This window comes from Paenibacillus sp. FSL R5-0701 (assembly GCF_037973995.1).
GTDB lineage: Bacteria > Bacillota > Bacilli > Paenibacillales > Paenibacillaceae > Paenibacillus.
Window position 1 is genome coordinate 7033690 of the sequence record NZ_CP150230.1, and the last position, 57671, is coordinate 7091360.

Sequence of the window (57671 nt, forward strand, 5' to 3'; positions counted from 1 at the left end):
AGGCCAGATACCATATCTTCGTTCAGTTTTGCGAGTTCGTTGGCGTACTCTTCCACATTAACGCCAATCTGCTCCATCACTGTGATGAACTGTTGGTCACAGAGTGCACCCCACGTGCAATCATCAATCTGGATGCTGCGGCAGCCGGCTTCATAAAAGGCCAAGATGGATGCTTTGTACGCCCCGGCAATGTCCGAGAGCAGCTCTTGGCGGTTCGGATAGATGGCCTGTGTGCTTTCCTTGTTATCTGCCCGGTCCAATTCGAATAGGAACTGTGCAGCTGCTGGGATGGACTGACGGGCAACAACGTCTTCCCCAGCCGCTTCTTTTAAGAAGGCATAATGCGCTACAAATGGATGACTGCTATAGCTGATTTTGCCGCTCAGACGAGCTGTTTCCGGTCTGGATGTCGCACCGTTGAATCGGTAGCCTTCCTCAATGATCGTCCGCTCTACACCATCCAGTCCCCAGAAGAAGTCCAGATGCCACCAAGAGCGGCGGAATTCGCCGTCCGTTACAGCCTGAAGGCCAACCTCTTTTTGCTTCTGTACAAGTTTCACAATCTCGGCGTTCTCCACTTCATTCAACTGTTCCGTGGTAATTTCGCCGTTCTGGTATTTTAATCGGGCATCCTTCAACGCACTCGGGCGCAGGAAACTGCCCACAATATCATATCGAAATGGAGTGACTGTTCGTTGTTTAGGTTCTGTTTGTAGGCTCATAGTTTAATCTCCCCGTTTATCATTATAGAATTAAATATAACATATCCGATCGGAATAGCTGTTCTACGAAAGAGTTATAGCCCGCTATAGGTATTAGCTATAGCGGGCTATATTTAAGGAGACTCTATATACAATCATGTATTCCATCTTACCTGACCGGATACCCGGAACAGGATCTCAACATCTATGATCTCACGTCAACGTAAGAACGATCTGATCCCCGGAACGGGTGATTTTGTAGATACCCTCCTGCATGTCGATGCCATAATGCTTTTTCAGCAACCACTTGGCATTGAGATCCGTCTCGACAACCACTAGATAATCATAGCCGCTCAGAAGGTTATCCATATTATCCTCATAGAACAACACAATCCCGTCCACATGAGGAGCATACAAGAAATACTTCCCTACATATTGCATGTAATAGTTCGTGACCTGTTGGTCCCTGTCTGAGGCGTAGAAGAGATATCTGTTATTATCCTCTTGTCCACCTGAGTACCACCGATCACCAGTAACCGCATGAATCTTGTAAGGGAGCGTTGTATCATAGCTCTGGGCGATAGACACGATACCATTATATTCGGACAAAAGGATGGTGGCCGCAACCGCCATACAGCCGATAATGCCTTTTTGATAATGGCCTTTCGTCTCAACCGTCTTAAAGGACTGATAATCTGGTACTTCACCGATCCGATAGTGGAATGATCGCTCCAGGTCGATCGCAGCGCACAACACCAGCCCACCGGCGAACAGTACCACGATACTGGACGCATAACGCTCAAATCCAGCCAGGACAATTGCTTCATCCAATGGCATGGAGAAGAGATACAACGCCAGAATACCCGCATAGTACAGTAACAGCACAACGTCCAAAGCAATTAATGCTTTCCACAAGTTCCACTTCTTCTTGAGCACAACGATGGCAAATACAGATGCTGCAATCGCGATAAGCTGGAAAATAACAATGCCGATCACTGGCCGTGTCGTCAGATCCGTACTGGCCTTCAGGAAAGTCCACAGAATCTCACGCATCTGCTCTGGCGTTTTGCCGGCTTGAATCCCCGAGGTAGCCACATCGAACTTGTTATCAATCCCTTGGAACACCGTCGCCATTCGCCAGCTCCAGCCAAAGTAGGGAATCAGCGCACCGCAGATCGTACCCACTACAGCGAGCGCTGTTTTCCAATCGAACTTTTGTTTATGTTTTAGCCATGTATACACTAGGAAAATCAGACCGATCGCGGCGAAAATAATACCCGTGCTTTTGATGATGGTCAGTAATCCCGCAAGCGGAAGAACAACAATACATGCCTTTTTGATCTCATTACGATATTGGTAGATCACCGCCAGGATTGCGAGCGCGTAGATCGGAAGCAAGAAATCCACGAGCAGGTTGGTGATCCGAATCGTAAGATTGAAAAACGAAAGTGTAGATAACCCGAGCCCGAGAAAAGCGTACAGAAGAAAGCGTTTCTTCTCCGAAACAATGCCAAACATGGCATAAAAACAGGAGAAGATAAGTAATCCCTGTGCCAAGAGCATTACGGACTGCGAGTGCCCCATGAAGCGACAGATATAATAAATAAACGACGAAGTCCCCAGCGGATAGTTTTTAAAATCAATCAGGTTGGAGTCTTGCGTCGGAAAGGCATCTGTACTCAACATCTGCTTCAATACGATAGCCCAGTGGGAGAAATTATCGTAATGTGTTAATTGGTTCTGAAAGAGCACCAGCAAGAAAACAAAAGTCCCTGCCAGGAATGAAAATTGGAATATAGAAAAGGACATCCTTAATGATGCCCCTCGGCGCAGCCTGAGAAACAACATTCCCCCATATAAAAGCAAACCTGCAATCAGGATGACAAGGCTGCCCGTAAAGAGCTGCCCTACCAAACCACTTAGAAAAACAAGGCAGGCAATCGCGGAAAACACAAATACAGGGATGAACTCCCAACGTAGTGAAAGTGTCTTCCGTACAAACTGCATATAACCAAGAAAGGAGAATATCAATAAAACTCCCATCACAAAATGAAGCACAATGAGCATCTCTATCTCTCCTAACCCTCTCTGGTGGAACGATCGGAATGTGGCTGAATCAAATCAGTCAGCAATTGGTCGATCAGGCCCTTCTCCACAATATCATCGATATTCTCCACCGAGAGAAGCACTTCGCGCTCACGGGCTGTCGTTTTTCCCGTATGTTGCAAAATGACTTCAATATTACTCTTCGTATAAAAAGTAACGACCGCTCCTGCCGCAATATCACCATGGAAACCCGTCGCGGAGAAGAAACGATAATTGAAGCTACGCAGCGTACAGCTAGCATCATTGGTGAAATGAACTGGAAGCTGAAGGGAAAGCCGCGGCATTTTTCGCTGATCCGATCTGGGTTGAACAATCCGTTTTTTCACATTGCGAAGCATATCGTCATAAGCCGTATCCCACAGATTCATCTGCTCTGGCAATGAGTGTTTACGGTCGTAGATGATTTGCATGTATTGTCGGTTATCATTCTCATCAATCGGCTGAACCGTTGCGGAGTAACGCCAGCCCTCTCCATCCTGTTTCACATAAACGATGACTGCATCGAGATTGGCCTCATACCGGTCGGTTTTGACAACCAGAGAGATGATCTTCTGCTCAGCCAAATAAATGGGATAAGGGACATAGAAGGCAATACCTTGCTCAGATACATCCACCGTTTTGGCCTGATATCGCAGATTGTTGGCTTGGTCGTGAATCGTGACATCTTCCTGCGCCCGAATCCGTTCTGTCTCCCGATACGCACGGCGGCCAACCATGAAGAACAGGGCGTAACATAGCGCAATCATGTTATGAATTAGCCAGAAAATAATGATACTACTGAAGAACAGCGCAATGCCGTACTTGCCATTCACATACCGAATCACGGCTGCAATGGAAAGCAACAGCAAGAAGATATGCGGAAGTGCATATAACAGAGCAGACATCCATTGTCGACCGCTTGCTCTGCTTTTGTTGGTGACCTTGAATTTTTTCTCACGAATACCCAGCGTCTCCAGGAGAACCGGCCAGATCAGATAAGGCATGAATATGGTATCGATAACCTGACTCCATCGCTGATTCCGAATATTACTGGACAGATATCGCATGGATACACTATAGAAGAAATAAGATGGAAGCCAGAATATTAGGATTTGCCAGAAGGTTGTGTTCACAATCTGGAAGTCGAATAACGCAAACAAAATAGGTGCCAAAATGAAAATCAACCGGTTAAAGAAGGACCACCAGTATAAGAAACTGCTTAAGTAGGTCACTCTCGTCCAGAAAGGAAGCTTGCCAGATAAGGGTGCACGCGTATTCTGCAGGCTCTGAATGATACCCCTTGCCCAGCGAATCCGTTGCTTAATCATACTCTTCACTGTTGTTGTCGTCTGCCCGGCAGCTTGAACCTCTTGAGTTGCGTAGGTAATATAACCTTCCTGCTGCAAGCGGATGCTTGTCTCAAAGTCCTCAGTGATTGTATTGAGTGGAAAACCTCCGATGTCTTCCATGCCCTGCCGGGAAATGATCGTATTACTTCCTGTATAGGCTACCGCATTGGAGGCATTCCGCAGGATGTTCACTTCTCTGGAGAAGAAATCCTGTTCATTCGGAATACCTTGCTCTGCATACAGGTTGAACTGGAATAGATCCGGATTGTAGAAACTTTGCGGGGTCTGTACCAGACCAAGCTTGAACTTAGGGTCCATCTCGTCCTCTCGGCGAGGACGCCATACCTCATTCTCCTTAATAAACGTGGAGAGCATGAAATAGGGTACCGTTTTCATCAAAAAGGTGTGCTGTGGAATCATATCCGCATCAAACGTTGCAATGAGCGGCGAAGAGCTTTTGCTCAGTGCATTGTTCAGATTACCAGACTTGGCATCCTTGTTTCCGGGGAACCCCAGATATCCCACACCAAACTGTTTGGCAAGCTCCTCCACCTCAGGTCTTGCTCCATCATCACAGAGATAGATATGAACCTTCTGTTTGTCCGGGTAATCCATGAACGTACAGGCATTAACGGTTTTATATAATAGATCAACAGGCTCATTATGCGTAGCAATAAATACATCCACATCCGGATAATACTCCGGCGGAACGATTGGAAAGTCGAGCTGTGTACGTTCTTTTTGCATCTTTTGAAAGAATAATTCAAAGGTTGTCAGTACGGTGACCGTCTCAGCCACAATCAGCAGCATACCAAAAATGACGTTCAGAACGCCTTCACCCCATGGCAACGTAAAGAACGTACGCCATACCAAATAAATCGACATCAGGATCATCGTGATGACAAAAAAGATATTCTGCCTTTTTTCGTTTTGCACTACAACTGTTTCCTCCTTGCTGCAAATACCCATCTTCGCTGCAATTGGAAACTGAGCAGGAACAGCAAGGCATCACAGACGAATTTCGCCAATTTCTCATCTACGAAGAGAACGGTATGGAATATATATACACCGGTACTGGAAAGCAAGATCACTACTCCGCATAACGTCAGATAGCGCCATAGACTGCCTTGGCTATCCTCCTTGCGGAATACAAAGTATCTATTCAGTACATAGTTGACTACAATGGAAATAATTCTCGCAATTACGGTTGCCAGCAGAATTCTTAAATAGTGCTGCTCACCCAACATGGGCCGCAATGCGTCGATCAAAAACCAGGCAATGCCCAAATCCACAACAGAACTGGCTACGGAAGAAGAGATAAAGCGGAAGAAATTCGAGAACAATACACCCATGACTCGGGCACTATCCTGGACTGCTTTAAAATGTGTTCCTGCATTGCCATTTTCATAAATGACTTGAATTGGCATGGTATGAATCGGAATGCCCGATTGGATGCACGAGATGAGCATCTGCAGCTCATATTCAAATCGAGTGCCGCGAACATCCTGCATAAACGCAAGTAACCCTGGACCGAAGGCACGAAGCCCAGTCTGGGTATCTGACAGCTTTTTACCATAGAGCATGGCAAAAATAAAGGAGGTCATCCGATTGCCTAACAGGGACTTTGGGGGTATATTCCCCTCGCTGAAGTTCCTTACCCCGAGCACCAATGAGTCCGGATGAATCCTTGCTTCTTGGGCTATTCGGTATACATCCTCCGCTGCGTGTTGTCCGTCTGAATCAGCGGTTACGACGAAGGAAGATGCGTCGAATTGCTTCCCAATATATTCAAATCCGGTCTTGAGTGCCGCACCCTTCCCCTGATTTTCCGTATGTGTCAGCAGAGCACAACCGTTCTCACGAAGCTCCTCGAAAATCGACTGGTAGGCCTCACCAGATCCGTCGTCCACAATAACAATATTCGTAAATCCATACTCTCGCAATTGCCTTACATAGGCTGGAAGCCTCTCATCCGGTTCAAGCGATGGAATGAGGATGATCGTTTCGCCGTTTTGTCTACCTCTAATCATCCTGATAAGCCTCAATTCGACATATTTTCACAGATTCTTTTTTGAATATTGTGAGTATAACACCGAAAAGGCATACAGTAAACGAATAACTTGTATATATATTGGTAAAAAAGTTGCACTCTTTTATAAGCTAGTTTATAGGCGAAAAATACTAGTAGAGGGTTAGTCTAGCACTACTCAAACAATTGCACATTTGGCTCTCGTTTCAGCACATGTACCAGCATGGCGTGAATGAACGCCTCCCCAGAATGCAGTCGTTTCTCGAAATAGTTCATCTTCTGTCTCCATCGACCGATTGGACATGCTTCGACTTACAAATCTAGACGAATGGCCACTTATGCGGATCACGAATTTGAATTAGAATGACCGTAGATGATTGAAAAAGGCTGTGATTCCAATGTTATTCGAAAGAGACAAATGGTTGCAGTATGGCATTCTGCGCGATGAGCCCTCTCTTGCAGAACGGTTGCCAGAAACACAGTTGCTTGAGAAGGATACGCTAACGAAGATGCTTCTTCAATATCCCAGCGTTGTACTGAAGCCTCGCAATGGCAGTTACGGAAGGGGTATCCTGTTCATTAAACGAAGCGGTGCAAATGCTTATCGTATTCAAAATGAAAATAACACAGTCACCATGAGAGACAACGAGCAGTTACTCGAATGGCTCGAACAAACAAACAAAAGTGATGAATATATCGTCCAAAAGCGTCTGCAGCTTGCTCAAATTAAACACAGGCCGTTCGACATTCGGATTATGGTTCAGCGCAAAAAGGGTTCCTCGTCCACTTGGAACGTGACAGGTTCCTATGCTAAAGTCGCAGCACAAGGATACCAAGTCACCAATGTGAATAACCGCCCCATTCCCGTTATTAAAGCACTGAGAATAGCTCGAATTGGAGATCGGCGCTTACTTGTCAAAGCGGAACAAGTTGCACGATTAGCTGCCAAACGATTGGGAGAGCATTACCCCATGCTTAGACAAGTTGGGTTCGATATAGCCATCGACAAGAAACGGCGAATTTGGATTATCGAAGGCAATTATCAACCGGATTTGCGCCCTTTCCGACTTATGAAAGACTCCTCGATGCACCGCAGAATATTATGGTACAAGAAACACTAAAACGAAAAAAGACGACCTGCCTGCTAGCCCGGGCAAGTCGTCTCTTCATGTTTCGTACCTAATCTCGATATTAATCCTCTTCGGTTATTTCCGGCATTTTCTAATCGCACTTGTAACACGTGTCACTCGGAACTGATTTACCCCTACCTGTATAATGGCGAACTGGCTGTACGAAGTACCAGAAGAGGTATACGGTTCAGCCTCAATATTTCCACTCGGTATTCTAACCGTCGCGGTGATTCTAGTTACCAGGCACACACCACGGTCGGATGATCTCCAAGTCTCGTCACGCTGAACACTATATCTATCGTTGCTACAAAAGATGGATGCATACTCCACTACTCCACTCGCATTAAACGAAGTCGAGTTATAGATCTGAACAGGGTCATAACCACCTCTAGGTGCTCCAGGTCTTCTATTTCCCATTCTCAAAACCTCCTTTTTTATTGATAGTCTATTAAATGCAATTAAATAGTTTTGGTGAGGTATAAATGTGGACAAGGTAGAAAAAGTGTGTTTGTACACTGTTGACAAACACGAAAAAAACCACCCTTTAATGTACAAAGGTGGTTTGCGAATTATAGACCTACTGTTAGTATCATTTTAATGAGCTAATTAAGTCGAAACGGTACATCATAGACGGTCAAAACTCTCCAAATTGCAGATGCTTCTATTCTGCCGCCTCCGCCAACCATGCTTGCATAGCCGGAGATTCTGCCCGATTCAAACGTAAGGCGATTTCAGTATTGATCTCATCCGGCGGCATGACTTCAACAAGGACACATACGGACTCTCGCGATTGATTTAAGGCAAACACGCCTTCATCATCGAGCATTTTCATCGCCAGCTCCATGGCGTTCAGCCTCACATCCAACTCGCGATTCCAATCATCATTCTCCAGTTCCGCAATGAAAGGACGCTCGTTATATCGTTGTTTGACACCGTCAAAGTGATCATCCCCAAAACAACAATAGGGCGAATCCGCATACGACCATTTGATGAGATCCGCAATCGTGGATACCGGCGTATCACTTTCCTCTGCTTGCCTAGCCGATTCCAACGCCAAAGCTTCCCACGACCAGGCAGAGATGCTTGGCACATGTCCTTCGCCAGTAGTGTATAACGTACAATAATAGTAACGTTCACCATTTTCAAAAAGGGTGCAAAAAGACTTTCTGGCGGCAGCAGCGATCTCTATGGCCAGTGTCTCTATTTCTTGCATTGGCTTCATGAATAGAGTTCCCCTTTCCATTCGTTGATCATTTGCCCCTTCGATATGAATTGGCTATTTGGACTAGATACCAGACACCCGCACCCACAAGGGCAGCAGACACCAGATTGATGCAGCCAAACACGATGAGTGACTTTGCTTGGCCTGGACCAATCCGGAAAGCCGTAACAAGCTGGAAGACAGCCGGTAGCAAAAATGCCAGCCATGAGATGGTTATAAGCTTTTCTTTTCTGAAACTCCACCATACTGCGGAACATGAGGCAACTAGCAGTACCCAGGTACAGATAATATTTAGGGCGAACGTCATTTCAGCCCCTCCTATTTGCCATGAATCACAAGTCTATATTTACTGAAGATCCACGATTGGCTCAATTCATGCATTGCATCATGGCTTATACGCACAGAGGGCTTTTGCTCCTTCATCGCATCTGCATCAAGGGCTGAGAAGCGAAGGGGTTTGGTCATTTTCTTGATAGAGTCTCTTATTTCATCGAAAAATGCATAGGTCAGCGGCTTATGGTCCCGGATATCCTCATAAATATAGTACTTTCCTTTTTCATCTTCCACATTAACTTGAAAACCTTTCGGAAATGAAAGCAAGATACACGGCAGTTCATCCTCTGCCCATTGTCCGTGATATGGAAAAGAAACCCCTTCATTTCTTACAAAAAATCCTGAACTTTCTTGATCTGATGCAATAGAAATAGAGTAAACAAAGAAGGGATGGATGTCATCTCTCTTTTCTCCTGCCACAAAATACTGATAGAACGTCTGATACTCCTCGTACACCTGATTATAATCATGCTCTGTTCGGGCAGCATTGGTACGATAGAATTGCGCTTGCCGATGCTCCAAAAGCTGCAAAAGGCTTTTAAACTCTTCAGGAGTGATGAAGAATCTCAGTTTATAGAATCCGCTATTCTTTAATTTGTCCATTTCTTTTCGCTCACCGCCCTGTTTAGAAATGTTATGCCAATGACCTTAGCGGTTCAGGTTCAACTATATATGTATCTTATTTCCATTATAGTGATTACCTTTCCTGAGTCTACCTACTTTACACCTGAATTTTGCGAATGAACTTTGAAAAGGTAGCGAAATATAAGGATCATTGCGCTTGTACGCGAGCAAAAGACATACGTGAGGTGAATTCCAGACTCCCCGCCTTGTGAGGATGGGAGCACGCGAACATCTCATAATCAGCACAAAATAGCCGTACGGATGAACACCCATACGGCTATTTTTGACTTATTCAGCTTTGCGAATTCGAAATTGTTAAGGTTTAACTACAGAGAGAAGAGACTCATTCCCCTCAGAGATCACCGTCACATCTGGTGCAAACGTAGCATCACTTACATGTAGCGTTTCTCCAAGTTCCATAGCACTAATGTCAAATTCAATCGACGTTGGCAAGTGTCTCGGCAATGCCTCCACTTCAATAGAAGATAATTGAACTTGCACGACTCCGCCCTGTTTTGTGCCAATCGGTGTGCCGTTGAACTTGACAGGAATTTTTGTCCGCATGATCTCATGGGTCTGCACCTGCTGAAAATCCACATGAAGTAAATCCCGTGTAACTGGATCACGCTGGAGATCTTCCAACAATACCGTCAATGAGCCTTTCTCTTCAAACTGCAGTTCGATAAAACCAGACGTACCCTGCTTCAACCATTTTTGAAATTGTATTGTTGGAATATGAATCATTTCATTCTCCGTATTTTTGCCAAAAACAATACCTGGCAAACGCCCGGATTTACGTAAATCCCTAAGTCGGGATGTATTTAATGGAATGCGGGTCTCCGCTTGAAAACTAGTAGTCATGCTATGTTCGCTCCTCTTTATTAAATGATATTTTCACATTTTTCATACTCATCCAACCATCCCCTGTTGGGGCTGAAGAGAGAAACATAGCATCACCACCTCCATATACGATCCAATTGATTTTAAAATACATTTAATGTAAGCACCCATAATATACATGAAGGCACTCTACTCCGAAGAGTAGAATGCCTATGGGATGCTTCAACCCTATCATAGAAACATAGATTTGTCGATTTAACACGCCATTTCCCATTTTGACGACTGGAACAGGCCTTCATGTCCATGAGCACCTTATTTCGAGAAAAAGAAAAATCGCGTCCTCTAAGGAGAGAACGCGAAATAAAGCAGATTGATTTTGTGTTTCAGCATCGCCAATTAACGCTTTCGGGCCACCACCGCTAGCCTACCGTTTTCGGTCGAATACTCGCATGTGGACAGTACAATAAGCTTGTCACCATACTGTGCTGTTACGCCTGTGTCATAAAGAGAGAGTTGTTGGATATTCTGAACATATGAATCGAACTCGGCGGGCGCACTTACATTCTCAATCTGGTAGTATTTAAACACGTCGTCCGATTTGCGATAAACTTTTGACAGAATAACGGCAACAATCTCATACTCTTCCTTTTCGTAAAGCGTGCTGAACTGGAACGTTGCATGTTCTTGATAGAAGCTTTTGTTCTTGTACTTCATTAAATCTTTAAACATCCAACCACTTTTCATGTGATGACCATGAATCAGCAAAATGTCCGAATTGTTGGTCGTACTAGACTCGTCCAAAAAAGGAAGCCCGCCTTGGTTTTCATTTTTATCAAAATCATGATTGAGATAGTACTCCGAATCCTGTGGGCTCTGCATGACCGGGTACTCAATTCGGGTACCGTCAATCTTCAGCCAGCCGACGATGTCTGAGTTCCTCTCGTAAAGATCTCGAAATTCGGGAAGCATAACCGGCTCATTGCCTTTATTGAACAAAAGGGAGGGGAATGCATCCCCTCCCCCTTGTTCTGATCCTTCTTTCCAAACCTTTGTTAACTCTTCGATTTTCTGCTTCTCGGCATAATCTCGCAAGAAAGTCCTCGTAAGACTGACAAGTGAAAATACCAACACAAGCAAGGAAACAGCGATAAGAATTTTTTTAGTTTTGCTCATTTTCTTACCGCCCTCCCTTCCATTACTGGATGTGCTTTTTCTTCTTGTACCCAAGCAGACAGAATCCGATCGTCATTAAGGACATCAGCGCCAAAATCATATACAAGAATGGCGATACGCTGTTATCTCCAGTTTTCGGAGCATCGTCCAACTCGTTGCTATCGTTCTTAAGCTGATCGTTACCATTGCTTGGTTCAGGCGTTACGATGCCTGGTTCAGGCGTTACAGTGCTCGGATCTGGCGTTACGGTGCCTGGCTCAGGCGTTACGGTGCCTGGTTCAGGCGTTACAGTGCCTGGTTCAGGCGTTACCGTGCCCGGTTCAGGCGTTACCGTGCCTGGTTCAGGCATTACCGTGCCCGGTTCAGGCGTTACCGTGCCTGGTTCAGGCGTTACAGTGCCCGGATCTGGCGTTACGGTGCCTGGATCTGGCGTTACCGTCCCTGGACCTGGCGTTACCGTGCCTGGACCTGGCGTTACGGTACCTGGACCAGGTGTTACGGTGCCGCCTCCGTTGTTACCATTGCCGCCGGTGCCGCCTCCAGAACTAATCGGCTTCATTGGCACATCGTACCTGACAATGTCAAAATCGACTGAAATGGTACCACTTGTGTGCGTTTCGTATCCGTCTTTCGTTACGATCAGATAGTAATCCGCTTCAGGAAACACCATGTACGCATAGAAGCCATCTGCATCACTACTCTGCTCCGGGCTCTCGTTGTCGTGCGGTGGGAAATTTGGAACCTTTGGAAGCGTTACTTTCGTACCCGGAATGCGGCCGTTATCTCTATTCCGCTGTGTATCCGCATAATACAGTGTAACTTTGGCTCCATCAATTTTCTTGCCAGTGACGGCATCTCCTGTCGTTTCATCATAGACCGTACCGTAAGGGTCGACTAACTCCTCTGAAATATTCAGCTCTCCGTTAGCTTTAACGTCAAGTTGCGCCACTTTGAGGAGCAATTCCTCGCCGGTCTCAGCTTGATAGCGAACTTCCATTGTGTACGTCTGCTCGCTTAGCCCTTCCACAGAGAAAGTTCCATTCATAGCCATAGGGAATGCTTTAGGTCGGCCGTTTTCCTTAATATAAATGCCATCCTTGTCTTTCAAATAGATATGCATCTGGCTAGTCAACAAATCGTTGAATAGCCCTGTTGTTCCATCCAGTTGTTTGAACAGAATGATCCCCACGGCCGTAATGTCCGCTGGAACAGTCTCGTCCGTTACACTGCTGTTCACATTTGCTTTTTGCGTAAATTCAACAGGTACATCCTTACCGCCTACCCGATACATCTTCGTATATCTGATCGTATAATCGGTATCCGCTACGGCTGGAATTGAATATTCACCCTTCTCATTCGTCTGCGTCTGAATCTCTTCGCCTGTCTTCAGATCGGTTACCGTAATCGGTGCATTCGGAATGACTTCTCCTGTGTTATTGTTACGCAACACGCCTTCCAGATACGGTCGGGTATTGGCAAAATGTGCTTCAGACCATTTTTTCTCTGGAATAGTGCCAATGTGAATGAGACTCTCTGGATCAGTCACATAGCCATCTTCCGTATAGTCATCTTGGGTCACTTTGTACTGAAGATTGGTTGGAAGCCCTTGGACAATGAGCGTCTGTCCATCTGTAAGCTCGAAGCTCTCACCGCTCTTGATCATGCCCTTGCTGCCGTCTGACTTCTCATAGACGTAGGATTCGTCCGATCCCTCGCCTGTGAAGGCAACCGTGTACTTAAACAGCTTCTTCTTGTCTTCATCTTTGCCTTTAACTGTGTTGCTGATTAATAGGCCGCCCTTCAAGACTCGCACGTTCGTGAACGGGGCATCTTCATCAATGCCTTTCATGAATCCGGCATAATACCGTTCCTCAGGAGTAGTCATATATTCATCGGTTGTGTAGTCTTGTTGGGTAACGGTGTATTTCAGATTCTTAGGCAGGCCCAGAATATCCAGTGTCTCTCCATCCTTGAGGCGGAAAGTATCGCCGGACTTGATCGTACCTGTGCTACCGTCCGTCTTCACGTAAGTGTAGCTTTCCTCTTTACCTGCATCCTCAAAGTTGACGGTGTACTCGAACTCCTTCGTCTTATCGCCGCCGTTGCCCATGACCGTATTGCTGATGGTCAGCTTGTTAACGGTCCGTTCGTTGATGAAGTCCGCCTTGTGATCACCTTTATTCACGATTGAGCCAGACAGTTCTCTCGTACCAGGTATCGTCGTATAACCATCAACGGATGTATAATCGTCCTCGGTTACGGTATAGACCAGATCCGCAGGCAATGCTGGAAACGTCACAGATTCCCCGTGCTTGAGAGTGATCTTATCTCCGCTCTTGACCGTGCCAGATGTACTATCTGACTTCATATAGGTGTACGTTCCGTCCTTACCTTGACCAGTGAAGTTCACGGTATATTCAAAATCCTTTGACGGATCGCTGCCATTCCCTTCCACGCTATTGGTGATGGTCAGCTTGCCTTGGGCAGGTGTTGGTACGATCAGCGGATTGTTTGATTCCACCTTCTGTCCGTCAACAAGGACAGGCTTGCCCGGCGCATCGATAACACGTACCCGGTATACCTTTGTCGTAGGCAAGTAAGTGAGGGGGTCAATGTAGGTCTGCTTGAGCATATAGTCCCCCGGCAACTGTATAATGAAATCTGCCTTGCCGTCCGTACCCGTCACTTTTTCTGCCATTTCATTATTTTCTCTATCCCTGGCCGGTGTACCATCAGGATTGAACAACTTGAACTTTACACCCTTCAGCGGAGTGGTGCCGTCGGGCCCAACCTTCTTGAGGAAGAGCAAGCCGTTTTCGTTTGCACTTCCCGCTACATCGTTCGCGTCCAGCGTAATACTGCTCTGCGCTCCGATCGGTGGAAGGGTATAATCGCCCATCAGTTTGATGGAGTTCCCGGCCGTTCCCGGCTGCATACCCTGGGATTCGGTCTGGTAAACAATATGATATAACTTGTTCGGGTCAGCAAAATCAAACCTAAGTGTCGAGCCCTCGGTCTCCGGGTCTGTGCCCGCGGTGACCTTCACCTCACTATTCGGATCCGCAAGATTCAGCGGCCCTCCGTCACGCTCCAGGGTACCGTCTTGCTTCAACTTGCCGGGATAGACAGCGATGTCAGAAGGTTCGAGAGATAGACCACCCTCTGCATTTTTTCGCAGCTTCAGCCCCTTGGCAAGGGTATCCAACAAATAGACGCCTTGCTTCATCTCGAACGGTGGCGTGTAGTTCACCGACCACTCTTGCACGCCAGAAACCGGCTTTTGTACCGTCTTGCTCAGAGACTGCACATGGACAATGATTCTGTGAGCTTCGGTAGCGCTATACGATTTGTCTCCCCATTTCATGGAGAACTCAGCCTGATTCTCACCGGCATTGTTGTTGCCTAGCTGGTAGGTCGCCAGCTTGGCATTGGTTGGACGCGCCTTCACAAGAATGACGTAAGGGCTTTCCAGCTTGGAGAAGGTGAATGTGCCTACATTGCCGTTCTTGTCGAAGCTTACCACATGCTTGGAATCGTCCGGCTGAATGGCCTCGCCTGATGCTTGTGCGTATCTGCCATAACCGCCTGCACTTGCTCCTGAGCCGGCATTATAGCCCGTAACACCTTTATAAAGCCTATAAGCCTCACCCGGAGTATAATCTACAAATTCCCAGCCCTCAGGCAGCGTATCCACCAGCTTGATGTCACTGGCTACGCGTGTACCGCCATTCTTGGCCATCTCCTCCGTATTGAACCCCGGCATGTTCACCGCCAGTCGGAAAGTGACTGTTCGATCCTTGCGGTCATAGCCTGCCAGGATGTATTTATCATCACGGGAGTCGTCCATATACCAGTTCGGATTATTGACGACAATTGGCCGCGTCCATGTGCTGGCGCTCCAGTTGCTATAATTTCGGTTCCAATCGGCGGCTATGTTTCCTAGCGCATTGCCGTTCTGATCGACTGAACTCGCGTACAGCATCTCCTTATTCAGCATCCGCACCGGGTTCTTGACGGTGGCTTCTTTGTAGTTCATATAAGCGTCACCATCAAAGAACAAGGCTCGGTTACTCCATCCGCCTCCGAAATCTTGACGGAAAAGGTTATCCGGATTGGTAGTGACGGATTCAAAAGAAACGCTCCCCAGCACACTTCCTTTATACCCGGTCACTTTGATAAGGTCCGCCACCTCTTCGCCGTTCACCGTCAAGGCGATCACATCTCCAGCCAGTCCACTACTTACAGTCAGCGTCTTATCGCGGTATTTTTGCCAGAGCTGCTTGTCGTCGATTTGGCCTTTGATTGCATTCAGAGTGTCCGCCGTTACATTAGGATTGGGATCCAGTTTATCCAGCACATCGAGCGAACCGCCGTGAACCAGCAAATCATAGACGACTGGAGCATCCAGATCATACTGCGGCGTCAAATTGATCGTCCACCTTGCGCCTCCGACATTATACAGCGCGTAGGCGGTAGCATTGTTTGTTGCAACGCTTTTCGTGAAGGCATGTGCGCCGATGATCACCCTTGCGGCATCCACAACGGCTACGGGAGCGGTCCAGCCGGTCGCATCGTTGTTCTGGATGGCATCTCCTCCATCCGTCACATCCAACTCCCAGTTGGCGCGGGCACTATAATCGAAGGTTGACTTGCTATTGTCCGTCACCTTTGTCACCACGGTCATATAGAGGGGGCCGTCCAGATTCCCGCCGATGGCGGATCCGATGTCGTACTCCCCTGCGTCGTTGCGGGTGATTGGAGTATCCGTACCGCTGTCTCCATTCTTATAGGTTGCAGACACAAACTCCGTCCCAGCGGGCAGATTGTCTGTAATCTTAGCATTCTGCAAACCGGTTTTGGAGAGCAACCGGCCGTTGCTAATCGCTCTGTTGACCTCAACAGTCCAGGTAATGAGAGTATCGTTTCCGCTCTTGCCGGGCTTGCCGCCCACCACAATCCAGTTGGGGCGCACGGCAACCCGATGCGAGTTTGATAAAGCCTTTACATCGACATCAGTGTCACCCAAAAGCTTTGCGTTGTTTATAATGGCAGTCCAGCCATACTGATCCCAGTTGCCGTTTTTCTCATAGTAATAAATATTTTTAGGAATCCACGTTTTGAAGGTAATCGTCGCCGTGTTTTTAACGTCATTGGCAGTAGATACGCTTGGGAACTTGTAGGAAAGTGTTCGGTCAGCAGCATAATTAGGATCTGCTTCAACTCCATTCACAGTAAAGGACCCCGGCACATATACACCGACGTTCACAAGCTCGTCAGAGAAAGTTAACCCATCAAGCGGCATGGGAACGGTCTTATCGTCCGTATCGTTGGCATTGACTACCACTCGCCATGTAATGGTGCCTTCTTTAAAATGGGCTGTGTTGATTTCGCCGTTATCGTTGCCGTTGCTGGCCGATTTGACGTCAATACTGTATTCCGGCACTAATTCCGAGTTATTAAATTTATAGCCGTTTCCGAAAATGGCCGTATCCTTGCCTCCGCCGGGCGCCTGATCTGCCGCCTTGGCAGCAACGGAAAAGCCGATTTTGACGTCGCGTCTACTTCCGTCATACACCCCTGCGCCATCAAAAGTAATTTTGATGGAATCGGCAAAAAACTGGACAGTAGCAATTTTCAGTCCGCCCTGGTTGATTGGTATAGGACCAGTAGGCGTCAAATTCACATCAGGGAAGTAAGTCGCCTTATCCAAAATGGCATAATCCCCCTGCTGGATCACGCTTTCGGGCGAAGCATTCAGATCGTCGCCCTTGGTCGGCACGGCGATATTATCCAACTCTAGGGTAAAGTTCTCCCGGCCGTTAATCTCGCCCTCCGCCGGAATCACAGCCGCAGGATCACCCTGCTTTACAGTGAGATTGAACGTCGGATTGGCGTTAACCAAGACCGCCGTCTTCTCCGCCGGATCTGCCGCCATCGCCGAAGCGTACGCCGCCTCAGGTTCCATCGGTGACTCACCTGCCTTGTCCGTCTCCGGTGTCGACGGTGATTCACCTGGCGCGTCCGTCTCCGGTGCCGCTGGTGATTCACCTGGCGCGTCGTTTACTGTCTCAGATGCTAATTGCGATTCGGCTACGTTCTGTGAGCCGGATTCTTCATCCGCAAATGCAGCAGCAGGAAACGCCACAGTCTGCAAGACAAGCAAAATTGCCAAGCAAATCGATAGCATCGTTTTACCTATACTGCGTTTTTGTTTCAATATGAAAATCTCCTCCTTTTCTGAAAATTTGGCTGAGGTTAACAACTTCTTGCCCTTTCCTTGATGATCTTTAAAACTCACAACAGAAAGTGACAAAATGAGCCAAATTAACATAGCGTGTTCGAATATTTTAATATACGGACCTATACAAATTCTAAACAATAACCAGACTATGTTGGTGCAAGGGAAATTACACCCCTAGTAAAGAAATGAGTTACAGCATCCGACATTAATTAAAGGGAAGTTTTTCACAATGTCCCCCTTGTCTAATGACCCGGTTATAAGCTTGTAAACACCTGTCATACAAGTGATAGTCAAATAACTCTATAGTATCGAGGAGGCTGTAAGATGAATAAAATAAACAAACTCGCGACTGCAACTGCGTTATCTGTACTGCTAAGTGTATCCATGGCAGCTGTTACAGAGGCAGCAGGCCAGCCGCAATTTAAAGACGTGCCGGAACAGCATTGGAGTTATTCAAGTATTAGCTGGGCTATTGACAAAGGACTTGCCCAAGGAGACGGGCAGGGGAACTTTCGTCCATCTACTGCCGTAACTGAGCCGGAGTTTCTGGCAATGTTGATGCGGTTGTATAAGAATGAGATTACGCTCCCTTCCACCGATTCTACCGATCGTTGGTATACCCCATATTATGAAACTGCGTATGCGATGGGATGGCCAGTCCGTTATGGAGGATCTTCAGCGGCATATTCAAGAGGTGAAGCTGCTGCATTGATTGCGTATGCCGCTTCAGGCCAAAAAACAGATACAACCACTTCGAATCAATATCTGCTCAATCAGGGGCTTGCCAATGGGAAGACCTCAAATACCGTAAGTGGATTCGGGGCATCGGACACGATTACCCGCGCTGAAGCGGTAACCCTGTTCAAAAATGTGAAAGAGAAGTTGCCCTCACTATCAAAAGTAACAACAGAAGGCCTTACCTTACTCGAAATTTCATTAGGTGACTCCGAAGCAGCTGTCATCGACAAGATCGGCCAACCTGACCGGAAAGACGCAAGTGGGTATGGATTCACTTGGTATATCTACAACAGGGATTATGCCAAGTATGCTCAAATAGGTATCGAGGGCGGGAAAGTCGTCGCATTATATTCCAATGCACCCGGCGCATGGAGCTCGGACAATGGTATTCAGGACGGCATCGCCGTAAGCGAGTTATCACTTCTAATTGGGGAACAAATAGACCCTTCTAGCAAATCGTATATGACGAGTAAGCAATTCGAGGATATTACATATTATCTGGATACCTCCAGTAATCAGAAAGTTGATGCCATTTTGGTTAGTAGCAGGCTCGCAACCGCAACTGGAGCCCATGCTTCTGAAGCTGGTAATCGTGAAGAACGGACACACGCCATGGAGCTGCAAGTATTCGACCTTGCCAATGTATTTCGACAGAAGAATGGCATCGGTCTCCTGCAGTGGGATGACCACATCGCTTCAACAGCGAGGGAACATAGCCAAGACATGAGTGAGCGGGAATATTTCAATCATAGTAATCCGGAAGGACATTCTCCATTCGACCGAATGAAGGCCGATGGTATTGTTTACTCCAGGGCAGCGGAAAATATAGCTTATGGGTACATTGATGCCATGGACGTACATAATGGCTGGCTGAACTCCTCCGGGCATCGCAAAAATATGCTGAACGGCAACCTCCAGCGTCTTGGCGTTGGCATTTTCGGAACCTATTATACCCAAAACTTTTATACGCCAAAATGATTAGATCCTCCGCTCGAATGCTTATGTAAGCGAAGCTGAGTTACGAAGGGAGTACTGAAGATCTGATATCTAAGCATGAAAAAACACATCCTAAATTGGAATATGGCATTCTCCCAATAGGATGTGTTTTTCATGTTTTAATATACGATTTGAATAAGTTCTACATTATGAAGCTTTGGCTGCAACAACCTCTTCAATCAATGCTTTTGCATCGTTAGTAGTAAGACCTTGTTTAGGTTGAAGTGATTTTTTATCTGTTCCAGCAAAAATACCTTTGTCAATCAGTTTTGCCATAGGTTTAATTGCATAGGCAGACACGGATTTACCATCTTCGAAACTAGCAATAATCGTAGCAGCGTCTTTATCAGTCGCTTGATCTTTTACCAATTTAGCAAGAATGGTAGCAGCTTCTTCACGTGTGATATCCCGATCAGGATAGAAGTTCCCACCATAACCTTGAATGAATCCAGCATGCGTAGCTTCAGCAATCGCATCTGCATATGCAGCATTAGCAGCAACATCCTTGAATGCAGGTGCTGTAGCTACTTCGTTAAGTTTCAACATGTCGACCAGAGCACTTACAAATTCAGCACGAGAAATGACTTCTGTTGTTACAGGTGTTTCAGTTGGCTCGGTAGATGCAACCAGGTTTGTGATACGTCCTTCATTTTTAGCTACGATGCTACCACCTTTATACGTGTCTACGATGTATTGGTAGAATACATCCAGATCGATAGGACCTGCCAGGGATGATTTAGCATCCACCAGCACTTTATAGTTATCTCCACCTGCAGCCATAAAGTTGTTAACTACAGCCGTATATGTTTTTGCAGGATCAATCGTTGTTCCATCTTCAAGACTGAGACCAGTAACACGCTCTGCGACAGGCTTATTGAAATCTGCAGTGTATTTCAAACCAGAGATTTGGAGTGTTTTGGTATTAGGTGTCCCGTCAGCATTGGTACCCCATTGCTGCTGCAACAAGGTTTTAACCTGTTCGCCAGTCAGCTCAAGTTTCACTAGAGTATTACCAAACGGTTGGATTTTGGCAAGATCAGCAAAGGTCACATCGCCTTGTGGCAGATCCGCACGAATACCACCTGGATTCATAAATGCAAAGTCAGCAGCACTTGCCTTATCCCCAAAGTCTGCTTCACGCATTGAATCTGCAATGAGGTTGCCTAGAGGGGCTTCGTTATTATAAGCATCTGTACGAGTAACAGAACCATCCGTTGTACCTACTGGCTTCGTCAGCTCAGGATGCTTGTCTAATGATTTTTTAATAATAGCTAAAGATTCAGGGTCTTCTTTTACACCCTCTTGGAAAGTCGTTGTAACAGTCGCTGATTTTTCAGTTACATCCCCGGTAGCAGGGTCAATCATCAGCTTGATATCTTCAAACGCCGTACCATAGGAATAAGCTTGAACGATCAACTTTCCATTCACTTCACCGTTAGCCAAAGCATGATTGTCACCTGCAACGATAACGTCAACAGGGGAATCCGCCGGTAAAGCTTTTGCCAGATCAGCTGCTTCTCCAGTGGTTACGCCTTCTTTGGTTGTTGCTGGATCATGTGCCAAAACAATGATCGTTTCTACGCCTTGGTCTTGCAATTCTTTAGCATATTTATTAACAGCTTCCACTTCTTCTTCTGCGCTTAAGAAACGTACACCAGCTGTCCCAGATGGAGATACTTTGGCAGGTGTGGATTTCGTCACTAGTCCGATAAATCCAATTTTGACTCCGCCCACTTCTTTAATCACATATGGCTTAATCAATGTTTTTCCTGTGGCAGTTTCAATCACGTTTGCATTGACGTAATCAAATTTTGCACCGGCATGCGTTACTTTACCTTCTTTTGGATCAAGGCCACCAAAGATTTGTGCTTTTAATGCTGCAATTCCTTGGTCGAACTCATGGTTACCCAGAGAAGCTACATCAAATCCCATCATATTCATCCATTCCATGGTGGGCTCGTCACGATCCAAAGATGAGGCTGGAGCAGATGCACCAACAGAGTCTCCATTATGGAATAGTAGGGAGTTTTCATATTTAGCTTGAGCTTCTTTGAGATAGGTTGCTAGAATTGGAGCCGTTCCTGCCTTCTTGTCACCCACGATTGATGTCGTATCTAACTGACCGTGGAAATCATTGATTCCAATCAAGTGTACTTCTACATCGTTACCTGCGGCAGAGACAGAACCTGCTGCGCCCAATAGTTGCGTGAGTAATAGTGCAGCAGTAGCTACACGCAGTGTGCTTTTGCCCAAAACTTTTTTCCAAAACATGAATGAAAAAACCCCTCTCCAATTTTAGATCCTGAGATATTTTACCATAGTTCAATTCATAAAAATCATTAAATATATAAAATGGATGTAAAAAGTTGAGAGATTGATAGAGGAGATGAATACCTATGTCTCGAGCTGCACCAAAGTTATTGTTTAGCTTCAATTTATTCAAGCGAATAATAGGTTTTTTTCTAGCTCGGAGACGAGAAGTTATAACGCATTGGTTGTAAGTAATAGATTCAAAATTTCATATAGAAAAATATGGCTTTTATATTTTTTGTTGCTATAATGGAAAATAAAGTATGTGTTTTCACTTGATGATATAACTCCTCCACTAAAAAACACTTAGCTTCCATCTCCTAAAACACACACATCCCATTACATAATATGTATCAAAGATTTTCACACTTCTATTAAAGGAGGTGACCGTTGGGAGCATTTTAGATCTTAGTTCCCGTTTTACACCAGATGGGGACGTGTTACCTCACCGCTCCTGACTGAATACAACGCAGAAACATGCAATAGCTGTAAGGATTTGTTGTTCTATGCATTTAACTTTAACCATTATAAGAAAAATAGGAGCGTGTCCAATGAACAAACGACTTTTTCCCAGATCTTTTCGAGTTCTTATGGCTTGCTTGTTGATTCTTGCATTTGCCGTACCAGCAACAGCTTCTGCTGGCTATCTTGGTGATAAGCTCACAATCGGCCAAAGCATGGCGAAGGGTGACTATCTCACCTCCCAAGATGGTAGATTTTCAGCCATTTGGCAGAATGACGGGAACTTCGTTATCTATCAAAACGGTTCTTCTCTCTGGAGTAGCGGTACCAGTAACAGTGGGGCTCTTTCGTTCAATTTTGAATCACAGTACGGGAAACCTGTCATCTATAAATATGGCATGAAATATCAAGACGTTTACCAATATGGTTATCGTTATGGTTTCAACCCGGCTACAGGTAAATTCGAATATTACACCGGTTGGGGATGGGATAAAGTTTTGATGATTGATACTTCTGTACAGGTAGCTGCTTGGTCTCCCAATACCACCTCATGGATTCCAGGTCATCACGGGAGCAGCTTACCGGCTAACACAACAGGTGATACACTGGTCATGCAAAGTGATGGGAATTTAGTTCTCTATAATACAACCCTGACCAATAGCAATTATCCGAACAGTTGGATTCCTGTCTGGGCTTCGAATACGGGCGGGCGTTAAAATTAGATGGAGAGCCGCATGCTGTGTGGCTCTTTTTTTGTTTCCCAAGGAAGTTGATAGACTGACCACTTAACAAAAAGAGGCCAACCAGTAAAAATGGCTGACCTCCATACATAAATATCGTATGGGACTATCCCACTCTCTATATTTCGGGGAAATATAATAACTCTAGAGCGTCTATTACTTTGCCGTCTGAGCCTTCTTCAATTTATCAGCAACGGCTTGAGTGTTGGATTGAATAGCAGCAGTAGCTTTGTCTAATGTTTTCTTCCCGTTTACTACCTGTGTCAATTCTTTCAATACAATTGACCGAAATCTCAATTCAAAATTTGGTGACTTGTTCATAAGAACATAACTTGTTATCGATGAATCCAGATTAGGTTTTAATTTATAGAATGCATCCAACTTGTACCCTGAGTACTCCTTAATCATGCGAGATAGAGGAGCACCGATACTATTGTTCGAGTTCTTGGGTTTATAGTATTCATTAGCGTAGTCATCTCCATTGAAATATTTGATGAAATCCCAAGCTGCATCAACATGAGATGCGCCTGCTGGAATTGCAAATATCTCATTAACATACACGTTCCCTGTTGACTTTCGGTCCTTAGCGGCTGGACCGGCAGCAATACCAAGCGTGAAAGGTTTATAATTCTTCACACCTTTTTTGGCTGCTTGCAGGGATTGCAACTGACTAATAGAGGCTACTTTCATAGCTGATCGTCCCATAATGAACGAGCTGCTTTCCAAGTAACTTTTGCCGGACAGACTGATCATCTCGTCAAGTACCCCGGACTTCGTTGCCTCGCTCGACAGACGATAAGCATTTTTCCACGCAGCTGTATTTGCAGTAGCCTTAAGGGTATTTGGATCCATGTACGTTAATCCTTCTGTTCTGGCGATTTCCATTACCAAATTGCTTGATCCAGTGGAGCTTAAGCCCCAAATTCGGGAGTTCTTATCTCCCTTGGTTGGGAATTTCTTAGCAAGATTCAATATCTCTTCCCATGTCATCCCATCCGTTGGAGTTTTAACATTGTACTTTTTAAATAAATCAGCATTATACAGAAGAGCGTAGGAATCCGCTTTTGGGCTTAACCCATAAAGTTTGCCACCGCCTTGTTTCTTCAATTCATCAAGCAAGCCGGGGTATAACGTTGTCGTGTCATACGTATCTCGCTTAATTAAAGGTTCTAAATCAACCAGCTTTTTCTCTTTAGACATTTGTTGGTATTGGTAAGGAGGGAGCATCACAAGATCGGGTGAATACTTATTGATAGCCCCGTTGTAATCCCTAATCGCTTCCATACCTCCAGGTGTAACTACTTCGATATTTACATTCGGGTACTTCTGACTAAACAGATCTCCATATGTCATGTTGAAATCATTTTCGTTCCAGTACAATACTTTTAAAGTATGTGTCGAATCTGCCCCGTTGTCCGAATTTGCAGAGACATGCTTGCCTGTGCTAAAAACTGTTGAAATACCGATTAACATAACACTTAGGCTAACAAGCATGGCCTTCTGTAATACCTTATGCTTCAAAAATAAAACCTCCACTCATGTATTGTTCAAACGATTATTCGCTTGTGTTGTACTCAGTATAGAAGTGAAAGCTTATCATCTAACTACCGAACTTCTTATCATTTCCTTAAATCATGCTGACGTTATTCAATGCTTAAGGAATATCGCTTATAATTATTGTGATGCTCTTCAATTAGGGAAGATGCTGGAATAGGGAGGATTTATGGCGGAAAGCACAATTTTAATGGTGGATGATGAAGCGGAAATTATCCAATTAATGAGTATTTATTTCAATAACGAAGGTTACAAGCTGCTGCAAGCATCAAATGGGATGGAGGCGCTGAAGATTCTGCAGACCAAGCAAGTCGATCTAATTGTACTGGATCTAATGATGCCCAAGATGGACGGTTTGCAAGCGTGTATGAAAATACGAGAGACGAATCCGATTCCTATCATTATGCTGTCCGCTAAAAGCCAAGATATCGATAAAATATCAGGCCTCAGTATCGGCGCTGACGACTACGTAACCAAACCGTTCAACCCACTCGAGTTGATCGCACGGATCAAGTCGCAGCTTCGAAGAATGAACCAGTTCAACTCCGTTTTGGGCAATGCGAACGAAATACATATCGAAAACGTCGTGATTAATAATGCATCCCACACGGTAACGGTCGATCAGCAGGAAATCAAGTTGACTCCCCGCGAGTTCGCGCTCCTTCACATGCTGGCTGTCAATAGAGGGATGGTGCTGAGTATGGACCGCATCTACGAAGAAGTCTGGAACGAACCTTTTATGGAGTCGAAGAATAGTGTCATGGTTCATATCCGTAAGCTCCGTGAGAAGATAGAATCCAATCCACGTGAACCACGGATCATTAAAACCGTGTGGGGGATCGGATACAAAATCGAAAGCGATTTAAAAGCAAGGGGTGAGTAGGATCCAACCACAGTGGCTGTATACGATTCGGTGGAGATTAATGCTGATCATGGTTGCAAGCCTGGTTTTGACAGGCATATCTATTTTCTTGGGGTATGTCATGGCGGGAGCGCTGCAGAACATTGAATACGTAGCTGTTCCGATCAATTGGCTCATTGAGTATGCCGGGTCCGTTCGCGTGATGATCATAACCGGTATCGTTCTATTCCCCATTACTTTCTTCCTTGCCAGCCTCCGTTTGGTTCGGGATTTACGTGAAATTATCACCGGATTGCAGGAAATATCGGCAGGGCGGTTTGGGCAAGTTGTAAGGGTTAAGGGTAAGGATGAGTTAAGCGTAATCGCGGAGAGTATGAATCAATTGAGCAGCGAATGGGATCATTATCTTGCGGAAATCACTCGCGGCCTGGGGGAGATTGCGAGCGGACAGTTCGACCATCAAATCCCCGAAATTGCCGATCATCAACTGGGAGAGGTAGCACGCAACATTAACCGGATGAGCATGCAGTTGAAGCAATCAATTGCGGAGGAACGCAAGGCGGAAAAGACCAAAAATGATCTGATCACCGGTGTATCTCATGACCTGCGAACTCCACTGACCTCGATACTCGGTTTTCTCGAAGTCATCGAGAAGGATCGGTATCAGGATGAGGTGGAGATGCGCTATTACGTCAATATTGCATATGAGAAATCCTTGGCACTTCGGCGATTGATCGACGAACTATTTGAATACACACGGGTCAACAATGGCATGCCTCTGGAACTCAGTGAGCTTAATATGACCGGGTTAATTGGCCAGCTTGCCGAAGAATTCGTGCCGATTACCGAGAGTGCAGGCATGCAAATCAGGCTGAATGTTCAAGAAGGAGACTTCAACATTCAAGCGGACGGAGCATTGTTGGTACGGGCATACGAGAATATACTCGCCAATGCCATCCAGTACGGGCGTACAGGCAAATATATCGATATCGATATTGCACAAGATGGAGATATGTTAGTTGTACGGATTCAAAACTATGGAGTCCCTATTCCCGAGCGGGATTTACCTTTTATTTTCGACCGTTTCTACCGGGTAGACAGCTCCAGGTCGAAGCAGACCGGAGGTACAGGTCTCGGTCTCGCCATAACAAAAAGTATTGTCGAGGTACACGGAGGAGGCATCACTGCGCACAGCAGCAAAAGGGCAACCTGGTTTGAAACACGGTTATCGATGTTCGGACCCAATCAGACGCAAGTGGCTGTTACGGAAGAAGTTCAAAACGAAATCAATCGGATACCGACCGTGCTTCCGGAACAACACCTTGTACCAAAACAAAGAATATTTCCTTGGCTTCGACACCTGTCTCTCTCCAGGATAGCTGCTGTACCCATGATCTTGTTGCTCGTCTGCGCGGTGGTACTATTCAGTATGAAGAATTCATTTACCTCTAATCTCGTGGTAAAGTTACCTTCCATCTTCTCTGAAAAAGAAGATTCAACGCTGATGCCAACAACCGGGAAGGACGAATTGGTTCTAATCACCGGTAAAACAGACAAAGACTATACACTGCTTATTCATAACTACCTTTTCGACGGGCATGACCTAATTATCCAATACTCCATGAAACATTCTGACCAGATATCGGAGACGCAGTGGGCGAAACAATCGGTCAAACCGACTTTTATGTTGGACCCTTCAACGATAAAGATAGTTCCCGGCATCGCCACAGATTCAGGAGTAGTGTTTGCCAAAAATGGCACCCTCCATTTTTATTTTATCGAGAATTCGCCACCTCCAGACCAGTTCCTGTTGAAAGTCAACGTAAATCAGTTAGTTCTGTCCAATGGACCGGATCAGCAGGATCTGCTCACTGGAGACTGGAGCTTCGAAATTCCTGTGAAGAAAAATTATGAACGAAAAGCCAACGGCCAAAGCGCGCCCTTACAGGATTCAATCTAAGATTCTTGAAATAAGTATTATACTTCAGAACCAATAAATTACGGTTATAATTGCCCTCCAAGCAAAAAGGATCTGGAAGCTTACTTCCAGATCCCTTTTCTATATTGAGGCTTCGAATTCTTATTTTCACATCAGGTACTAATGAATATTTCAGGGGCAACTAATTCTTATTTCGTTTGTTAACTTCAATTGCAATGAACTCTGGCAAATAATTAGGAGTACAACCCTTTGATACCATTTCACCCTTATAAAGACCTGTATTCTCACCAAGTTTAATACAACGCGAACGATACTTTTGATCATAAATGCCTATCCAGCCTGCAATGAAATTCATAGCCCACTGAACTTCCGGCTCTTCCTGCGTAATATTAGCTTCAATTGCAGATAGTAAGTCTTCGGTGTTATCAGGAGGCGTTTGTCCAGTCCATCTCAATCGCGCTTGATAATACCAAAAAGCTCGCCTTTGAAGAGCAGAAGGGCTGTTTTCCCATAACTCCATCAATGCAATGGTCTTCTTGTCTTTGGTAAGCTGATTAGCCATTAACCAATCCATTAAGTTATTTCGCTCATCAAAAGTGTGAGTCTGCATATCCTTATCAAACCTATTAAGCAATTCTTGTGAAAGAAGTTTTTTATCCATAATTAAAATAGCTAATAGTCTGGGCAAAAACGCTTCGGTCGACCAAAGTTCCATAGCAAGTTCGTGATCTTTTTTTATGTCCTTCGCGATTTTTCGTAAGTCACCTAGCTTAGTTTTACTATTGATCTGCTGTAGAATGTCCCCTGCTTTTGAAGAGTATTTCATTTCTGTACTTTTATCCTTATTCATTTGATACCACAGCTCCTTTATGGCGAAAGTCTTTGAAGAGCGGTAGGGCTATTTCCCATGACTCCATCAACCGCAGTAAGATAAGCTTATTTTCATATATTGACAAATAAATGTGTTAGACTACTTAAAGAAGAATTGCCGACCTATACTAAACGTCGTTAGAAAGGAAACCCCATGAATAGTTCCTTGAAACAACGAATGAAATCATTATTAGCACCAGTGTTTCCCGGTGGAATCATAACCATTCTGATATTTTCCCTTGATTACTTCCAATTCGAACTTGTTGAAAAATTTCTGCTTTTTGCGGCTTTTGTCATTGTACCTCTTGTGATTTTACTTTTGAACCATGACGAAAAGAATAAACATCAACGAATGATTTATGCTGCTATGAAATGGCTTCAATTTCCCGCTGCGCTTCTTACCCTGGCCTCGGTAATGAGTAGTAAGATGTGGGGGTTAGAAAGCACGGTAATACCGGGGATTCTGTCCCTTGGGTGGCTACTGTTCACACTGCTGCTCGGCATCTATGGCTTGACCACTATTGTGATCTCTAAAGGAAAAGCAGCGGAAATAGCGATTGGTGCGGGGCTCGTTTATTTTTTTATCGGGGGCATTTGGTTTACCTTATATCAATATCAATTAACCCTCTTTCAAGCTAATCCTGCAACGCACGCGTTAAGCTCGCTCCACTTTCATTTCTCATCTGCGATCGTTCCGATTTTTATTGGTGCACTGGGACGCATCATGACGAAGAAAAGCTGGTATCCCTGGGTTGTTGCCATCGATATCATCGGACCAATCTTGATTGCTATTGGTATGATTTTCTCCAAGCCGATTGAATACGTCGGTGTCAGTTTGTTCGCCTGCAATATTGTGGTTTACACCGCTTATCTCCTTGCTTACTTGAGGAAAAATGCTTTGGATATTAAGGCAGCCTTCTTCTTAGGCCTTTCTTGTCTAGCCTTTTACACGGTTATTGTCATTTCCATCTTCTATCCGTTACTGAAAAATATGTACTCCTTAACCATACTCGATTTTATTCCCATTTACGGATCTCTGCATGCGTTTGGTTTTGTTTTATGCGGACTGATTGGTTGGGTGTATATGGTGGACTTCATTAAGGAAAAGGCTAACCAATCGGCTTCATAGGAGTAGTTTAGTCAGGTTCGTGCTATAATAGTGATCACATAAATAACATTCATCATTCTGCCGAGATGGCGATGATTAAGGAGATTGAATTTTGACGAACAACCATGATATTGGAGCAGTTAACGAACTACCGGAGAACTTGGAAGAGCTCAAACGAGCGGCTAACCGGACGTCAAGCTGGAGAGAAAGACTGAATGCGGTGAACGAATTGGGGAACTGGAATACAGCCCCTACCATTAAATTGCTTCAGCATGTTTTGAAAAATGATCAAGTGTTTCAAGTGCGCGAAGCCGCATATCACAAGCTGAAGCAGTTGGATGAAGATGTACAAATGCCTGCCAAAAACAAAGGCGAGCTGTTTAAAGGTACTAACAAAATTTTGCTACGGATTAAAAAAAGCCTTCCTGAAGGTCACACATTCGAGCAATTCAAGGAAAAACTGCAAAAGACACGTCTGGATATTTATGATACTTACGAGGGCGACAAAGATGCTGAGTTCGACTCCTGGCTCCATGGCATTTGGGAGTCACTAGGTAGAAGATAGCCGCCGTTCACCGTATAATAGCTGAGTACAAAGCCACTCCATCAATGGAGTGGCTTCTTTATTTTTTTAGCGTCACCTCCATCAGGTGTGGGGTTATTTTTTCTCTAAAAAAGTCACCCCTGTCAAACTGATCTGACAAAAAAACGCCCTGTCTACTGATCCTTAAAAATCAGTAAACAAAGCGCAAAGTTAGAGCCTTTTTGAACAACCTCTATACCATTTATTCTGGGATATAAGGAAGATCCAGTGTCTTCGGAACGTTGATGACATGTTTTTCTGTATACGTGCGGATGCCTTCGGCGCCGTATTCACGGCCAATACCAGATTGCTTAACCCCACCGAAAGGGAACCGAACGTCGAGCCCCTGCACAGCAGCTGTATTGATCATGGTCGTTCCAGCTTCGAGTTGACGTGCGACGGAGATAGCATCCTCTTCATTCCCCCACACAGAACTCGTCAATCCATATATGCTCTCATTGTGTAGATGAATTACCTGCTCTTCATCGTCAAATGGCAGAATCGGAACCGTAGGGCCAAACTGTTCCTCCACCACAATCGGATCATGAACATCGCAACCTAAGACAAGCGTAGGTTGTAGATAGTAACCTTGGTCAAACAGCTTTTGATCAAGAATTTGACCGAGCGGGATGACCTTAGCCCCACGTTTTTGCGCATCTTCAACCAGACCCAGCACGACATTTTTCTGCTTCAGGTTATTAACCGGACCTATTGTCGTATTTGAATCAAATGGATCACCAATTCGAATCCAGCGATTAGCCGCCTCTATATATTTTTCCACAAACTCATCATAAATAGAACGGTGTACATACACACGTTTGGCGATCATACAGATCTGGCCTGCAGTCAAGAAATTAGAAATGACAATCCGGCGCATTGCTCGCTCATCATGAACATCAAAGCTTTCCAAGAAGATAGCCGCATCATTACCACCAAGCTCAAGCGTCATATCTTTAATCGTTTCCGAAGCTGCTTTGATAATATGCTTAGCGGTCGCGGTGCCACCTGTGAAGGCGATCTTTGTGACATGAGGATTACTAGTCAGTTCAACGCCCACATCCGCATCACCATGAACGACATTAATTACACCAGCCGGGAACTCACTCGCAATAATCTCTGCTACCTTCGCTGCCGCCAGTGGTGCAAACGGGCTTGGTTTAAGCACAATCGTGTTGCCCGCAAGCAAGGCAGGAGCGATCTTAATCGTAGATAAAGCAATGGGATAGTTCCATGGACTAATCGCTGCCACCACACCAATTGGATCATAAGTAAGAATCGTTTTACCATTCTCATGCTCTTTGATCTCTTCCTGTAGAGCCGATTTGGCTTCATTACAAGCAAACTCCATCCACATTAACGAAACATAAATTTCACCGTGTGCATCATACAGGGGCTTGCCATGCTCTCTAGACAGCAAATGTACAATTTCATTCTCAGCTGCTCTAATCTTCTCGATCGCCTTACGCATCATAATAATGCGTTCATCAATGGGGGTCTGCTTCCATGTTTTAAAAGCCCCTGCCGCCGCTTCAATCGCTTCAACCGCTTGTTCTTTCGTAGTGACAGGGAAATAACCTACGATCTCAGTTGGGTTTGTCGGATTCTCTTTTGCTACCTGCGAAAGGGATTTTACATTCTGACCATTGATGAACGCTTCAACTATAATTGTCTCTTGGTCTGCTTGGATCGTCATTTTGAATCCCCTCCGTTATTTAGATGGATTAATTCCAAACTTCTTCTGCAATTTCCTTCACATAACGAAGTTTACGCCATTGTTGTTCTTCCGTTAAAATATTGCCTTCTTCTGTAGACGAAAAACCACATTGTGGACTCAAACATAGTTGCTCAAGTGGAACATAGGTTGCCGCCTCTGCAATCCGAGCTTTAATGTGTTCTTTATCCTCTAACTCGCCTGTTTTTGATGTGAGTAAACCAAGCACGATTTTCAAATCTTTTCGATTCACATATTTTAATGGCTCGAAACCACCTGAACGCTCATCATCAAACTCTAAAAATAATCCATCTACGTTTAAGCCTCCAAAGATAACTTCAGAAGCGTAATCATAACCACCCGTTGAGAAATAGTTCGATTTATAGTTACCACGACAAATATGCATCGTCACAACTAAATCTGCCGGTTTATGAGACAAGGATTCATTAATCATGCGCTGCATCGTTTTCAACTCTTCCGCCGGTTCCAGACCTTTAGCACGTAGCTTATCGTGACCAGCGTCTGAGAATAGGTCTGCCCAAGCTGTATCATCTAATTGCAGGTATCGACATCCTGCATCATAGAAGGCTTGAATGGCTTTTTGATACGCCGCAATCGTATCCTGAAGGAATTGCTCTCGGTCCGTATAGATATTGGCGTCATTCTCCAATCGATAAAGAAGCATGTTGGGACTTGGAATGGTCTGTTTCGCTACTACGTCACCTGCATACTTTTTCAAAAACTCAAAATCCGCGACAAAGGGATGACTCGAGAAATCAACTTTACCAATAACACGAATCCCACCCTTGCGCGTTTGCATATTGTGGAATTTTGGTCCATCTATTTGCTCATACAACTCTACGCCATCCAAGCCACCCAGAAAATCAAAATGCCACCAGCTTCTGCGGAATTCACCATCCGTAACTGCCAATACGCCATTTTCCTTTTGCATTTCAATAATTCGAATAATCTCTTTATCTTCCACAGCTCTTAATTCCTCATATGTGATGTTGCCTGATTTATATTGTTCACGTGCCTGACTTAAATCTGCAGGACGTAGAAAGCTACCTACATGATCATTACGAAATGGTATCATAACTATTTCTCCTTCTAACTTTTTAGTCTAATGAGTATAGCATGATGAAAAGGAATGCTTGTTATATGAAAAAAGCATGGCTAGTCATAGCTTTTAACAATAACTAAAAGACTCAAAAAGCAAAAAACCACAACCTCATATGAACTGCACCCCAATTGTTAGACACAACTACCAATTGGAGGTGCAGTTTTTTCATGACTAAATTCAGTTCAGATGAAAAAATACAAGCCGTTATGCGTTATAAAAAGGGATCAGAAAGCTTGAAAAGCATTGCAAAATCAATCGGGCTTCACCATTCTGTCTTTTTAAACTGGATTAGACAATATGAGCATCATGGTGAAAAAGCTTTTAAAAAGGGCTATACATCATATCCTGCGCAGATTAAACTAGACGTACTTCATTATATGAACGAATTTGGGACGTCTGTTAGAGAAACGGCTGCTATATTTAATATTCCTAGCCATAGTACCCTTTTAAGTTGGCAAAAAAGCTTGGAATTACAAGGGATAGACGCCCTTCAACCAAAGAAAAAGGGGCGCTCATCCATGAAAAAAGGATCTAAAGCACAGAAGAATCAAACGCTAGTAGAAGGATCTGTAGAGGCTTTACAAGCAGAGGTAGAGCGTTTGAAAATGGAGAATGCTTATTTAAAAAAGTTGAATGCCTTAGTTCGAAACAAGGAAAAATCACCAAACAAGACAAAGCTCAAGTAGTCTATGAACTAAGGAACGAATTTTCGGTGAAAGCACTTCTAAAGCTAGCAGATATCCCTCGTAGCACGTATTATTACGTGGTAAAAGCGTTTGGTACGGTAGACAAGGATTTAGAGCTAAAAGACATGATACAAGCGATTTATAAGGAGCATGAGGGACGCTATGGTTATCGTCGTATTCGCGACGAGTTAATCAATCGTGGACACCATGTAAATCATAAAAAGGTACAGCGTTTGATGAAAGTATTGGGATTAAAGTGTTTGGTACGTATGAAGAAATATCGTTCGTATAAAGGGACAATTGGCAAGATTGCACCGAACCTATTAGAACGCAATTTCCACGCTGAAAGGCCAAACGAGAAGTGGGTTACGGACATTACAGAATTTAAATTGTTCGGAGAAAAACTATATTTATCTCCCATACTTGATCTGTATAACGGAGAAATCATTACATATACGATTGGTTCAAGACCGGTCTACTCGCTTGTTTCCACGATGTTAGATCAAGCATTTTGCAGTTTAACAAATAAAGATAAACTCCTCATTCATTCGGATCAAGGTTGGCACTACCAGATGAGACCGTATCGTCATGCCCTTGAAGAACGTGGCATCACGCAAAGTATGTCCCGTAAAGGTAACTGCTACGATAACGCCGTCATGGAGAATTTCTTTGGCATCATGAAATCCGAATTATTATATTTAAAGGAATTTGAAAGTGTCTCACATTTTAAACAAGAGCTATCCAAATACATCGATTATTACAACAACAAACGCATTAAAGCAAAACTAAAAGGCATGAGTCCGGTACGATACCGGATTCATGCCAACAAGTTGCCTAAAGATATAATCTGTCTAACTTTACGGGGTCACTTCACATAGGGTAGTGGATTTATAGGGTGGAGCGAAATGCAGTGATCATAATGATAATTTCATTATGTCTATGTTCATCCTTCGATCTCTCAAAGTATTTTATTTTATAATATTACTACTACTTGTGATACGGTTCATTTTATCACTCCAAAAGCGAAAAAAAGAGCACCTACCTGAGCCTGAGTGCCCCTTTGGGACATGAATTTGTATTCGTTCCCTGCATGGAATCTTAGCTTTGATTTGGATTTGTTGGCCCTGGTGTTGGGTCCGTTCCTTGATTTGGATTTGTTGGCCCCGGCGTTGGGTCCATTCCTTGATTTGGATTTGTTGGCCCCGGTGTTGGGTCCGTTCCTTGATTTGGATTTGTTGGCCCCGGTGTTGGGTCCGTTCCTTGATTTGGATTTGTTGGCCCCGGCGTTGGGTCCGTTCCTTGATTTGGATTTGTTGGCCCCGGTGTTGGGTCCGTTCCTTGATTTGGATTTGTTGGCCCCGGTGTTGGGTCCGTTCCTTGATTTGGACTTGTTGGCCCCGGTGTTGGGTCCGTTCCTTGATTTGGATTTGTTGGCCCCGGCGTTGGGTCCGTTCCTTGATTTGAATTTGTTGGCCCCGGTGTTGGTGTTAACTTGACTGGAGGTTCGGTCAACGTAACCGGGATCTTTTTACTTTCACCGTTTTTCACATCATTACCGAATTGTGTCTTCAGGCCGTTAACGGCGATGACTGGTGTCTTGGACATATCTAACTGGAAGCCATCATGCAGCTTGATAATAATCATTTTCTTGTCTTCAGACAGAGCAAAGCTGTCCAACTTGGGATTCAGCGCAACGCTGTTGATCGTAATCTTAGACAGGTCGATAGAGTCAACATCGATCCCCACTGTCAGAGTCAGATGTAGCGTGTTTCCCGCTGCGAAGTCTGATCCAGACACTTCAAGAGGTTTGGTCTTTTCGAACGTTCTAGCTGTTTCGAAGCCTCCAGTAACAAGCAGCCCGCGACTCGCCTCCTCCTTACCGTCGAATGTACCGTCCGGAGCGTTCTCTAGCAAGCCTAGATCGAGCGCCTTCTGGACATATCCAGCAGCCCAATTGGAGACTCCAACAATTGAAGACGATTCAACTTTCTCCTCCATACCTAATCCTCGAACTAGGAATGTGGCCAATTGCTCCTTATTCACTAAGCCCTCTGGGTTGAACTCTCCATTACCCATACCACTCGTTATTCCCGCCGCTTGGATCGCCTCAATATAAGGCAGCGTAGGATTGTCTACTTTTACGTCACTGAACGACGATTCCCTTGGAGTAGTGTCAACATTCAGGTTAAAAACAAGCGCCGCAACCTTGGCGAATTGGGCCCGATTCATCTCTTCTTTCAATCCGAAAATGTTATCGGAGACACCTTGGAAGATACCTGCTGAAATCATCGCATCGAACTTCGCCTTTGTTGCCGCATCTAAATCTTTTAGATCGATAAAAGCATTGGCATCCGTCGGCCGTTCAAAATAAGAAACATAAAGAGATTGAATAACTTCTGCTTCTGCTTCTGCTGCTTGAACTGGTGTTGCAGACAAACATAAGGCCAATACCATGGAGCTTAATACCACGCGTTTAAACATAACCAATCCTCCTCATCAACATCATTCTTTCTCATCTTATCAAAACACAAATGTACTTTTCTTAATGAATTCTTAATGAATGTTATACAATATATATTTCTCCATTTATTATTGTTATCATTTGATCATCACCAAGATTGGTTTCATGTCACTTACAAAGGAGGAATGATCCACCATTAATCACATTTTAATTGTAGATGATGAACCCGAAATTCGTCAGCTCATTCGGATGCATTTAGAAAAAGTAGAACTGCAAGTCATTGAAGCCAGTTCAGGACGACAAGCGATACAATTATTCAGTAAGTATACGATCGAATTATTGATACTGGACCTCATGATGGATGATGGCAACGGGTTTGAGGTGCTTCAATATTTACGAGAAGCAAAGGCTGAATCGTTGGTAATTGCCCTGAGTGCAAGAAGAGAAGTGCAAGACAAAATCTTAACTCTCGGATTAGGTGCAGATGATTACGTCACTAAACCTTTTAGCCCAGTAGAATTGGTTGCTCGTGTGCAAGCACAGTTAAGAAGACATCGACCTTCTTCTTATACTGCTAAGCTTCTACGTTTAAATAAATTAGTACTAGATGTAGGTAATTATGTTTTGCAAAATGATGGAAAGTCATTTCATTTAACCCCGGTAGAATGCCGACTTCTAGAAATGTTCATGCAAAATCCAGACCGTATTTTGACTAAAAGGGAGATTTATAAGCAGGTGTGGAACCATGAGAACTTTGATGCAAACAATTTAAGTGTATTTATAAGCAGAATTCGAAGCATTCTTGAACCCACGGGGACCCCCTCTCATTACCTTCACAGCATACGTGGAGTCGGTTATAGATTCTCAGGTGATGGACAATGAAAAATCGAACAAAGCTTTGGCTACTTATGCTCATTAGTGCAAACGTTAGTATTCTTGTGTTTGCTTCTCTTAGCCTCATTATGGGAAAAATGGGAGATAAGGGTTATAATTTGAACAGCCTAAACGCCATCTCACAAGAAGTCCTTGATCCGATTGCAATGCATCAAGATTTTCGTATCCAAGACATAACGCAAATACTGGATAATGCTCATAGAAACCACCCTAATATTCGTTATGAATGGATTTCAGCAGATGGATTGACGATTTATGATACCTTCGGAGAAAAGAATACCTATGATTTCGGGCAGCTTGCAAATCGAATGCTCAGTATGCCTCAGAACCTATGGGGGGTCGATGAACCGATTACGCTTACTTACTCTATTAGCCAAGAGGATCAACCCTATTATCTATTGATGAGCTTATCCAGCCACGACATGAAAAATGGGCAAATTTACTTCTTCATGCGAACTTTTAAAGCCATGTCTACTTTTCTGCTACCGTTAATTGTTGCTTTATTAATTCCCTATCTGCTATCTCTAGGTTTTTTCTCTTCCATGAATAAACGAATTAGTAAGCTCAATCAGGCTATAGGACAGCTTAACCTCCAAAGTGAAATTACTGTATTAGAGGACACGAAAAAGGATGAAATTAGCCTACTCACTGCGCATTATAATACCATGGCACGCCGTATTCAAAATCAAGGCGAACAAATCAAGCAATTTGACACCAGACGAAATCTGTTGCTGTCTAATCTTTCCCATGATCTACGCACCCCTCTAACGATGATTTTAGGCTACGCAGAAACGATTCGTGCTGGATTGTATAAGGATGAGAAGGAGTTACAAGCGAGTGCCAAAGTTCTGCTACAGCGCTCTCGTTACATCGATAAGCTTTTAGATCAATTGTTAGATATTACTCGCCACGATGAGGGGAATTTAAAGCTTCATGTTGAAGTGCATAATGTATCTGAAATGATGCGAAAAATTGCTGCCGACTACCTGATGTTTCTTGAGGGACAGAACTTCACTGTTGAAGTAAATATCCCTGATGAGGATATCCAATCCTGGATTGATACCTCCCTAATCGAACGTGCGCTGCGAAACCTATTGGACAACGCGATTCGCTACGGATCAGAAGGTCATTATCTTGAAATCGGACTTTCGGAAAAGGTTGATACCATACTCATGACGGTTATCGATAAAGGACGCGGCATCTCCCTACAGGATCAAAAGCATGTTTTTGAACGTTTCTACCGTATCGATGACAGCAGAAAAGGCGAAGGACTCGGCATTGGACTTTCGATTGTCAAGGAAATCACCTCTCTCCATAATGGGTCAATTTCCTTGACGAGTGCCCCCTTTGAAAAAACAGTATTTGAGATTCAACTGCCAAAAATTCAGCGTGAACAGTAGTAACACTGAATTTTCACCTGCATCCAACCAACGTACCTAACTCCCCGGAGAGAGAACTATCCCCGCTCAAAATTTTTGGAACTCAAATTTCAATTAGCCTTAAATAACATAAAGAAAGTAATTGCATCTAATGGATATCTGATTTATCTTTCAGGAGAAGTTACTGTTCTCTTAAAGGCTCCTAGTAACAATACTGCGTCCAAATGAAATATACTGAGGCAGTAACTATCTTGCAAGAAAAGTCGATAATAGGTAGTCAAGGACGAACGACCACCATGGATAAGCTAACAAGCGTCGCCATTTATGCTAGGGTCAGTACCGAGGAGCAAGCAGAGTATGGTTACTCCATCGGCGCTCAGTTGGATACCCTGCGAAACTACTGTGCTCTTAACAATAAAAAATACTTGGGAGTACGCAGACAGAAGAATTGTCAGCGGAAAAGGCAGTAACAGACAGGATGCAGAACGTTCTAGCTAAGCCAACCCTTCTGAGGACAATAGTAAAAAGCGTAAACGTATGTAAGGCCGGACGTATCAAACTACTTCAAGACAGGCTTTCCAGTGTGAAGTCCCCAATTACCAAGTTGGAGGAGGGAAATTGAAAGTATCCTTCTCTATACAAGATGGATCAAATGGACCACGATCTGTTCGCCGAACACCTAAAAGACATAAATGGCTGAAGGGGCTCTCTCTGTTACGAGAAATCCCCTCAACTCAAGCAGAAGTTGAGCATTATTATTTCAGCTCTGGACCGTCCATCTAAAAGCAGATTTGCCTTGTTCCTTATTTCACTTGTAATACTAAAATGATCTGACTGAATGCTTGCCTTTAGCATTTCTACTTCCCAGCTGTTTTTGTCCACTTTCCTCAAATGCTCGGACTTCTGATAGTGAGCCCAATAGTCCTAATAAAATTCAACAAAGTTAGAAAGTCCTACTGATTTCCGCTCTCTCTAAATTGACGTCTACCATGACACCATCTCTCCTCTACTATTTGCAATTATAGTATCGCTCTAATAATTCTTATCGTTTGATATCACCTAAGCAATGGCATTTCCTCAGGGTGACCTTCCTTACCCTATAAGCGACTAAGACAAAATATTTCGCTCTACTTGTGATACGGTTCATTCCGATTTATCTTCACCGCGCGATAAATCTGCTCCACCAACACCAGCCGCATAAGCTGATGCGGCAGGGTCATGCGCCCGAAGCTCAAGCGCTGCTTCGCGCGGCGCAACACCTCATCGGAGAGCCCATGGCTTCCTCCGATGACAAACACGACATGGCTCGTCCCATACGTGCCGAGCTTGTCGATCTCCAATGCCAGCTCCTCAGAACTCCAGAGCTGGCCGTCCAGTGCGAGCGCGACCACGTGCGCCTCGCTCTTCACATGCGCGAGGATGCGTTCGCCCTCGCGCTCTTTTACCGCCCGAACCTCAGCTTCGCTCAGGGTATCGGGCGCCTTTTCGTCTGCCACCTCGATCATCTGAAACTTGATGTACGGGGCGAGCCGCTTGGCATATTCCTGAATGCCCAGCGTCAGATATTTTTCCTTCAATTTGCCTACGCCAATAATCTGAATAAACATAACAACCCATTCCTCCTAAATTGTCTTGCGAGATATTCTATAAGTAAGATGCTTCATCGCATCGTTCGTTCCAACTGTATTATACCTATACTACACACTTCTCCAAATTCTAACGAACCCCACACACCTTAATCAGCCCTATTTCGACTCTTTTAAAATCTAACGAATCTGAAACACGCTATTCGGCACCCACCGAGCGCTTCCCACCTCTTTCGAAGTCTCTTCAGTAATATAACGTGTCTACGATTCGTTAGATTTCAACCAGGCGGTATTTGCCCAAATTCGTTAGAGCTACTCGGTCAAGCCAAGCCACGCCACGCCTCCGTATCTACCCACATCGCTGTCACATAACTTCACTTTCCCCGTACCCGGGTGGCATCCATTTCTATTAACTACTTACTTTGTACTTTCGATACGACCTGGTTCACTTCCAACTCAGAACTCAGCACCTACCTACCTTAATCTTCTCCTACTATCCTCTACTCCAACGCCAGCCCCTAAAGCCTCGCCCAGCTCCACACAGCCTACTAACCACACCAATTCCCCCCACAAACACAAAAAGAGCGCTCATCACGCTCTCCTTGGCTTCTTGCTGTGATGTTCATACCGGATGGAAAGTCAGCCCGAAGCGCCACCTTAAGTCACGCCTCCAGCCGTCTAAGTCCTACAGTACGCTAAACGACGAGGAATTCCGCGTGCTGTTCGCACTCGGCACATTTCGCAGGCGGGTCCCAGTCGGCAAATTCCGTCTCCTTCAGATCAACGATATCTGGAGCGTCCTCATACTCATCGACAAACATGTCGATGGCAATGTCCACGTGTTCTTTGCATACAACGTACATCCGTTAAGCATCCTTTCTGTAACCAGCTATGTTCCCGATTCACAACCGCGTATCCCATTACAGGATAGCCACTTCTCAGTTCTATCACACCTGCCACCGAAAAGAAACCCCCAGCCCTAATTTATCGTGCCCAACCTCCACCAAACCTCTCCTTGCAGCAAAAATAAACAACAAAAAACATCCCTTCCGGATACCTCCACGGTACCACGAAAAGAATGCTCCTTAATCCACGCTTTTCACTTCAATCCTGACTGCGCCTTCGTCAACAGCTTCCCGCCTTGAAAAGCAATAACCGCATTGGCACCATTGCCGGCTGTGCCTTTATAGTTGTACACCACCATATTCTCCGCTTCACTCAGCGCTTCACCTTCGCCGCCAAGGATCTCGATGACATCTCCCACCGACATGCCAACCTCAAGCTTCTCATACTGGGCAAAGGTAATCAGCACCCCATCGCCTTTCCCCGCCGATCCGTTGTTTCCCGATGTTACAGGCGTTTGGCCACCAGCCTCACCTACCGCAATCACATTTGTACTCAACTCATTCAACTTGGTCTCAAGTGCTGCGATCTTTTGCTCCTGCTCAACGCTCTTGGCTCCCTGATCCAATAGTTTCTTCTCAAGCCCTGCAATCTTCTCTTGCAGAGCACTTGTATCTACAGATGCTCCTGTCGTAGCTACCTCAGATCCACAGGCCGACAGCACAAACAGCGACAGCGCCAAGCTCGTTCCCCCAAGCATCTTTTTCTTCAAATGTTTCATCAAAAATACCCCTTCCATTCTGAAATAAAATCAGATCGACAAACAGATGTTTGCATCAGCGACCGTCTCCAACATATTGACAACAGTTTACCACAGCCCTAGTCTTATGTATCTGCTTCTTTGGCTCCGGGTCTAACTGATCATGAGAATATAAAAATGGTTGATCTACTCATTTACTGTCGAACGAGCACATCCACCCATAATAACTAAAAAAGAGTGGTCAGTTGATCTGATCACTCTTCTAGCATTCCCTATTTCAATCCACGCAACAGTATGGGCTCGCTCGTTGATCTTCCCTTACTCCGGTTTATCCGTCAGCTTCACTGATACTTTCTCCGCTTTGCCATCCCGGTAGAAGGTCACTTCAATGGTATCTCCAATCTTCTTCTCATCGTACAGATACTTCCGTAGATCCAGCGTGGAGGTGATTTTTTGCCCGTCAAATTCCGTAATGACATCATTCAGCTTCATACCTGCTTCGGATGCCGGACCGGATGCTTCCAGCACAACCACACCGCTATCCACATGAGATGGCAGCTTCAGATCCTTACGTTGCTCGTCATCCAATGGTGCATAAGGGTTGCTCAGATCAACCGTGTACACGCCCAGGTATGGACGAGATACTTTGCCGTTCAGTAGCAGGGAATCTACCGTTTTCATCACTTCGTTCATCGGAATCGCGAAGCCGAGACCTTCAACGCCCGTATCCGAGATCTTCATCGTGTTGATGCCGACCACTTTGCCGTTCAGATCGACCAAAGCACCGCCGCTATTACCTTCATTAATCGCCGCATCCGTCTGGATCACGTTTTGCTCCCAGTCGTACACTCCGTCCTGATTAATCGATACCGGTAGAATACGATCCGTGTAACTGACAATACCGGATGTCAGGGTACCGCCCAGACCGAGCGGGTTCCCGATCGCCAGCACCGTTTGACCGCGCTGAAGTTTGCTGGAATCGCCAATCTCCGCGACTGCTCCCAGCCCTTTATCTTCTGCGGATAGTACAGCAATGTCACTTACACGGTCTTTACCGACCAGCTTTGCCTTATGTGTCTCCCCATCTACGGTCACAATCTCCAGATCACTCGCACCCTCCACAACGTGGTGGTTGGTCATAATATAAGCCTTGCCATCTTCCTTCTTGAAAATGACCCCTGAGCCCAGCGCCGAATCTTCCATCGATAGACTGCTACCCGTTTTATGGTTCACAATGCTCACCACGGAAGGACGAACATGGGCTGCTGCTTGGATAATCCGGTCGTATGGATCAGCTGCCTGCGCTGTCTGTGCACCGCCTCCACCACCATTACCTGTAGCATTAGCCAGCGGTAACGAAGCAGGCTGTGTGATGAAGCTAAACAGCATGACGGTCACGATGGAGCTGATCACCGAGCTAATCACAGCTACCTTCACTGTGGAACTGATTCCCGTTCGCGATCTGCGCGGATTGCTCCAGCGGTCACGTCCACGTGCTCTGCCTCCAGGGCGGATGATCTGAAGTTTGCCTTTCTGTTCAGGTTCGGCGCGTCTTGATACTTTGGTTGAATAAAAATCGTCTCCAAACAATCCCATCGTGATCCTCTCCCCTTCGTTGTCACGCATCAAGACCCTGACTGCCGCCTAAGTTGTCGCATGGATCAACGATGGAGTTCTCACATACACCACTCCGCCAACAGACGAACCTTCCGATCGCTGTTACTCACAAATTTTTTTGATCCCCTCTTCCAAGGTGAAAATTTGTTCCTAAAGGCGAACACTCTGTTTCTTCAGGTTTCTTCTGTCGTCTTCGTTACGTGAAGACCCCAACGGTTTCCCATGCTTTTTTGCAATTTTATAAAATGGTCTTGCATATCGCCGCATCCCGGCATCAAATCAAGATACAGCGTCTATGTACAACAGAACGGACACGCCATTCTGTCAGTGACTCTATCAATCATGCTCTCGCATTCTATGACATGCCATTTCACACGCAAAACAGCCAAAATCACAATGCTCCTCATATACTAAACACGTCAAATCACAAAAAGTTGCATATTTACGAAAATTAAAGCAAATTTCCGCTATAACGCGCTTAACAATAAAGGTCCATAGTATCTATCACCACAAAATCCGGTCCGCTAAGCGCCATTTTGGCAAATTTGAAGAACTTTTTCACCCCTGCATAGTCACAGGTTCAGCATACACGTCTCATCACACAAATGTTAGCGGCAAAAAGAGGAATGTTTTCCACCAAGCCTGACTACAATAATAGTAAAAGACAATTCGAAGCTTCATAGAGGAGGATATATATGGATCGCACACGTACACTCACAGCCATGGATGAAGTTCATATGGCGGCCAAGCTGGCCGATCTCAAGGAAGAACACTATCGCAATACCCTTGCACTCAGTACCATCATTGAACTGCTTATTGATAAAGGCATTCTGACCCGCGAGGAAGTCGAGCGCAAAGCCGCTGAACTCGACAGCTTTATGGCTCACCCACCCTATCCCATGGCGTAGGACGGTCGTAATACGTATCACAGAGTTTGAACTCATGATCCCGATAAAAGCATCCACGGCTCTCCATTGCGTCGCGCACCGACATTTTCGCCAAGTCCATCATATTATGATCTCGGCTAAGATGTGCCAGATACGTGCGCTTGATGCGTCCGTTCATCAGTTCACTAAGCGCTGCACCTGCTGCTTCGTTCGACAAATGCCCAATGTCGCTCAAAATCCGGCGCTTGGTGTTCCATGGATAACGCCCCATACGCAGCAATTCGACATCATGATTCGCCTCCAGCACCAGCACGTCAGAATCAGAGATGGCATCGCGAACCTTGTCGCTCATGTACCCAAGATCGGTTGCAACAGACAGCTTCTCCGTACCATCATCGAATGTGTAGCCTACCGGCTCCGCTGCATCATGCGAGATCCCGAAGGATTCCACGCGCAGTGACCCAAAATCATGTTTCTCACCTGTCTCAAATACCCTCCGGTTTTCCTCTGGAATCGCCCCAACCGACTTCTCCAGTGCCGCCCACGTATTCAGATTCGCGTAGATTGGTAAATTATATTTCCGAGACATCGCGCCTAGTCCTTTAATGTGATCGGAATGTTCATGTGTAACCAGAATTCCGTCCAATTCTGCCCCAGAAATCTCCCTTTCCTGAAACAGTGCATCCAATCGCTTCGCACTAAGACCCGCGTCAATCATGAGAGAGGTACCCCCATGCTGTATGACTGTGGCATTACCTGTCGAACCGCTGGATAACACGGTAAAATATATCCCCATAACGCATTACTCCCCTGGTTTGTCTGTCTTGGGACTGAATACATCCCCACTGATGCCCTGCACGTACAACACTTCGCCACTTTCCAGCACGAACCGCCATGCCGGCATCGCTACCTGTATATCTGAATTGAACAACTGGCCGTAATAGCCCAGCTGAATATCTTTGACAATTGCATCATTTGGCAAAAAGTTCTCGATCAGCGTTCCCAGCGCCTTCGACGCCGGAAGTACCTGCTGATCGCTCTCCTCTGCGGTTGTAATCCGCACTGGAGTTTGACGGTAACCCGTTATTTTCTGGTCGCTGTAGAATAGCTCCAGACTCACATTGAAGAGCGGCCATTTGCCATCCACCAGTGGGTGAAGCACAAAAGCCCCATCCTCGGCCATCAGCTGATCCAGCCGGTATGTCCCAATCTGTGGAATCTCACGCTCTAATGCATCTTCCAGCTCACTCTGCGAGAAGATCAGCTTGCTATCTACAGGCTGTTCCAGTTCCATATCCACACCAGCCTTGTCCTCTTCAATGAACTCATAGGACAACTTTGGCAGCTTCGGCGTTTCATTTGGAATCGGAGCCAGCACCTGAATGCCCTTCTCTTCCATCGCCTGCTGTGTATTATCTGCCAGTGAGGTGAAGTCCAGATTGGCTCCGGCTGTCTCCCGCGCATCCATCCAGATCTGGTATCCCAGCACCAGATTGAGCAGCAGAAAGGCATAGATCAACACATTTTTCGCCCGTCCCCAATCCAAAACATTCACCTCCGTCCATTTGATAAAAGCAACTAATATCACACTGGCCCACTCCGCGGTCAGAACAACCTTCCGATCGCTGTTATCCCCAGATTTCTTGATTCCCTTTTCCTAAGGGAGAAATCCGGCGATAAAGGCGAACGCTTCGCTTCTCCAGCTTTTTTCTGCCCTCTCCGTTATCGTGTGACCTTACACCTCGCTCGGATATCGAATGACTCCATTACCCTACAACCCATCAAGAAACGGTGGTTTCCTCCCCGTTTCCAAAGCGGATCACCCATACCGGGATCAGCTTGAGTCCGTCCTCAATCGAAGAAGGACGATATGCCGGGTACACGTCCACGACCTGGCGATTCTCACCTGCGACCTTTTTAATAAGAGCCTTCAGCTTTTCTCCACCAGGCAACTTCACCGATTTCTTCGTCTCTGCACCTTCGTTCAGGTATTCCAGCGATCGTTCATAACTAGATACCGTCTCCTGCTGCATCTCCATGCTGATCGTGCCAAAGCGGAACTGCATGGAATCCATAATCGGATAGCTGCCATAATACTGCTGGAATTCAAGCTGTGTCTTGCTATCGGCGGTCTCCAGCATCATGCGTGACCGGCCTTTCCAGCCACCATGCTGATTCACAAAATCAACCGCAGACAGCGCATCCTTCGCAGGATCAATCTGTCCCGCAGGCGGTGCCGCCGGATCGGTGTAACTGATCCAGCGTTGTTCCTGCTTAACTTGCAGACTACGTTTACTGTCCGTGTAGATTTCCGATCCATCTTTTTCCCGTATGTTCCGGGTCATACTTGGATCGAAGAAAAGACTACGCTGCATCTGCTCAACCGTGAACTGACCTGTTGGTACATCCGCCTCAATCGTCTCCAGAGCTTCCGCCGGGATATAATACCCGCCATCCATCAAGGTATATGGCGTCCAGTTCGTACCAAAATCAACATGCTGCTGCACGTCTTGCACTGTCAGGTCTGCCTGCGTTGCTTCGTATACCACGTCTCCCTTGGCGCTGAAGAACAGCGCATGGGCCTTCGTTTCATTTTTGGACGTATAGATAGAAATTCGGTTAATGGTCTCCCCTTGGAACAAGGAATCCGTCCCAAGCCTCATCACCCGCTGTAACAATGCTACGGGAATACCTTCTTTGAACGATAGCTCAAACCCAGGGTTCTCCTTGCGAATCTGATCCCAGTTCACCGATTGCACACTGCGGCGCTGAAAATCATCGAACGCACGCCCCTGTAACCTTGAATAGATCAACTGATAGAACGTATTGCCAGGGTAAAACACCGTATGTTTATCCTCACCCAGATGAATAACCATCTGATCGGGGAAGATCAATTCTTCAATATTACGTTCCTGACCCATATTTTCCGTCTTCACATAGTTCGTCTCTGACGTCACAATGGAATCTCCGCCTCCGGGCAAACGGTAGATCAGAAAATAACTCTGAACCAGACTGGCCACAACAAGGGCAGCAAGCACCAAGGATTTAATCCGTTCCTTCACGGTGCTCACCCCCTTTCTCACGCATCGGCAGTGTGAACGTTACTGTCGTTCCCACATCTACTTCAGACTCCAAAGAGATGCTTCCATCATGTGCTTTCACAATTTCCCGGGCAATGGACAGTCCTAGCCCTGTGCCTCCCATACTGCGAGAACGAGCCTTGTCCACCCGATAAAACCGCTCAAAAATGCGATCCAAATCGCGCTGTGGGATACCCATTCCGGTATCCGATACCGAGATGGCAAGTGTGTGTTCATCACTGCGTCTAGCCGCAATCGTAATGGTGCCGCCTTCCAATGTATATTTCAGCGCATTGGACACGACATTATCCAGCACCTGATCAATCTGGTCGCGATCCAGCGGAACAGCCGGAATATCATTCTCTACAGACAGCACAGGCTGAATATCCTTCTGATGCATCTGGAACGAGAATCGATCCGTCACTTCCTCCAGCATTTCCAGGATGTCTGTTGGCTGTTTACGTAGCAAAGCCTCTTTGGAATCAAGCCGCGATAGATGCAGCAGATCCGTAACCAGTCGTATCATTCGCTCTGTCTCGTTCTGAATAACACCAACGAAACGACCGGCAAGCTGCGGATCTTCCAGTGCACCGTCATCCAGTGCTTCCGCGTAACTCTTGATCGTAGTCAGTGGTGTACGCAGTTCATGGGAAACATTGGCTACGAATTCACGACGGGATGCCTCAAGCTCTTCCTGCTCGGTAACATCCTGAAGTACGGCAATCGTTCCCGTGATCCCCCGTTCACGCCGATGAACCGGTGTGAACGTCATCCGAATGACCACAGGTTCTTCTTGTCCTGCGGGTGCAATCTGCAGCAAAGTTGAACCTGTGAAACCACTCGCAAGGGCTTCCGCATCCTCCGGATCAATGCCGAGTAATATAGCGAAGTGTCTTCCTTCAATATCCGCAGGATGCATACCCAGAATGCTGCTGGCACGACGGTTTACGAGAATGACTTTACCGTACTCATCCGTAGCCACCACACCATCACTCATATTGGTCAGAATGGAGGTTAACTTCTCCTTCTCCTCTTCATTCTGGGAGAGTGCATCCCGAAGCCTACTGGTCATATAGTTAAAAGCCCGACTGAGCTGACCAATCTCATCCGTGCCAAATACAGGTGTCTGCTGATCGAAGTTACCTTCTGCGACCGCTGTCGCTCTCCGCGTCACTTCCTTAATCGGCTGCGTTATCGTATGGGACAAAATCACGCCAAGCACCGCCGTTAACACCAAGGCAATCAGAATGCCGGAGATAAAGATTTTGTTGATTCCCTCCATCGTGGAATACAGCTCGTTCATGGATGCCGCGATGTAGACCGCGCCAATGATCTTGCCGCCGGACAGCACCGGCTTGGCGACGACCTTTTTGCGAACATTATCCTCGTCCACGATATATTCCTCATTGTCCCGAATGCCTTGCAGCGCACGGCTGACGACGGTCTGGGTGTTTTTGCGACCCACATAATCCGAATGTGAACTTAGCGAGGTGGTGAGTACCTTGCCGCTGGCATCGAGCACCTGAATCTCGGCACCGTTAATGTTGAACAGGTTGTTCACCAGCACACGTAGATTTTCCGTTTTGTCCTCGCCCGCCTCTGCTTCTCCACCCGCCATTGTCTCGCCCACGAGAACCGACAGCATTTCTGCACGTGCCTGCAAGTCTTCCGTAAAGTTGCTCGTTAGTGAGTTCTTCATCGCGCTCACAAAATAAACGCCGATCAATTGCATCGCAATCAGAATCAGCAGTACATAGATAATGATCAATTTCGCCTGAATCGTTCGGAAGAACGAGAATCGCGCGAATCGGCCCATTATATCCCCACGCTTTTGGCACTGCGCACGAGATAACCGAGCCCGCGGCGTGTCAGAATCGTTTCCGGTTTGCTTGGATTCTCCTCAATCTTCTCACGCAGACGACGAATCGTAACATCCACGGTGCGTACATCGCCGAAATATTCATATCCCCACACCGCTTGCAGCAGATGTTCCCGTGTCATAACCTTGCCGGAATGCTTCGCCATATAATAGAGAAGTTCGTATTCACGGTGGGTCAGATCAAGCGGTTCTCCGCCTTTATAAGCCGTATACATGTCCATATCAAACGCCAGATCAAACAGCCGCATGACCTGCTTCTCTTCGTCTTCGTGCGCTTCTGCCGTAATCGCAAGCTTTTGCCGTCTGCGCATCTGTGCCTTCACCCGTGCAAGCAGCTCACGCGTACTGAATGGCTTCGTCACGTAATCATCCGCACCCAATTCCAGACCAAGCACCTTGTCGATCTCGCCATCCTTGGCGGTAAGCATAATGATCGGCATCTCCAGATGAGCGCGCACCTCACGACAGACATCCATACCGTCCTTGCCCGGGAGCATCAGATCCAGCAGCATCAGATCCGGTTTCTCGGATAACGCCAGTTCAACCGCACGAATGCCATCAAATGCACAGATGACCTCGTACCCCTCTTTTTCCAAATTAAACTTCAGAATGTCCGCGATGGGCTGTTCATCGTCCACCACCAAAATCTTCCCCTGCATCGGCTAAGTTCACCCCTATATCCTGCTTAATCCGCGTTAGCGTTTATATCTCTTTTCTATGTTTAGCTTGTACCAAGCCTGCTTGATTGGTTTCTCTAATATAAGTTGAACTAAAGAATATTTACTCTCATACTACGATGACAGAACAACCTTCCAATCGCTGTTATCCCCAGATTTTTTCGATTCCCTTTTCTCAAGGGAAAATCCGGGGATAGCGTATGCTTCCGATGCAGCTTTCTTTCAGAAAGCTTTTAGGCGAACGCTTCGCTTTTTCAGGTTTTTTCTGTCCTCTCCGTTATCGTAAAAATAATTAGTTCAACTTATATAGCTTGTTGTTTATATTCTCTAGTTTAACATACCTGAAGCACCGTCACATCCCGATCAGGGGCTTGGAAGGTCTTTCATCTGAAAATTTTTTACAGCAGCAAAAAACAAGGCCAGCATTATAGCCAACCTTGCTCTACTTAAGCTCTATATTAGTTCAGATACGTTAACGGATTTTCTACCGTTCCATTCTTAATAATCTCAAAATGCAGATGTGTTCCAGTCGAACGACCCGTGTTGCCCATAACGCCGATACTCTCGCCTTTTTCAACCACTTGTCCAACCTTAACGCCAATGCTGTTCAAATGTCCATACAGTGTTTCGTATCCGTTACGGTGGTTAATAATGATGACATTACCATAGCCGCTTTTCTGTCCTGCAAAAGTAATTACACCCTCATCAGACGCTTTCACATCGCGGTTACCTACCAGATCGACACCTTTGTGCTGGCGACCCCAACGTTGTCCAAAGCTGCTGCTCATCGTTGCATTTGATACCGGCCAAGCAAATTCACCTGAGCCCTCACCAACAACTTTTGTTCCGCTAAGGACTACTTCAGTTACTGCTGTTTTAATCACTTCCTGACCAAGCCACTCTTCCTGAACCACTTCACCATTTTCTTTGGTTATACGGTACTGCATGCTTTTCAAGCCACTTTGTCCTGGGCGCACGACTTTTGTTGTACCTGCTTTCAACGCGTCACTTTTGCGCACTTCCACTTGCGGTTTGATCTCAATCTGTTCAACAACCTGCTCAACCGATTTAACGGTTACCGCCGGTTTCGGAACGGTCAAGGTCAGTTCGTCTCCGATTTGAAGCGACGTTTCCTTGATGCCCGGATTATGCTTACGAATCTCGCTTTGTGTAATTTCATACTTGGCAGCGATCGAAGAGATTGTATCTCCTTCACGAACCACATAAGTTACAGGCGCGTCTTTACCAACGGTTAATGCTTTAACCGCCTCGGACACATCCCATATTTTGTTTGGATCAGCCTTCACCACATCTGTCGCTACATCTTCCTTGATGCCTACCGATTTCAGGGTTGTGCTAGGTCCCTCCTCTTTCTTCGAGGAGTTAGCCGATACCGACTTCGTCTTCAGCGAACTTCGCACAGCCGATGCCGATATGTATTTGCTCTGCACTTGTTCCAGGATTGCATCCGCTGTTGCCTGATCCTTCACGATACCAATGACTTCACCGTCTACCTTGAGCTCCACACCTTTGGCGTAGGCTGTCAGCATGTCACCCAGTTTGTCCAGCGTCTCGTCACTGTTCACTTCAGGTTTGTACGCTCTTACCGTTTCGGTTGTGATGCCATCCGTGTTCAGCACCATCTCTGCATCCGGATATTTATGTTGATATTCCTCAGTTTTGTCTGTAAATAGTTGTTGTAATTGTGCCTCATCTGCAATGGTACCAATCTCGCTACCTTTAACCATTACTTTATAGTACGGTACGGTGTTTGCAGTAACATATTGTTTGCCTGCGAACCCAAGCGATACTGCGATGAATACACCACATGCTGCTGTAATGATCCATTTGCGCGAGGCCAGAACGCGCTTCTTATTCACACTGAAGGTGGACATGCTCATGTTGTTTTTGTCTTCGGCCGTCCGGTGTTCCCCGGATTGTTCGTGTACCCGGTCTTTGCCCGGTTGGCGTATGCCTCTGAAACCTTTCATGATTCTCTCCTTTTCAGCACTTCTCAGTTCGCATTTCTGTCAAGACATCACCCATCGTGTCTGTCCCATGCTCGTTGATACTTGTATTGGTTGTCCGCAAAATCGGACTTTAGCTGCGCTCTCAAAAGTGTCAAAATTTTAACCTTTTATCACACCCGTATACTTTAACACAGGTTTTACACTCATTTCAACTCTACACGTCACACCGCAAAGCCACGCCCCGCTTGGTTTCCCTTAATTACCCATAAGATAGTATGGCTGTTCCATCACCCATTATGCTTCAACATCCGCTGTACTATGTACTTTTGTTCGCAAATTAAGACTAGGTTCTAAGACCCAGTGAAATATGCTTTATTTTTCATAAAAATACAAATAAAATCCCTCACCAGATCAACTCTGATAAGGGATTACGTAAACAACCTGTTTGTGGTTTATCTTAAACTGGATTTCATCTCATGTCACAATAGAAATTAACCTTCATGTCTCGATTCTTTGGCTGCAAGAATTACAAATCGCTTCTGCTGTACTTCCCAGAATCCATTTTGCTCCATCTCCATATGAATATCCATTAACGGCTGACGGAACTGTTTTACCTTGAAATCAGGTACTTGCCACGGGATGGTCTTTAGATAATATACCAGTGCCCCTATATCATAGAAACGCTGCGCGGGAGTTGCTTCCCGTTGCTCCAGAATACGGAATCCACACTGTTCCAGCTGAAGAACAGCACGATCCAGCTCCCATCCAGCGTAATCCGCTGGCATAGGAATGCCGAGCCGATCATTGATCTCCCTGCAATCTGACCAACCTACCTGTTGAGTCAGAAACAGTCCACCTACCGATAGAATCCGCCTAACTTCCTGCTCATCATACGACTCATGCCGATTAAGAATCAGATCAAATTCCCCATCTGCGAAAGGAAGTTGTGAATCATCAGTCACTGGAAGCACCTTCACACCGAGCGGCTGTAAACGTTCCTCTGCAATCGGTATATTGGGGAGATAGCCTTCGGTCGCACATGTGTATGGAGGAAGGGGACAGAGCCTGGACAGCATTTCTCCTCCACCAGTCCCCATGTCGAGCATTCGTTCTGTTTGATTCAATAATCGGCGCGCCATCGTTCCATAGGACCAGGGCAACATTCCACTCTGAAGTCGCTCACTCCCTGTTACATAGCTAAAATCCCAGCCACTAAACGGCTGATCTGCTTCTTGCAGACCTTGCTCGTATCGCTCTTTAGCAGTCTCGGCAAACTTGTTTACTGACGGTTCTGACTTCGAATGATATAAGTTCATGTTCAATAAAACCTCCAATTAGTGAATTCATAAACACAGATACATCGTATCTCTTGAATGCACCCTATGAACGGAGGCCCCCGAATTGAACTAGAGGTTTCTGCAATTTTGCCTAAACGTTTTTATATGTCGTGTTCTTTCCCTTTATATTTCATACACTGTACCCTCCTATAGGCATTTCCAGTATTTATTTAAATAGATTATATTCAATAGTCATCGACAAGTCCAATACAGTATGAATCAGGCGTTACTCGTCTATGAGCACGCCTGTCTTCCCTGCCTATCTTATTCTGTCTGCAGTACTTCCATCAGATTGTCATACTCTTCACTGGTCAGGTACTTCGAGATCACCTGTTCAATCTCACGTAGTTCCTGTTCCGTTAGGCCACCTTCCATGGCACCTGAGATCTGTTGCATTTCTTTCTGCGGCAGCTTGTTCATGAGCAGGCTGAAGATTTTTTCTTTCTCCTCTGCTGGCAGCTTGTCCTTCGCTCCTGTAATGTCATCCGGTGATACAACAATGGCATCATTGCCTGTAGAAGCACCTCCGCTGGCCGCTCCGGTTCCATTACCTGAAGCTGAACCACTACCCTGATCTGTTCCTGAGTCATTACCCGTGCCCGTATTCGTCCCATTGCCTGCACTTGTGCCTGAATTTGATCCTACGGTCGTATCTGTACCTGAACCTTCCCCAGTGCCCTCGTTTGAGCCACTTCCTTGGGACGCATCGCTACCTGTATCTACGCCAGATTGACCGCTCTCCGTCCCATTCCCCATAACTGAAACAGCATCTTCCGGAACCTGCTCTTCGTCCGCTCCTGTCGGCTGATCTGTCGTCCCATTTCCTGATTTGTTCCCTTCACTGGTTTTACCGCCCAAGGCACCTTGGAACATGGTAGTTAACCCCGTGGGTTGACCTTCCCACTGAATATTGAAACTCGCGAGTAGCGACTTCGCATATGACTGTACAATTAATCCGGTCGTGAGCAGTGTCAGTGAACTGATCAGCAACACGGTTAGCACGATTTTGACAAACCACACAAGCAACTTCATTCCGTTCTCTCCCTCCGATTATCCCACCCGTCTAACATGCGCATGTCGGGGTCTGTGACTCTACTGTTAACCAGTATTGACGGAAATCTTGGGATTATATCCGAAAAACATACAAAAAACCTCCAGTCATCGCTATAAAAGCAACAACTGGAGGCTTAACATGCCTAAGTCGGCAGAGGATTCTATTTTATAATTCAAGAAACAATCTCTCTATTTCTTCGATTACTCGTAGATTGGAAGAACTTGATTTGTTTGCTCACGGTTACGACCAACGGAGAAGATGGCAATTGGAATGCCTGTCAGTTCGGAAACACGTTTTACATAATTCTGTGTGTTCACTGGCAGGTCTTCAAGTTTCTTAGCTCCAGTGATATCTTCGCTCCAACCTGGCATCTCTTCGTATACTGCTTCACATTCTGCCAGCATTTTGAGGCTTGCCGGATAGTGTGTGATGACCTCGCCGCGGAATTTGTATCCTGTGCAGATTTTTACAGTTTCCAGACCTGTCATTACGTCCAGAGAGTTCAGGGACAGACCTGTGATTCCACTGACACGACGCGCGTGGCGAACAACAACACTATCGAACCAACCTACACGACGTGGACGTCCAGTTACCGTACCATACTCATGTCCAGTCTCACGGATTTGGTCGCCGATTGCATCATGCAATTCCGTAGGGAATGGGCCATCTCCTACACGCGTTGTGTAAGCTTTCGCTACCCCAATGACTTGCTGAATACGAGCCGGGCCTACGCCAGAACCGATACATACGCCACCTGCGGACGGATTGGATGATGTAACAAATGGATAAGTTCCTTGATCAAGGTCCAACATAACGCCTTGTGCACCTTCAAACAATACTTTTTTGTCCTCATCAATATATTCGTTCAGAACAACGGATGTATCACGTACGTAAGGACGCAGAATTTCAGCATATCCGAGGTAATCTTGCAGAATCTCTTCCACATCAACAGGCTGTCCGCCGTAGACTTGCTCGATGACACGGTTCTTTTCTTTGACCAGATGACGCAGTTTCAGTTCGAAATCTTCAGCATCCAGCAGGTCAACCATCCGAATACCAATACGAGCTGATTTGTCCATGTAACATGGGCCAATTCCTTTGCCAGTCGTACCGATTTTATTCGGACCTTTGCTCTCTTCTTCGAGTGCATCCAACACCATGTGATATGGCAGGATGATATGTGCGCGCTCACTGATGGACAGGTTCTTCGTTGTGAAATCATTGTCATGAATATAGTTAATTTCTTCGATGAGTGCCTTCGGGTTGATAACCATTCCGTTACCAATAACACACGCTTTATCCGTGTAGAAAATCCCTGATGGAATCATCGTCAGTTTATATTTTTTGTTATCAATCAGAATTGTATGACCCGCATTGTTACCACCTTGATAACGAGCCACCACATCAGCGCTCTCCGCCAAATAATCCGTGATTTTACCTTTTCCTTCGTCTCCCCATTGCGTTCCCACTACAACTACCGTTGACATAGTTAACATTCCTCCGTGGGTGCCTTGCGCACCTTTGTATTGGTCTGTCCGTCCTCTATCCCGGCAGGCGTGTTACGCAAAAAACCGACTGAGAAGCGTGCTAACGGACAGTAAAAATGTCCTTCCGTTACATTCAAGGGAAGGTTTGCGCTGCTTTAACGCAGCAGTATTAGTGTACCAGTACCCTTTTTCAAAGTCAAATCAAATGGCGAACAATTAGATATAGTACAACCGTAATGTTCGGGATTTACCCATTATTTCAACACAAAAAACCGGAGACTTCAGTCCAAGCTTGCTTGACTGCTATCACCGGTTCAAGGATACCCATTTCAATGTGAATCTATATCTGGTATTTATAAGACCTGTTTGAGTTCAGTTGCTCTAATAGTTGATCTTCGGGACAAACGATTCTGGCTTCTTGATCGAAGCCGTCAGCACCTGCCCGTTACATCGCGAAGGCGTCATTGTGCGCCCTCTCGTAATTGACGAATTTATTAAAGTTTTTCAGGAAGACCAGTTCTACCGTACCTACCGGACCGTTACGCTGTTTAGCGATAATGATCTCAATAATATTTTTCTTCTCGGTCTCCTGGTTATAGTAGTCATCCCGGTACAGGAACGCTACGATGTCGGCATCTTGCTCGATCGAACCCGATTCCCGCAAGTCACTCATCATCGGACGTTTGTCCTGACGTTGCTCTACACCCCGGCTCAGCTGGGACAAGGCAATAACCGGAACTTCCAGTTCCCGGCCAATCTGTTTCAGTGTACGTGAAATCTCGGATACCTCTTGTTGACGGTTCTCCCCTGCTTTACCACGTCCACTAATCAGTTGAAGATAGTCGATCAGGATCATGCCAAGGCCTTTCTCTTTCTTCAGGCGACGGCATTTGGCACGAATATCCGCTACGGTAATCCCTGGCGTATCATCTATGAAGATGTTGGCTTCTGACAAAGCTGCAATACCCATCGTCAGCTTCTGCCAGTCTTCATCACCCTTGAAGTCACCCATACGCATCACGCTGGCATCCAGGTTGGCTTCCGCACAGATCATACGTTGCACCAGCTGGGCAGCTGACATCTCCAGACTGAAGATAGCTACCGTCTCCTGTGCCCGAATGGCTACGTTCTGAGCGATATTCAGGGCGAAGGCCGTCTTACCTACGGAAGGACGGGCCGCTACAATGATCAAGTCACTGCGCTGGAATCCGGCAGTCATCTTGTCCAGATCGATAAACCCGGACGGAATACCTGTCGTTGTACCCTTATTCTGATGAAGTGTTTCCACACGATCGAATACTTCCATCAGTACATCCTGAATGGCTATAAAACCACTACTGGAGCGACGGTTGGAGATCTCCAGAATGCGACGTTCAGCTTCTCCGAGCATCGCTGCAACATCTTCGCCGCCTGTGTATCCTTCGCTCACGATCTGGGTTGCCGTACGAATCAGGCGACGCAGCATCGATTTCTCTTCGATAATCTGAGCGTAATAGTCTACGTTCGCGGCTGTAGGTACACCATGGGCTAGTTTAGCCAGATAACTAACGCCCCCGATGTCCTCCAGCTCACCTTTATCCTTCAGAAGCGAAGTCAGTGTCACGAGGTCAATTGGTTGATTTCCCTCACCAAGCTGGATCATCGCTTCAAAGATTAATTGATGGGGCTTATCATAGAAATCCTCGGTTTGCACCCGTTCCATCGCTGTAATCAGGGCCTCGCCCTGCAACAGGATTGCACCCAGCACGGCCTGTTCGGCTTCCAGGTTCTGCGGGGGAATCCGGTCGAATAACATTTCTCCGCCCATCTTACTCTTCCGTTACCTGTACCTTCAAGGTTGCCTTCACTTCAGGGTGAACCTTGACAGTTACTTGTGTTACGCCGAGTGTACGAATAGGCTCGTCCAGCTCAATTTTGCGTTTGTCTACTTTCAGACCCTTTTTAGACAAAGCTTCTGCGATTTGTTTGCTGGTAATGGCGCCGAACAGACGACCACCTTCGCCGGACTTCGCTTTCAGTTCAGTCACTTCTGCTTCCAACTTTTTCGCAAGTGCTTCCGCTTCCGCTTTCTCTTCCTGTTTGAGTCTTTCCTCAGCCGCCTTCTGGTTGTCCAGTGTCTTCATGTTGCCGTCCGTTGCCAGACGTGCGATTCCCCGTGGCAATAAGAAGTTCTGTGCGTAACCCTCAGATACTTCTTTCACTTGCCCTTTCTTGCCTTGACCCTTCATATCTTTTATAAAAATGACTTTCATTCGAACAGCCCCTCTTCCTTTTCGATTTCAGCCAGTACGTTCGTCAGCCGTTTTTCTGCCTCTCCAAGCGTTCCTTCAAGCTGCACGGCAGCATTCGTC

At 45.8% G+C, this 57671-nt stretch carries 45 protein-coding genes (2 of these 45 only partly in view); 12 read left to right on the forward strand and 33 right to left on the reverse strand.

The genetic code is table 11. From position 1 onward, the window contains the following. From MKZ13_RS30890 to MKZ13_RS30905, 4 genes are all read right to left on the reverse strand, one after another. Nucleotides 1-722, reverse strand: partial view of a 5-methyltetrahydropteroyltriglutamate--homocysteine S-methyltransferase gene (locus MKZ13_RS30890; protein ID WP_339180813.1) — the 5' portion only. 418 nt of this gene lie to the left of the window's left edge; 722 of the gene's 1140 nt are visible here — the first part of the coding sequence; the start codon lies at nt 720-722; its stop codon lies beyond the left edge, outside the window. Between the two features lie 192 nt (nt 723-914). After that, nucleotides 915-2768, reverse strand: a complete 1854-nt coding sequence (locus MKZ13_RS30895; protein WP_339180815.1) for a hypothetical protein — start codon at nt 2766-2768, stop codon at nt 915-917. An 11-nt stretch (nt 2769-2779) separates the two neighbouring features. Next, on the reverse strand, nt 2780-5071 hold the full coding sequence (locus tag MKZ13_RS30900) for a glycosyltransferase family 2 protein (RefSeq protein ID WP_221820180.1): 2292 nt from the start codon (nt 5069-5071) through the stop codon (nt 2780-2782). Then, complete coding sequence (locus MKZ13_RS30905; protein ID WP_339180817.1) at nt 5071-6165, reverse strand: bifunctional glycosyltransferase family 2/GtrA family protein; 1095 nt, start codon at nt 6163-6165, stop codon at nt 5071-5073. Before MKZ13_RS30905 ends, MKZ13_RS30900 begins: the two co-directional genes overlap by 1 nt. A gap of 397 nt (nt 6166-6562) precedes the next feature. On the opposite strand from MKZ13_RS30905, the gene MKZ13_RS30910 reads away from it, so the two are divergent. Next, the gene (locus tag MKZ13_RS30910) at nt 6563-7285 is read left to right on the forward strand and encodes a YheC/YheD family protein (RefSeq protein WP_339180819.1); all 723 of its coding nucleotides are present in this window, start codon (nt 6563-6565) and stop codon (nt 7283-7285) included. An 84-nt stretch (nt 7286-7369) separates the two neighbouring features. On the opposite strand, the gene MKZ13_RS30915 is transcribed toward MKZ13_RS30910, so the two are convergent. The 7 genes from MKZ13_RS30915 to MKZ13_RS30945 all read right to left on the reverse strand — a co-directional run bounded on the left by MKZ13_RS30915 (nt 7370) and on the right by MKZ13_RS30945 (nt 17703). Beyond that, a complete protein-coding gene (locus MKZ13_RS30915) occupies nt 7370-7711 on the reverse strand; it encodes a hypothetical protein (protein WP_339180821.1) in 342 nt (113 codons plus the stop codon). A gap of 244 nt (nt 7712-7955) precedes the next feature. Further along, entirely contained in the window at nt 7956-8516 is a 561-nt protein-coding gene (locus tag MKZ13_RS30920; protein WP_339180824.1) for a DUF4303 domain-containing protein, read from the reverse strand. Nucleotides 8517-8544: 28 nt separating this feature from the next. Further along, nucleotides 8545-8823 carry a hypothetical protein gene (locus MKZ13_RS30925; protein ID WP_339180826.1) on the reverse strand — a complete coding sequence of 93 codons (279 nt, stop codon included), beginning with the start codon at nt 8821-8823 and terminating at the stop codon, nt 8545-8547. Nucleotides 8824-8834: 11 nt separating this feature from the next. Further along, entirely contained in the window at nt 8835-9452 is a 618-nt protein-coding gene (locus tag MKZ13_RS30930; protein ID WP_339180828.1) for a hypothetical protein, read from the reverse strand. Nucleotides 9453-9788: 336 nt separating this feature from the next. Next, nucleotides 9789-10334 (reverse strand): 50S ribosomal protein L25, encoded by a 546-nt coding sequence (locus tag MKZ13_RS30935; protein ID WP_339180830.1) that lies wholly within the window; start codon nt 10332-10334, stop codon nt 9789-9791. A 375-nt stretch (nt 10335-10709) separates the two neighbouring features. After that, nucleotides 10710-11486, reverse strand: coding sequence for a class B sortase (gene srtB / locus MKZ13_RS30940; protein WP_339180833.1), 777 nt, complete (start codon nt 11484-11486; stop codon nt 10710-10712). Between the two features lie 22 nt (nt 11487-11508). Further along, complete coding sequence (locus MKZ13_RS30945; protein ID WP_339180835.1) at nt 11509-17703, reverse strand: carboxypeptidase regulatory-like domain-containing protein; 6195 nt, start codon at nt 17701-17703, stop codon at nt 11509-11511. Nucleotides 17704-18051: 348 nt separating this feature from the next. Here MKZ13_RS30945 and MKZ13_RS30950 point away from each other — a divergent pair, with 348 nt between their 5' ends. After that, nucleotides 18052-19443 (forward strand): CAP domain-containing protein, encoded by a 1392-nt coding sequence (locus MKZ13_RS30950; RefSeq protein ID WP_339180836.1) that lies wholly within the window; start codon nt 18052-18054, stop codon nt 19441-19443. Nucleotides 19444-19608: 165 nt separating this feature from the next. Here MKZ13_RS30950 and MKZ13_RS30955 read toward each other — a convergent pair whose 3' ends face one another. Next, on the reverse strand, nt 19609-21732 hold the full coding sequence (locus tag MKZ13_RS30955; protein ID WP_339180839.1) for a 5'-nucleotidase C-terminal domain-containing protein: 2124 nt from the start codon (nt 21730-21732) through the stop codon (nt 19609-19611). A gap of 590 nt (nt 21733-22322) precedes the next feature. On the opposite strand from MKZ13_RS30955, the gene MKZ13_RS30960 reads away from it, so the two are divergent. Then, the gene (locus tag MKZ13_RS30960; protein WP_051447237.1) at nt 22323-22949 is read left to right on the forward strand and encodes a hypothetical protein; all 627 of its coding nucleotides are present in this window, start codon (nt 22323-22325) and stop codon (nt 22947-22949) included. A gap of 180 nt (nt 22950-23129) precedes the next feature. Here the strand turns inward: MKZ13_RS30960 and MKZ13_RS30965 are convergent, their stop codons facing one another. After that, nucleotides 23130-24494 carry an extracellular solute-binding protein gene (locus MKZ13_RS30965; RefSeq protein WP_339180842.1) on the reverse strand — a complete coding sequence of 455 codons (1365 nt, stop codon included), beginning with the start codon at nt 24492-24494 and terminating at the stop codon, nt 23130-23132. A 202-nt stretch (nt 24495-24696) separates the two neighbouring features. Here MKZ13_RS30965 and MKZ13_RS30970 point away from each other — a divergent pair, with 202 nt between their 5' ends. Next, nucleotides 24697-25410, forward strand: a complete 714-nt coding sequence (locus tag MKZ13_RS30970; protein WP_145324950.1) for a response regulator transcription factor — start codon at nt 24697-24699, stop codon at nt 25408-25410. Further along, a complete protein-coding gene (locus MKZ13_RS30975) occupies nt 25403-27349 on the forward strand; it encodes an ATP-binding protein (protein ID WP_339180845.1) in 1947 nt (648 codons plus the stop codon). The genes MKZ13_RS30970 and MKZ13_RS30975 overlap by 8 nt, the downstream gene beginning before the upstream one ends. 160 nt (nt 27350-27509) lie before the next feature. On the opposite strand, the gene MKZ13_RS30980 is transcribed toward MKZ13_RS30975, so the two are convergent. Further along, nucleotides 27510-28178, reverse strand: a complete 669-nt coding sequence (locus MKZ13_RS30980) for a DNA alkylation repair protein (protein ID WP_221820199.1) — start codon at nt 28176-28178, stop codon at nt 27510-27512. A gap of 174 nt (nt 28179-28352) precedes the next feature. Between MKZ13_RS30980 and MKZ13_RS30985 the strand changes: the two genes are divergently transcribed. Continuing rightward, nucleotides 28353-29327, forward strand: a complete 975-nt coding sequence (locus MKZ13_RS30985; RefSeq protein ID WP_339180850.1) for a YndJ family transporter — start codon at nt 28353-28355, stop codon at nt 29325-29327. Nucleotides 29328-29418: 91 nt separating this feature from the next. Further along, the gene (locus tag MKZ13_RS30990) at nt 29419-29871 is read left to right on the forward strand and encodes a HEAT repeat domain-containing protein (protein WP_339180853.1); all 453 of its coding nucleotides are present in this window, start codon (nt 29419-29421) and stop codon (nt 29869-29871) included. Nucleotides 29872-30091: 220 nt separating this feature from the next. On the opposite strand, the gene MKZ13_RS30995 is transcribed toward MKZ13_RS30990, so the two are convergent. Both MKZ13_RS30995 and MKZ13_RS31000 read right to left on the reverse strand, forming a co-directional pair. After that, on the reverse strand, nt 30092-31582 hold the full coding sequence (locus tag MKZ13_RS30995) for an aldehyde dehydrogenase family protein (protein WP_339180856.1): 1491 nt from the start codon (nt 31580-31582) through the stop codon (nt 30092-30094). Between the two features lie 28 nt (nt 31583-31610). Next, nucleotides 31611-32696 (reverse strand): 5-methyltetrahydropteroyltriglutamate--homocysteine S-methyltransferase, encoded by a 1086-nt coding sequence (locus MKZ13_RS31000; protein ID WP_339180858.1) that lies wholly within the window; start codon nt 32694-32696, stop codon nt 31611-31613. 194 nt (nt 32697-32890) lie between these two features. Here MKZ13_RS31000 and MKZ13_RS31005 point away from each other — a divergent pair. Then, nucleotides 32891-34287 (forward strand): IS3 family transposase gene (locus tag MKZ13_RS31005; protein ID WP_339180860.1). Its coding sequence is split into 2 segments (ribosomal slippage): nt 32891-33344 and nt 33344-34287, totalling 1398 coding nucleotides; the frame shifts between segments, so codons are not numbered across the junction. Nucleotides 34288-34507: 220 nt separating this feature from the next. On the opposite strand, the gene MKZ13_RS31010 is transcribed toward MKZ13_RS31005, so the two are convergent. Then, a complete protein-coding gene (locus MKZ13_RS31010) occupies nt 34508-35890 on the reverse strand; it encodes an S-layer homology domain-containing protein (RefSeq protein WP_339180863.1) in 1383 nt (460 codons plus the stop codon). A 190-nt stretch (nt 35891-36080) separates the two neighbouring features. On the opposite strand from MKZ13_RS31010, the gene MKZ13_RS31015 reads away from it, so the two are divergent. The 3 genes from MKZ13_RS31015 (at nt 36081) to MKZ13_RS31025 (ending at nt 38613) form a co-directional block, all read left to right on the forward strand. Continuing rightward, on the forward strand, nt 36081-36752 hold the full coding sequence (locus tag MKZ13_RS31015; RefSeq protein WP_339185479.1) for a response regulator transcription factor: 672 nt from the start codon (nt 36081-36083) through the stop codon (nt 36750-36752). Continuing rightward, the gene (locus MKZ13_RS31020; RefSeq protein WP_339180865.1) at nt 36749-38164 is read left to right on the forward strand and encodes a HAMP domain-containing sensor histidine kinase; all 1416 of its coding nucleotides are present in this window, start codon (nt 36749-36751) and stop codon (nt 38162-38164) included. Before MKZ13_RS31015 ends, MKZ13_RS31020 begins: the two co-directional genes overlap by 4 nt. A gap of 275 nt (nt 38165-38439) precedes the next feature. Then, the gene (locus MKZ13_RS31025) at nt 38440-38613 is read left to right on the forward strand and encodes a recombinase family protein (RefSeq protein ID WP_339180867.1); all 174 of its coding nucleotides are present in this window, start codon (nt 38440-38442) and stop codon (nt 38611-38613) included. A 657-nt stretch (nt 38614-39270) separates the two neighbouring features. Here MKZ13_RS31025 and rlmH read toward each other — a convergent pair. The 4 genes from rlmH to MKZ13_RS31045 form a co-directional block, all read right to left on the reverse strand. Next, nucleotides 39271-39750 carry a 23S rRNA (pseudouridine(1915)-N(3))-methyltransferase RlmH gene (rlmH, locus tag MKZ13_RS31030; RefSeq protein ID WP_076252167.1) on the reverse strand — a complete coding sequence of 160 codons (480 nt, stop codon included), beginning with the start codon at nt 39748-39750 and terminating at the stop codon, nt 39271-39273. Nucleotides 39751-40424: 674 nt separating this feature from the next. Further along, nucleotides 40425-40592, reverse strand: coding sequence for a CxxH/CxxC protein (locus MKZ13_RS31035; RefSeq protein ID WP_017691462.1), 168 nt, complete (start codon nt 40590-40592; stop codon nt 40425-40427). 236 nt (nt 40593-40828) lie between these two features. Then, nucleotides 40829-41353: a hypothetical protein gene (locus MKZ13_RS31040; protein WP_339180871.1), complete on the reverse strand. Its 525-nt coding sequence runs from the start codon at nt 41351-41353 to the stop codon at nt 40829-40831. A gap of 297 nt (nt 41354-41650) precedes the next feature. Continuing rightward, a complete protein-coding gene (locus MKZ13_RS31045; RefSeq protein ID WP_036611896.1) occupies nt 41651-42928 on the reverse strand; it encodes a trypsin-like peptidase domain-containing protein in 1278 nt (425 codons plus the stop codon). Between the two features lie 716 nt (nt 42929-43644). On the opposite strand from MKZ13_RS31045, the gene MKZ13_RS31050 reads away from it, so the two are divergent. Beyond that, nucleotides 43645-43857 (forward strand): hypothetical protein, encoded by a 213-nt coding sequence (locus MKZ13_RS31050; RefSeq protein WP_036611899.1) that lies wholly within the window; start codon nt 43645-43647, stop codon nt 43855-43857. Here the strand turns inward: MKZ13_RS31050 and MKZ13_RS31055 are convergent. The 12 genes from MKZ13_RS31055 to MKZ13_RS31110 all read right to left on the reverse strand — a co-directional run. Further along, nucleotides 43826-44632 (reverse strand): MBL fold metallo-hydrolase, encoded by an 807-nt coding sequence (locus tag MKZ13_RS31055; RefSeq protein WP_036671861.1) that lies wholly within the window; start codon nt 44630-44632, stop codon nt 43826-43828. The two genes, MKZ13_RS31050 and MKZ13_RS31055, sit on opposite strands and share 32 nt — an antisense overlap. Before the next feature lie 6 nt (nt 44633-44638). Beyond that, nucleotides 44639-45382, reverse strand: a complete 744-nt coding sequence (gene yycI / locus MKZ13_RS31060) for a two-component system regulatory protein YycI (RefSeq protein WP_036612041.1) — start codon at nt 45380-45382, stop codon at nt 44639-44641. Between the two features lie 235 nt (nt 45383-45617). Continuing rightward, nucleotides 45618-46898, reverse strand: a complete 1281-nt coding sequence (gene yycH / locus MKZ13_RS31065) for a two-component system activity regulator YycH (protein WP_339180876.1) — start codon at nt 46896-46898, stop codon at nt 45618-45620. Then, a complete protein-coding gene (walK, locus tag MKZ13_RS31070; RefSeq protein ID WP_339180879.1) occupies nt 46882-48732 on the reverse strand; it encodes a cell wall metabolism sensor histidine kinase WalK in 1851 nt (616 codons plus the stop codon). Before walK ends, yycH begins: the two co-directional genes overlap by 17 nt. Then, the gene (gene yycF / locus MKZ13_RS31075; RefSeq protein ID WP_017691453.1) at nt 48732-49454 is read right to left on the reverse strand and encodes a response regulator YycF; all 723 of its coding nucleotides are present in this window, start codon (nt 49452-49454) and stop codon (nt 48732-48734) included. Before yycF ends, walK begins: the two co-directional genes overlap by 1 nt. 476 nt (nt 49455-49930) lie before the next feature. Further along, nucleotides 49931-51463, reverse strand: coding sequence for a peptidoglycan DD-metalloendopeptidase family protein (locus MKZ13_RS31080; protein WP_339180882.1), 1533 nt, complete (start codon nt 51461-51463; stop codon nt 49931-49933). A gap of 470 nt (nt 51464-51933) precedes the next feature. Next, nucleotides 51934-52758, reverse strand: coding sequence for a class I SAM-dependent methyltransferase (locus MKZ13_RS31085; protein WP_339180884.1), 825 nt, complete (start codon nt 52756-52758; stop codon nt 51934-51936). A gap of 285 nt (nt 52759-53043) precedes the next feature. Continuing rightward, the gene (locus MKZ13_RS31090) at nt 53044-53811 is read right to left on the reverse strand and encodes a hypothetical protein (protein ID WP_339180885.1); all 768 of its coding nucleotides are present in this window, start codon (nt 53809-53811) and stop codon (nt 53044-53046) included. A 222-nt stretch (nt 53812-54033) separates the two neighbouring features. Beyond that, entirely contained in the window at nt 54034-55320 is a 1287-nt protein-coding gene (locus MKZ13_RS31095; RefSeq protein ID WP_036671866.1) for an adenylosuccinate synthase, read from the reverse strand. 445 nt (nt 55321-55765) lie between these two features. Then, nucleotides 55766-57127, reverse strand: coding sequence for a replicative DNA helicase (gene dnaB / locus MKZ13_RS31100; protein WP_036611922.1), 1362 nt, complete (start codon nt 57125-57127; stop codon nt 55766-55768). A gap of 1 nt (nt 57128) precedes the next feature. Continuing rightward, nucleotides 57129-57572 carry a 50S ribosomal protein L9 gene (rplI, locus tag MKZ13_RS31105; protein WP_036611925.1) on the reverse strand — a complete coding sequence of 148 codons (444 nt, stop codon included), beginning with the start codon at nt 57570-57572 and terminating at the stop codon, nt 57129-57131. Next, nucleotides 57569-57671, reverse strand: the 3' portion of a protein-coding gene (locus MKZ13_RS31110; protein WP_076216655.1) for a DHH family phosphoesterase. Its footprint extends 1889 nt past the window's final position; 103 of the gene's 1992 nt are visible here — the last part of the coding sequence; its start codon lies beyond the right edge, outside the window; its stop codon occupies nt 57569-57571. The genes rplI and MKZ13_RS31110 overlap by 4 nt, the downstream gene beginning before the upstream one ends.

Bases quoted from the DNA above. Each gene is read 5' to 3' on its own strand.
- MKZ13_RS31035 (WP_017691462.1), bottom strand. From the start codon at position 40,592: ATGTACGTTGTATGCAAAGAACACGTGGACATTGCCATCGACATGTTT.
- rlmH (WP_076252167.1), bottom strand. From the start codon at position 39,750: ATGTTTATTCAGATTATTGGCGTAGGCAAATTGAAGGAAAAATATCTG.
- MKZ13_RS30925 (WP_339180826.1), bottom strand. From the start codon at position 8,823: ATGACGTTCGCCCTAAATATTATCTGTACCTGGGTACTGCTAGTTGCC.
- MKZ13_RS31080 (WP_339180882.1), bottom strand. From the start codon at position 51,463: ATGAAAGGTTTCAGAGGCATACGCCAACCGGGCAAAGACCGGGTACAC.
- MKZ13_RS30960 (WP_051447237.1), top strand. From the start codon at position 22,323: ATGAACAAACGACTTTTTCCCAGATCTTTTCGAGTTCTTATGGCTTGC.
- yycF (WP_017691453.1), bottom strand. From the start codon at position 49,454: ATGCAGGGGAAGATTTTGGTGGTGGACGATGAACAGCCCATCGCGGAC.
- MKZ13_RS30915 (WP_339180821.1), bottom strand. From the start codon at position 7,711: ATGGGAAATAGAAGACCTGGAGCACCTAGAGGTGGTTATGACCCTGTT.
- MKZ13_RS31020 (WP_339180865.1), top strand. From the start codon at position 36,749: ATGAAAAATCGAACAAAGCTTTGGCTACTTATGCTCATTAGTGCAAAC.
- MKZ13_RS30910 (WP_339180819.1), top strand. From the start codon at position 6,563: ATGTTATTCGAAAGAGACAAATGGTTGCAGTATGGCATTCTGCGCGAT.
- MKZ13_RS31040 (WP_339180871.1), bottom strand. From the start codon at position 41,353: ATGAAACATTTGAAGAAAAAGATGCTTGGGGGAACGAGCTTGGCGCTG.
- MKZ13_RS30980 (WP_221820199.1), bottom strand. From the start codon at position 28,178: ATGAATAAGGATAAAAGTACAGAAATGAAATACTCTTCAAAAGCAGGG.
- MKZ13_RS31050 (WP_036611899.1), top strand. From the start codon at position 43,645: ATGGATCGCACACGTACACTCACAGCCATGGATGAAGTTCATATGGCG.
- MKZ13_RS31090 (WP_339180885.1), bottom strand. From the start codon at position 53,811: ATGAAGTTGCTTGTGTGGTTTGTCAAAATCGTGCTAACCGTGTTGCTG.
- MKZ13_RS30920 (WP_339180824.1), bottom strand. From the start codon at position 8,516: ATGAAGCCAATGCAAGAAATAGAGACACTGGCCATAGAGATCGCTGCT.
- MKZ13_RS30930 (WP_339180828.1), bottom strand. From the start codon at position 9,452: ATGGACAAATTAAAGAATAGCGGATTCTATAAACTGAGATTCTTCATC.
- MKZ13_RS30905 (WP_339180817.1), bottom strand. From the start codon at position 6,165: ATGATTAGAGGTAGACAAAACGGCGAAACGATCATCCTCATTCCATCG.
- rplI (WP_036611925.1), bottom strand. From the start codon at position 57,572: ATGAAAGTCATTTTTATAAAAGATATGAAGGGTCAAGGCAAGAAAGGG.
- MKZ13_RS31025 (WP_339180867.1), top strand. From the start codon at position 38,440: ATGGATAAGCTAACAAGCGTCGCCATTTATGCTAGGGTCAGTACCGAG.
- MKZ13_RS30995 (WP_339180856.1), bottom strand. From the start codon at position 31,582: ATGACGATCCAAGCAGACCAAGAGACAATTATAGTTGAAGCGTTCATC.
- MKZ13_RS30985 (WP_339180850.1), top strand. From the start codon at position 28,353: ATGAATAGTTCCTTGAAACAACGAATGAAATCATTATTAGCACCAGTG.
- MKZ13_RS31055 (WP_036671861.1), bottom strand. From the start codon at position 44,632: ATGGGGATATATTTTACCGTGTTATCCAGCGGTTCGACAGGTAATGCC.
- MKZ13_RS30955 (WP_339180839.1), bottom strand. From the start codon at position 21,732: ATGTTTTGGAAAAAAGTTTTGGGCAAAAGCACACTGCGTGTAGCTACT.
- walK (WP_339180879.1), bottom strand. From the start codon at position 48,732: ATGGGCCGATTCGCGCGATTCTCGTTCTTCCGAACGATTCAGGCGAAA.
- MKZ13_RS30935 (WP_339180830.1), bottom strand. From the start codon at position 10,334: ATGACTACTAGTTTTCAAGCGGAGACCCGCATTCCATTAAATACATCC.
- MKZ13_RS31010 (WP_339180863.1), bottom strand. From the start codon at position 35,890: ATGTTTAAACGCGTGGTATTAAGCTCCATGGTATTGGCCTTATGTTTG.
- MKZ13_RS30895 (WP_339180815.1), bottom strand. From the start codon at position 2,768: ATGCTCATTGTGCTTCATTTTGTGATGGGAGTTTTATTGATATTCTCC.
- MKZ13_RS30950 (WP_339180836.1), top strand. From the start codon at position 18,052: ATGAATAAAATAAACAAACTCGCGACTGCAACTGCGTTATCTGTACTG.
- dnaB (WP_036611922.1), bottom strand. From the start codon at position 57,127: ATGGGCGGAGAAATGTTATTCGACCGGATTCCCCCGCAGAACCTGGAA.
- MKZ13_RS31095 (WP_036671866.1), bottom strand. From the start codon at position 55,320: ATGTCAACGGTAGTTGTAGTGGGAACGCAATGGGGAGACGAAGGAAAA.
- MKZ13_RS31045 (WP_036611896.1), bottom strand. From the start codon at position 42,928: ATGGGATTGTTTGGAGACGATTTTTATTCAACCAAAGTATCAAGACGC.
- MKZ13_RS31000 (WP_339180858.1), bottom strand. From the start codon at position 32,696: ATGATACCATTTCGTAATGATCATGTAGGTAGCTTTCTACGTCCTGCA.
- srtB (WP_339180833.1), bottom strand. From the start codon at position 11,486: ATGAGCAAAACTAAAAAAATTCTTATCGCTGTTTCCTTGCTTGTGTTG.
- MKZ13_RS31085 (WP_339180884.1), bottom strand. From the start codon at position 52,758: ATGAACTTATATCATTCGAAGTCAGAACCGTCAGTAAACAAGTTTGCC.
- MKZ13_RS30970 (WP_145324950.1), top strand. From the start codon at position 24,697: ATGGCGGAAAGCACAATTTTAATGGTGGATGATGAAGCGGAAATTATC.